Source organism: Streptomyces sp. NPDC029466 (assembly GCF_055574515.1).
Genome location: NZ_JBVHZH010000023.1, coordinates 60,954 through 118,624 on the forward strand (window position 1 = coordinate 60,954; position 57,671 = coordinate 118,624).

Annotated in this window: 42 protein-coding genes (1 of these 42 only partly in view); 23 read left to right on the forward strand and 19 right to left on the reverse strand. The window is 71.9% G+C overall.

What is annotated here, in order from left to right; genetic code table 11:
* Nucleotides 1-156 precede the first annotated feature (156 nt).
* The 7 genes from ACZ4XD_RS19035 to ACZ4XD_RS19065 form a co-directional block, all read right to left on the reverse strand.
* On the reverse strand, nucleotides 157-603 hold the full coding sequence (locus ACZ4XD_RS19035; RefSeq protein ID WP_468043486.1) for a DUF4430 domain-containing protein: 447 nt from the start codon (nucleotides 601-603) through the stop codon (nucleotides 157-159).
* A 106-nt stretch (nucleotides 604-709) separates the two neighbouring features.
* Complete coding sequence (locus ACZ4XD_RS19040; protein ID WP_468043488.1) at nucleotides 710-1,795, reverse strand: methyltransferase domain-containing protein; 1,086 nt, start codon at nucleotides 1,793-1,795, stop codon at nucleotides 710-712.
* 259 nt (nucleotides 1,796-2,054) lie between these two features.
* The gene (locus ACZ4XD_RS19045) at nucleotides 2,055-5,237 is read right to left on the reverse strand and encodes an efflux RND transporter permease subunit (protein WP_468043490.1); all 3,183 of its coding nucleotides are present in this window, start codon (nucleotides 5,235-5,237) and stop codon (nucleotides 2,055-2,057) included.
* A gap of 150 nt (nucleotides 5,238-5,387) precedes the next feature.
* Nucleotides 5,388-6,074 carry a response regulator gene (locus ACZ4XD_RS19050; RefSeq protein ID WP_468043492.1) on the reverse strand — a complete coding sequence of 229 codons (687 nt, stop codon included), beginning with the start codon at nucleotides 6,072-6,074 and terminating at the stop codon, nucleotides 5,388-5,390.
* Entirely contained in the window at nucleotides 6,071-7,372 is a 1,302-nt protein-coding gene (locus ACZ4XD_RS19055; RefSeq protein ID WP_468043494.1) for a sensor histidine kinase, read from the reverse strand. Before ACZ4XD_RS19055 ends, ACZ4XD_RS19050 begins: the two co-directional genes overlap by 4 nt.
* Nucleotides 7,373-7,458: 86 nt before the next feature.
* A complete protein-coding gene (pspAA, locus tag ACZ4XD_RS19060) occupies nucleotides 7,459-7,737 on the reverse strand; it encodes a PspA-associated protein PspAA (RefSeq protein ID WP_085925381.1) in 279 nt (92 codons plus the stop codon).
* A 56-nt stretch (nucleotides 7,738-7,793) separates the two neighbouring features.
* Nucleotides 7,794-8,594 (reverse strand): PspA/IM30 family protein, encoded by an 801-nt coding sequence (locus ACZ4XD_RS19065; RefSeq protein ID WP_078886103.1) that lies wholly within the window; start codon nucleotides 8,592-8,594, stop codon nucleotides 7,794-7,796.
* 316 nt (nucleotides 8,595-8,910) lie between these two features.
* Between ACZ4XD_RS19065 and ACZ4XD_RS19070 the strand changes: the two genes are divergently transcribed.
* Entirely contained in the window at nucleotides 8,911-9,507 is a 597-nt protein-coding gene (locus ACZ4XD_RS19070; protein ID WP_042161893.1) for a DUF3043 domain-containing protein, read from the forward strand.
* A gap of 71 nt (nucleotides 9,508-9,578) precedes the next feature.
* Here ACZ4XD_RS19070 and ACZ4XD_RS19075 read toward each other — a convergent pair whose 3' ends face one another.
* Complete coding sequence (locus ACZ4XD_RS19075; RefSeq protein ID WP_042161891.1) at nucleotides 9,579-9,794, reverse strand: hypothetical protein; 216 nt, start codon at nucleotides 9,792-9,794, stop codon at nucleotides 9,579-9,581.
* 161 nt (nucleotides 9,795-9,955) lie between these two features.
* On the opposite strand from ACZ4XD_RS19075, the gene ACZ4XD_RS19080 reads away from it, so the two are divergent.
* The 5 genes from ACZ4XD_RS19080 (at nucleotide 9,956) to ACZ4XD_RS19100 (ending at nucleotide 15,853) form a co-directional block, all read left to right on the forward strand.
* Entirely contained in the window at nucleotides 9,956-11,230 is a 1,275-nt protein-coding gene (locus tag ACZ4XD_RS19080; RefSeq protein WP_468043498.1) for a bifunctional adenosylcobinamide kinase/adenosylcobinamide-phosphate guanylyltransferase, read from the forward strand.
* A gap of 186 nt (nucleotides 11,231-11,416) precedes the next feature.
* Nucleotides 11,417-12,124: a class I SAM-dependent methyltransferase gene (locus ACZ4XD_RS19085; RefSeq protein ID WP_468043500.1), complete on the forward strand. Its 708-nt coding sequence runs from the start codon at nucleotides 11,417-11,419 to the stop codon at nucleotides 12,122-12,124.
* Between the two features lie 16 nt (nucleotides 12,125-12,140).
* Nucleotides 12,141-13,187, forward strand: a complete 1,047-nt coding sequence (cobT, locus tag ACZ4XD_RS19090; protein WP_468043502.1) for a nicotinate-nucleotide--dimethylbenzimidazole phosphoribosyltransferase — start codon at nucleotides 12,141-12,143, stop codon at nucleotides 13,185-13,187.
* A gap of 141 nt (nucleotides 13,188-13,328) precedes the next feature.
* Nucleotides 13,329-15,104 (forward strand): phosphatidylglycerol lysyltransferase domain-containing protein, encoded by a 1,776-nt coding sequence (locus tag ACZ4XD_RS19095; RefSeq protein WP_468043504.1) that lies wholly within the window; start codon nucleotides 13,329-13,331, stop codon nucleotides 15,102-15,104.
* A gap of 50 nt (nucleotides 15,105-15,154) precedes the next feature.
* Complete coding sequence (locus ACZ4XD_RS19100) at nucleotides 15,155-15,853, forward strand: hypothetical protein (RefSeq protein ID WP_468043506.1); 699 nt, start codon at nucleotides 15,155-15,157, stop codon at nucleotides 15,851-15,853.
* Here ACZ4XD_RS19100 and ACZ4XD_RS19105 read toward each other — a convergent pair.
* Nucleotides 15,828-16,565 carry a hypothetical protein gene (locus ACZ4XD_RS19105; RefSeq protein WP_468043508.1) on the reverse strand — a complete coding sequence of 246 codons (738 nt, stop codon included), beginning with the start codon at nucleotides 16,563-16,565 and terminating at the stop codon, nucleotides 15,828-15,830. The genes ACZ4XD_RS19100 and ACZ4XD_RS19105 overlap by 26 nt on opposite strands.
* Nucleotides 16,566-16,673: 108 nt before the next feature.
* On the opposite strand from ACZ4XD_RS19105, the gene ACZ4XD_RS19110 reads away from it, so the two are divergent.
* The 7 genes from ACZ4XD_RS19110 to ACZ4XD_RS19140 all read left to right on the forward strand — a co-directional run bounded on the left by ACZ4XD_RS19110 (nucleotide 16,674) and on the right by ACZ4XD_RS19140 (nucleotide 28,343).
* Nucleotides 16,674-17,468, forward strand: coding sequence for an adenosylcobinamide-GDP ribazoletransferase (locus ACZ4XD_RS19110; RefSeq protein ID WP_468043510.1), 795 nt, complete (start codon nucleotides 16,674-16,676; stop codon nucleotides 17,466-17,468).
* A 200-nt stretch (nucleotides 17,469-17,668) separates the two neighbouring features.
* Entirely contained in the window at nucleotides 17,669-19,210 is a 1,542-nt protein-coding gene (locus ACZ4XD_RS19115) for a leucyl aminopeptidase (protein WP_468043512.1), read from the forward strand.
* 393 nt (nucleotides 19,211-19,603) lie between these two features.
* Nucleotides 19,604-20,992, forward strand: a complete 1,389-nt coding sequence (gene lpdA / locus ACZ4XD_RS19120; RefSeq protein ID WP_468043514.1) for a dihydrolipoyl dehydrogenase — start codon at nucleotides 19,604-19,606, stop codon at nucleotides 20,990-20,992.
* A 56-nt stretch (nucleotides 20,993-21,048) separates the two neighbouring features.
* Nucleotides 21,049-22,767: a 2-oxoglutarate dehydrogenase, E2 component, dihydrolipoamide succinyltransferase gene (gene sucB, locus ACZ4XD_RS19125; protein ID WP_468043516.1), complete on the forward strand. Its 1,719-nt coding sequence runs from the start codon at nucleotides 21,049-21,051 to the stop codon at nucleotides 22,765-22,767.
* 186 nt (nucleotides 22,768-22,953) lie between these two features.
* Complete coding sequence (locus ACZ4XD_RS19130; RefSeq protein ID WP_468043518.1) at nucleotides 22,954-23,577, forward strand: GntR family transcriptional regulator; 624 nt, start codon at nucleotides 22,954-22,956, stop codon at nucleotides 23,575-23,577.
* Between the two features lie 263 nt (nucleotides 23,578-23,840).
* A complete protein-coding gene (gene aceE / locus ACZ4XD_RS19135; RefSeq protein ID WP_468043520.1) occupies nucleotides 23,841-26,513 on the forward strand; it encodes a pyruvate dehydrogenase (acetyl-transferring), homodimeric type in 2,673 nt (890 codons plus the stop codon).
* A gap of 807 nt (nucleotides 26,514-27,320) precedes the next feature.
* The gene (locus ACZ4XD_RS19140) at nucleotides 27,321-28,343 is read left to right on the forward strand and encodes a helix-turn-helix transcriptional regulator (protein ID WP_468043522.1); all 1,023 of its coding nucleotides are present in this window, start codon (nucleotides 27,321-27,323) and stop codon (nucleotides 28,341-28,343) included.
* Between the two features lie 20 nt (nucleotides 28,344-28,363).
* On the opposite strand, the gene ACZ4XD_RS19145 is transcribed toward ACZ4XD_RS19140, so the two are convergent.
* A complete protein-coding gene (locus ACZ4XD_RS19145; RefSeq protein ID WP_468043524.1) occupies nucleotides 28,364-29,284 on the reverse strand; it encodes an SDR family oxidoreductase in 921 nt (306 codons plus the stop codon).
* A 114-nt stretch (nucleotides 29,285-29,398) separates the two neighbouring features.
* Nucleotides 29,399-31,300 (reverse strand): hypothetical protein, encoded by a 1,902-nt coding sequence (locus ACZ4XD_RS19150; protein ID WP_468043526.1) that lies wholly within the window; start codon nucleotides 31,298-31,300, stop codon nucleotides 29,399-29,401.
* Between the two features lie 242 nt (nucleotides 31,301-31,542).
* Between ACZ4XD_RS19150 and ACZ4XD_RS19155 the strand changes: the two genes are divergently transcribed.
* From ACZ4XD_RS19155 to ACZ4XD_RS19165, 3 genes are all read left to right on the forward strand, one after another.
* A complete protein-coding gene (locus ACZ4XD_RS19155; protein WP_468043528.1) occupies nucleotides 31,543-32,061 on the forward strand; it encodes a DUF4240 domain-containing protein in 519 nt (172 codons plus the stop codon).
* Nucleotides 32,062-32,135: 74 nt separating this feature from the next.
* Nucleotides 32,136-33,026 (forward strand): TIGR01777 family oxidoreductase, encoded by an 891-nt coding sequence (locus ACZ4XD_RS19160; protein ID WP_468043530.1) that lies wholly within the window; start codon nucleotides 32,136-32,138, stop codon nucleotides 33,024-33,026.
* Nucleotides 33,027-33,274: 248 nt separating this feature from the next.
* Nucleotides 33,275-34,690 carry an FAD-dependent oxidoreductase gene (locus ACZ4XD_RS19165; protein ID WP_468043532.1) on the forward strand — a complete coding sequence of 472 codons (1,416 nt, stop codon included), beginning with the start codon at nucleotides 33,275-33,277 and terminating at the stop codon, nucleotides 34,688-34,690.
* Nucleotides 34,691-34,711: 21 nt separating this feature from the next.
* Here the strand turns inward: ACZ4XD_RS19165 and ACZ4XD_RS19170 are convergent, their stop codons facing one another.
* The gene (locus ACZ4XD_RS19170) at nucleotides 34,712-36,172 is read right to left on the reverse strand and encodes a regulator (RefSeq protein WP_468043534.1); all 1,461 of its coding nucleotides are present in this window, start codon (nucleotides 36,170-36,172) and stop codon (nucleotides 34,712-34,714) included.
* A 278-nt stretch (nucleotides 36,173-36,450) separates the two neighbouring features.
* Between ACZ4XD_RS19170 and lipB the strand changes: the two genes are divergently transcribed.
* The 4 genes from lipB to ACZ4XD_RS19190 all read left to right on the forward strand — a co-directional run bounded on the left by lipB (nucleotide 36,451) and on the right by ACZ4XD_RS19190 (nucleotide 39,523).
* Entirely contained in the window at nucleotides 36,451-37,266 is an 816-nt protein-coding gene (lipB, locus tag ACZ4XD_RS19175; RefSeq protein ID WP_468043536.1) for a lipoyl(octanoyl) transferase LipB, read from the forward strand.
* 142 nt (nucleotides 37,267-37,408) lie between these two features.
* On the forward strand, nucleotides 37,409-38,359 hold the full coding sequence (lipA, locus tag ACZ4XD_RS19180; protein ID WP_468043538.1) for a lipoyl synthase: 951 nt from the start codon (nucleotides 37,409-37,411) through the stop codon (nucleotides 38,357-38,359).
* A 212-nt stretch (nucleotides 38,360-38,571) separates the two neighbouring features.
* On the forward strand, nucleotides 38,572-38,802 hold the full coding sequence (locus ACZ4XD_RS19185) for an SCO2195 family GlnR-regulated protein (RefSeq protein WP_468043540.1): 231 nt from the start codon (nucleotides 38,572-38,574) through the stop codon (nucleotides 38,800-38,802).
* A gap of 10 nt (nucleotides 38,803-38,812) precedes the next feature.
* Nucleotides 38,813-39,523, forward strand: a complete 711-nt coding sequence (locus tag ACZ4XD_RS19190; protein WP_468043541.1) for a DUF4191 domain-containing protein — start codon at nucleotides 38,813-38,815, stop codon at nucleotides 39,521-39,523.
* 128 nt (nucleotides 39,524-39,651) lie between these two features.
* On the opposite strand, the gene ACZ4XD_RS19195 is transcribed toward ACZ4XD_RS19190, so the two are convergent.
* Nucleotides 39,652-40,119, reverse strand: coding sequence for an RDD family protein (locus tag ACZ4XD_RS19195; protein ID WP_181018597.1), 468 nt, complete (start codon nucleotides 40,117-40,119; stop codon nucleotides 39,652-39,654).
* Between the two features lie 341 nt (nucleotides 40,120-40,460).
* Between ACZ4XD_RS19195 and glnA the strand changes: the two genes are divergently transcribed.
* Nucleotides 40,461-41,870, forward strand: a complete 1,410-nt coding sequence (gene glnA, locus ACZ4XD_RS19200; RefSeq protein ID WP_398835161.1) for a type I glutamate--ammonia ligase — start codon at nucleotides 40,461-40,463, stop codon at nucleotides 41,868-41,870.
* A 153-nt stretch (nucleotides 41,871-42,023) separates the two neighbouring features.
* On the opposite strand, the gene ACZ4XD_RS19205 is transcribed toward glnA, so the two are convergent.
* The 4 genes from ACZ4XD_RS19205 to ACZ4XD_RS19220 form a co-directional block, all read right to left on the reverse strand.
* Nucleotides 42,024-42,824 (reverse strand): hypothetical protein, encoded by an 801-nt coding sequence (locus ACZ4XD_RS19205; protein ID WP_468043544.1) that lies wholly within the window; start codon nucleotides 42,822-42,824, stop codon nucleotides 42,024-42,026.
* Nucleotides 42,821-47,611: a DUF6531 domain-containing protein gene (locus tag ACZ4XD_RS19210; protein ID WP_468043546.1), complete on the reverse strand. Its 4,791-nt coding sequence runs from the start codon at nucleotides 47,609-47,611 to the stop codon at nucleotides 42,821-42,823. The genes ACZ4XD_RS19205 and ACZ4XD_RS19210 overlap by 4 nt, the downstream gene beginning before the upstream one ends.
* Nucleotides 47,612-47,885: 274 nt before the next feature.
* A complete protein-coding gene (locus ACZ4XD_RS19215; RefSeq protein WP_468043548.1) occupies nucleotides 47,886-50,597 on the reverse strand; it encodes a protein kinase domain-containing protein in 2,712 nt (903 codons plus the stop codon).
* Between the two features lie 2 nt (nucleotides 50,598-50,599).
* Nucleotides 50,600-52,945: a protein kinase domain-containing protein gene (locus ACZ4XD_RS19220; RefSeq protein ID WP_468043550.1), complete on the reverse strand. Its 2,346-nt coding sequence runs from the start codon at nucleotides 52,943-52,945 to the stop codon at nucleotides 50,600-50,602.
* Between the two features lie 232 nt (nucleotides 52,946-53,177).
* On the opposite strand from ACZ4XD_RS19220, the gene ACZ4XD_RS19225 reads away from it, so the two are divergent.
* Complete coding sequence (locus ACZ4XD_RS19225) at nucleotides 53,178-54,047, forward strand: Fpg/Nei family DNA glycosylase (protein WP_468043552.1); 870 nt, start codon at nucleotides 53,178-53,180, stop codon at nucleotides 54,045-54,047.
* A 30-nt stretch (nucleotides 54,048-54,077) separates the two neighbouring features.
* Here ACZ4XD_RS19225 and ACZ4XD_RS19230 read toward each other — a convergent pair whose 3' ends face one another.
* A complete protein-coding gene (locus ACZ4XD_RS19230; protein ID WP_468043554.1) occupies nucleotides 54,078-55,892 on the reverse strand; it encodes a choline/carnitine O-acyltransferase in 1,815 nt (604 codons plus the stop codon).
* A 163-nt stretch (nucleotides 55,893-56,055) separates the two neighbouring features.
* Entirely contained in the window at nucleotides 56,056-56,925 is an 870-nt protein-coding gene (locus ACZ4XD_RS19235; protein WP_468043556.1) for a HalD/BesD family halogenase, read from the reverse strand.
* Between the two features lie 261 nt (nucleotides 56,926-57,186).
* On the opposite strand from ACZ4XD_RS19235, the gene ACZ4XD_RS19240 reads away from it, so the two are divergent.
* Nucleotides 57,187-57,671, forward strand: partial view of an oxidoreductase gene (locus tag ACZ4XD_RS19240; protein WP_468043558.1) — the 5' end (the start) only. It continues 1,531 nt past the right edge of the window; only the first 485 of its 2,016 coding nucleotides appear in the window; the start codon lies at nucleotides 57,187-57,189; its stop codon lies off the right edge, out of view.

A 57,671-nucleotide genomic window follows, 5' to 3' on the forward strand; every position in this document is an offset into this window, starting at 1 on the left:
CCGTGCGGTGACGGACCTCCGGGGCCTGTGTTGGGGACTGCTTCGCTTTACGTCCCACACACCGGCCCCTCCGGCCCGTCCCCTCCCGTGGGTGGGTGGGTTTTGGTGGGTGGGGGCGGGCGCCGACCGGTAGCGTGCCCGCCCATCGGCCTCTGGTCAGGCCTCCAGAGTCCAGCGGATCTTGTCGCCGCCCTTGATCGGGGTGTGGCAGGGGGCGGTCGTGATCTTCTTTTCGTTCACGTACGCGTTCCACTTTTTGGTGGCGTCGGCGGCATCGCCGTGGATCTCCGTGACGACGAAATCCTGGGTGGCGGCGTCCCAGCGGGTGCGCACGCCGCCGAGGCCGTACTGGTCGTCGGCGTCGACCAGGGCGGTGAGGGGCGTGGCGGTGGTGCCGTTGGCGGCGCAGTAGAAGCCGTCGATGAGGCGCGGGCCCGTGACGACGAGGCCCACGCTGGCGGTGTAGGGGCCGCCGGTGACGCCGACGCGGACCCGGACGTCGCCGGGGGCCGCTGTGGCTTGCGGCGCGGTCGCGAGGGCCAGGGCCAGGGCGAGCCCGGCGGCGGTTACGGGGTCGGCCCCGCGGGCCAGGACGGAGGGCACGCTCGCTCACCTTTCGTCGGTTCAGCAGCATCCGCCACAAAACCATCGCTTCTGGTGATCGGCGAGAGGTGCGCCGCCGAATGCGTGCGTACCGCGGGACGGAGCCTCACAGCGACACGGTCTGTCCTTCGGCGGTGACCGTGATGCGGTAGCGGTCGCGGGTGGGGCTGCCCTCGGTGGTCCAGGTGCGGTAGGCGGACTCCACCTCGTCCCACAGGCGGCGCGGGCCGTGCTGTTCGGTCTCGTAGGTGTCCCGGCCGGGGACGTATTCGACGGTGGCCCAGGAGGTGCGGGCGTCGTCGAAGAGCCAGTAGGTGGCTTCGTCGCTGCCGTCGTCGGCGGGGCAGAGCAGCGGCCAGGCGTCCCGGACCCGCAGGCCAACGGCGAAGCGGGCGTGCGGGTTCTCCTCCAGTACGCGGGGGTCGAGGGTGGTCGTCGCCCGGTCGCCCTCCTCGCCGTGGTACCAGTCGCGGATGCGGCCGTAGGAGCGGCGCTGTTGGCGGGCCCACATGAAGGCGGGGCGGCCGGAGAAGCCGCCGGTGGCCCGGCCGTCCCGGACGGTGAGGGTCGCGAACGAGTAGGAGTGGAACGAGGAGCCCCACGGGGTGAGGATCGTGCCGCCGGGGGCGGTCTGCTCCACCCAGGCGTACGGGATGTCGCGGACCGTGCAGGTGGCGATGGTCCGGTCGTAGGGGGCCCGCTCCGGCACCCCGGCCAGGCCGTCGCCGCAGACCAGATGCGGGTGCAGACCGGCCCGCGCGAGATTGTCCCGGGCGATGTCGTGGAGGGCCTTGTCGGTCTCGATGGTGGTCGTGCGGTCCTCGCCGAGCCGGTGGGCGAGCCAGGCGGCGTGGTAGCCGGTGCCGGTGCCGATCTCCAATACGGCGTCGCCGTCCCGGACGATCGCGGCCATGGCCAGCATCAGGGAGGGCATGGACGTCGAGCACGTGGGAAAGGCGACCTGGCCCGCCGCGGGCCGGCCGTCGTTGTGCTGGGTGATCAGCGGTAAGTCGGCGTAGACCATGCGCCGCCACTCCGCCTCGTCCGTGGATCGGGAGACGGTGCGGTCGCCCACTTCGAAGGTGTCCGGTACGAAATGCGCGCGGTCGACCGCGGCGACGGCCGGCGCCCATTCCGGCGTCAACGCGCCCTTGTTGCGGAGGATTTCCAGCAGGCGGCCCGGCGAGGACATCACGCGCCCCTTACTTCTTCGGCGGGTCGGTCACCGGCTTGGTCCACTGGCCGTCGGAATCCTTCGGGCTCTGCTGGCGGTCGCCTTCCGCGCCGCCCTTGCCGTCGCCGTGCTTCCCCATCGCGGTCCCCCTTCGTCGGTGACGGAGCGGTCCGGCCGCCCCGTGACGGGATGCCCGGCACGATGCCCCCGCAAGCGTCGGCTTGCGGGGGCATCGTTTCTTCACCGGGAGCCTCGCACCGGGCTCCGCCGGACGTCGTCAGACGTTCGCCGGCTCCGGGGTGCGGTCGGACTCCTCGGTCCGCGGACCGGCCGGGCCGGACCGCTTCGCGGCCTTCTTCGCCGCCCGGCGCTCCTTGCGGAGCTCGATCATCGCGTAGAGCGTCGGGACGAGGAGCAGGGTGAGGAGGGTGGAGGTGATCAGTCCGCCGATCACGACCACGGCGAGCGGCTGGGAGATGAAGCCGCCGTCACCGGTGATGGACAGCGCCATCGGCAGCAGCGCCATGATCGTGGCCAGCGCCGTCATCAGGATCGGGCGGAGACGGTGGCGGCCGCCCTCGATGACCGCCTCCACGACGCCGTAACCCTGCGACCGGTACTGGTTGATCAGGTCGATCAGCACGATGGCGTTGGTGACCACGATGCCGATCAGCATCAGCATGCCGATCATCGCCGGGACGCCCAGCGGGGTGCCGGTGGCGACCAGCAGGCCGATCGCGCCGGTCGCCGCGAAGGGGATCGAGACGAGCAGGATCAGCGGCTGGACCAGCGAGCGGAAGGTGCCCACCAGGAGCATGAAGACGATGGCGATGGCCGCCAGCATCGCCAGGCCGAGCGAGGAGAACGCCTCGGACTGGTCCTGGGAGACGCCGCCGATCTCCGCGGTGGCCCCTTCCGGCAGCTTCAGAGCGTTGATCTCGCTCTGCAGGCCGGCACTGACCGCGCCGGTGTTGTCGCCGGTCGGCTTGGCGGTGATGGTCGCCGAGCGGGCCCCGTCGATCCGGGTCATCTGGACCGGGCCGGGCACGGTCCGCACGGTGGCGAGGGTGCTCAGCTTGGCCGGGCCCGCCGGGGTCGGGACGGTGAGGTTCTTCAACTCCTCCTCGGTGGTGGCCGGGTGGGCCGACTTGATCACGATGTCGCGCTCGGTGTCGTCCAGGACGGCCTTGCCGCTGGTGGTGCCGCGGACCGCCTGGGTGACCACGCCGCCGAGGGTGGTCTGGTTGTAACCGGCCGCGGCCGCCTTGGCGTTGGGCTTCACGGAGATCCGCGGGACGCTCTGGGAGAGGTCGCTCTGGACGTCGGTGACGTCGTCGAGCCCGGCGACGGTCTTGCGGACCTGCTCGGCGGCCTTCTCCAGCACCTCACCGTCGGCGGCCTTGACGACCACGCTCAGGTCCTGGTTGCCGAAGCTGCTGCCCGCGGTGACGGTGGTCTCGCCGATGGACGTGCCGAGCTTGTCGAGGCCGTCCCGCAGCTCACCGGTGACCTTGTCGGCGTCCACGTCGTCGGCCAGCTTGATCTGGTAGGAGGCCTCGTTGGCGCCGGTGGCGCCGCCGAAGGCCGCCATGAAGCCCGAAGAGCCGATGGTGACCTGGTAGTCGGCGATGCCGTCGGTGTCCGCGAGCAGCTTCTCGACCTTCTCGGCCTGCTTGTCGGACGCGTTGAGGCTGGTGCCGGGCTTGAGCTCCTGCTTGACGGTGAGGGTGCCCTGGTCGCCCTGGTCGAAGAAGTTGGTCTTCAGGAGCGGGCCCATGCCGAAGGTGCCGAGGAGGATGACGACGGCGATGACCACGCTGGTGACCCGGCGGCGGGTCGCGAAGCGCAGGACCGGGACGTAGAGGCGCTGGAGCGGGCTCCGGGTCTCCTTCTCCTCGGCCTGGCGCCGCAGTTCCTCGGGGTCGCTGCCCTCGGGGATCTCGGGGGCGCGCAGGAACCAGTACGACAGGACCGGGACGACCGTCAGGGAGACGATCAGGGAGGCCAGCAGGGCGACCGTCACCGTCAGCGAGAAGGAGCCGAAGAGGGCGCCGACCATGCCGCCGACCACACCGATCGGGAGGAAGACCGCGACCGTGGTGAGGGTGGAGGAGGTGATCGCGCCGGAGACCTCCTTGACCGCGGAGAGGATGGCCGCGCGGCGCTCCTCGCCGTAGCCCAGGTGCCGCTTGATGTTCTCCAGGACGACGATGGAGTCGTCGACGACGCGGCCGATCGCGATGGTCAGCGCGCCGAGGGTGAGCATGTTGAGGGAGAGGTCCCCGGTCCACAGCACGATCAGGGTGATCACGACCGAGAGGGGGATGGAGACCGCGGTGACGAGGGTCGAGCGGAGGCTGAGCAGGAAGACCAGGATGACGATGACCGCCATGGCCAGGCCCAGCAGGCCCTCGGTGGTCAGCGATTCGATCGACTTGGAGACCGCCGGGCCCTGGTCGGAGACGACCGTGACAGCGGTGCCCTTGCCCAGGTCCTGACGGATCTCGGGGAGCTGGTCCTTGACGGCGTCGGATATGTCGACCGCGCTGCCGTCCTGGTCCATCGTCACGCGGACGGCGAGGCTGGGCTTGCCGTTGGTGCGGGTGAGGGAGGTCGGGGTGGCCGACTCCTCCTTGACGGTGGCGACATCACCGAGCCGGACCGCTTCGGCCGGCCGGCCGGCGCCCGCGCCCGGACCGGCACCCTCGGCGCCCGCGGCCGGGGCGATCCGCAGGTCCTTGATCTGCCGTACGGAGCTGAAGCCCGCGCCGACCTGGACGGTCTTGCTCCGGCCGTCCTCGGCGAACGAACCGGCGGGCACCGAGGTGCCGCCGGCCTCCAGCGCCTGGCCGAGTGCCTGGGAGGTCAGCCCGGCGGCGGCGAGCTTCCTGTCGTCGGGGGTGACCGCGACGATCCGGTCCTGGACGCCGTCCACGGTGACCTGGCTGACGCCCTCGATGTTCTTCAGGCCCGGTACGACGCTGCGGTCGAGCTGGTCGGCGAGGCTCTGCTGGTCCCGGCCCGACGAGGAGACGGCGAGGACGACGGTGGGGATGTCGTCCGTCGAGCCGGCCACCACCTGGGGGTCGACGTCCTTGGGCAGCTTCGCGCGAGCGCGGTTCACGGCCTGCTGGACATCGGCGACCAGCCGCTTGGAGTCATTGCCGTAGTCGAACTGCGCCATGATGACGCCCGAGCCCTCGCTGGACGTCGAGGTGACGGTCTTGATGCCGTCGACCGCCTGGATCCCGTCCTCGAGCGGCTCGATCACCTGCTTCTCGACGACTTCGGGCGAGGCGCCCTGGTACGGCGTCAGGACGGACACCATCGGGAGTTCGATGGACGGCAGGAGCTGCTGCTTCAGCTGGGGGATGGCGATGGCGCCGAAGGCGATCGCCACGATCGACACCAGCGCTATCAGGCCCCGTTGTACGAGGCTGAGTCGGGACAGCCAGGTCATGGGTGGGGTCTCTCTTCTGTTCTACGAAGTCGGCGGGACCGTTCTCGGGCCCACCTACACCTTCCGCCATGCCGTGGCCGGTTTTCCTCGCTCGCAAGTCGGTTTCCGGCCGTAAGCCGTACCGCGTTCGGAGTAGGGGGTGCCCCGCCCTCACTGCACCCGTGGGCGTACGAGTCCGGACTCGTAGGCGATGACGACGAGCTGGGAACGGTCCCGGGCGCCCAGCTTGGCCATCGCACGGTTCACATGCGTCTTGACGGTGAGCGGGCTGACCTCCAGCTGCTCGGCGATGTCGTCGTTGGGCAGCCCGCCGGCCACCAGGATCAGCACCTCGCGCTCCCGGCCGGTGAGCGTCGCCAGCCGCTCGCTGCCCCGGCCGCCGGGCCCGCCGTCGGCGGAACTGCCGCCCTGCGCAAGGAACTTGGCGATCAGCCCCTTGGTGGCGACGGGCGAGAGCAGCGCCTCACCGGCCGCCGCGATCCGGATCGCGTTCAGCATCTCGTCCGGTTCAGCGCCCTTGCCGAGGAAGCCGCTGGCGCCGTTCCGCAGCGACTGCACCACATAGTCGTCGACCTCGAAGGTGGTCAGGATGACCACCCGGACGTCGGTCAGCTCCGGGTCCTCGCTGATCAGACGGGTGCCCGCCAGGCCGTCCACACCGGGCATCCGGATGTCCATCAGCACGACGTCGGGCCGCTCGGCCCGGGTCAGCTCGTACGCCTGGGCCCCGTCGGATGCCTCCCCCACCACCCGCATGTCCGGCTCGGAGTCGACCAGCACCCGGAACGCACTGCGCAGCAGCGCCTGGTCGTCGACGAGCAGCACCTTGATCGTCACAATGTCTCCCCCGTACGGACGGTCTGGAGCGGAAGGGTCACCCGTACCTGGAAGCCGCCGGCCGCGCGCGGGCCGGTCACGACCGTGCCGCGCAGCGCGAAGACCCGCTCCCGCATCCCGATCAGGCCGTGGCCGCCGCCGCTGTCCTCCGGCTCGCCGGGCCCGCCCGCCTCCACGGGCGGCCGGTCGCCGCCCTTCTGCCGCGGGATGCCGGCCCGGCCCGCGCCGTCGTCCAGGACGGTCACGGTCAGCGTGGTGTCGGAGTGGCTGATCCGCACCGTGGCACGGGCCCCCGTACCGGCGTGCTTGTGGACATTGGTCAGCGCTTCCTGGACCACGCGGTAGGCGGTGAGATCGACGGAGGCGGGCAGCGGCCGCGGCTCCCGCGGGATGTCCAGGTCGACCGGGAGGCCGGCCCGGACGAACCCGTCGACGAGCTGATCGAGCACACCGAGGCCCGGCGCGGGCTCGGTCGGCGCCTTGGGGTCGTCGGACTGCCGCAACAGGCCGACGGTGGCGCGGAGTTCCTCCAGCGCCGAACGGGAGGCCTCCCGGACGTGGGCCAGCGCCTCCTTGGCCTGGTCGGGCCGGTTGTCCATGACGTGCGAGGCGACCCCGGCCTGGACGTTGACCAACGCGATGTGGTGGGCGACGACATCGTGCAGCTCACGGGCGATCCGCATGCGCTCCTCGGCGACCCGGCGCCGGGCCTCCTCCTCGCGGGTGCGCTCGGCCCGTTCGGCGCGCTCCCGGATGGCGGTCACGAAGGCCCGGCGGCTGCGGACCGCGTCACCGGCCGCCGCGGCCATGCCCGTCCAGGCGAAGATCCCGATGTTCTCCTGCGCGTACCAGGGGCGGGGCCCGTAGAGCATCGCGGCGGCGGTCAGCCCCACGACGGTCAGCGCGCCGACCCGCCAGGTGGTGGGCCGGTCGGTACGCGAGGCCAGGCTGTAGAGGGCGATCACGGCGGAGGCGGCCACCGGGGCCCGCGGGTCGCTGGAGCGGGCGACCAGTTCGATGATGGTGAGCGAGCCGGTGGCCGCCAGGACCGTACGGGGCAGCCGGCGGCGCAGGACCAGGGCGGCACAGGCCAGCGCGGCCAGCACCACGGTGACGGCGGACGGCTCGTGGGCGGCGAAGCGCGGGCCGTGCGGGCCGTGCGGGTCGGCCACCGCGCCGAAGAGTATGCAGGCGAAGGCGGCCCCGGCCACGACGGCGTCGAAGGCGAGCGGATGCTTCCGGTGCCACCGGAAGCGGCCGGCGCGGGGCGCGTCCGGGCGGGGGTCGAGGAGGCTCACAAGAGCAAACGGTAGCGCCCCGGTCCCTCGCGGGGCCGGGGCGCGGTGCGCTGGAGTGGAGTGTGCAGGCCGCGAACGGCCGGGTTTCAGCCCGGGATGAGGCCGTCGTCGCCGAGCATTTCCCGGACCTCGCCAAGGGTCGCGTCCGGGGCGGGGAGGATGAGTTCGGACGGTTCCAGGGCGTCGTCGGGAAGCGGTGTGCCCATACGGCGCACCGCCTCCAGGAGGGCCCCGAGGGTGCGCCGGAAACCCGCCTCGTCGCCGCTCTCCATCTCGTCGAGCAGCTCATCGTCCAGTTTGTTGAGCTCGGTGAAGTGGGCGTCGTCCAGCTTCACCTGGCCCTCCCCCATGATCCGTACGATCACGACGGTCTCCCTTGGTCCGGTCCGACGATCTCTGCGAGGCTAACCGCCGCCGTCCCTCACTGCTTGTCGAAACGCGGCCGGTCCTGCTGCGGCGAGGACTGCGCCGCACCGTTCTGTCCGCTCTCGATGGCCTGCTGGCCGGCCGACGAACCGCCCGAGAGCTCCGCCTTCATCCGCTGGAGCTCCAGCTCGACGTCGCTGCCGCCGGAGAGCCGGTCCAGTTCGGCGGTGATGTCGTCCTTGGCCATACCGGACGGGTCGTCCAGCGCACCGGACGCCATCAGCTCGTCGATGGCACCGGCCCGGGCCTGGAGCTGCGCGGTCTTGTCCTCCGCGCGCTGGATGGCCATGCCGACGTCGCCCATCTCCTCGGAGATGCCGGAGAACGCCTCGCCGATCCGGGTCTGCGCCTGGGCGGCCGTGTAGGTGGCCTTGATCGTCTCCTTCTTCGTACGGAAGGCGTCGACCTTGGCCTGGAGCCGCTGCGACGCGAGCGTGAGCTTCTCCTCCTCACCCTGAAGCGTCTGGTGCTGCGTCTCCAGGTCCGTGACCTGCTGCTGCAGCGCGCTGCGCCGGGTCAGCGCCTCACGGGCCAGGTCCTCGCGGCCGAGCGCCAGCGCCTTGCGGCCCTGGTCCTCCAGCTTGGCGGACTGGCCCTGGAGCTGGTTGAGCTGCAGCTCCAGGCGCTTACGGGAGGTCGCCACGTCGGCGACGCCGCGGCGTACCTTCTGAAGCAGCTCCAGCTGCTTCTGGTACGAGTAGTCGAGGGTTTCGCGCGGGTCTTCGGCCCGGTCCAGGGCCTTGTTGGCCTTCGCGCGGAAGATCATCCCCATCCGCTTCATGACACCATCGCTCATGGGCCTCGCGCGCCCCCTTCTGACCGAGTCACCTCGGGCTTAGGCTCCAGCACATCTACAGACCCCACAGTACGGGCCCTGGTTCCATTACCGCACTGTTCGCGCCCGGATGCGCTCCTCCTCCAGGACGATCGGGGGGCGCGGCTTCTCCCGCGCAAGGAGTAGGGAGAGTCCGGACAACCGGCGCGATGTCTGATCTGTCCTGGTAGGACGGGGCTTCTGTCCTGGTAAGGCCCCGGTCGCGGGACGCGCCGTTGCCGGATCGTTCCCCGTCGGACCGTGGCTCACCCGCGGCGAGCACGTACCCTTGGGTTTTGTGTTCCGAAGCCGTTCGAAGGATGAGCAGGCCGCGACCGCCAAGGTGACCGCGGACCAGCCCCAGCAGCCCCGCGACCCGCAGGCCCCCAAGGGCCGCCCGACGCCCAAGCGCAGTGACGCCCAGTCGCAGCGCCGCTCGCGTGCGCATACGCCGGCCAACCGCAAGGACGCGGCCAAGGCCCAGCGTGAGGCGCGCCGTGCCGACATGGCCCGCCAGCGTGAGGCGATGGCCAGCGGCGACGAGCGGTATCTGCCGGTGCGCGACAAGGGACCGGTGCGCCGGTTCGCGCGGGACTATGTCGACTCCCGCTGGGCGGTCGCCGAGTTCTTCCTGCCGATGGCCGTGGTGATCCTGGTGCTCACCATGATCCGGGTGCCGTCGATCCAGAGCATCGCGCTGCTGCTGTGGCTCGTGATCATCGTGCTGATCGTGCTCGACTCGGTCCTGATCTGGTTCCGGCTCGGCAAGCTGCTCCAGGAGCGCTTCCCGAACGAGAACCTCAAGGGTGTGAAGGCGTACGCGGTGATGCGGACGCTCCAGATGCGGCGGCTGCGGCTGCCGAAGCCGCAGGTGAAGCGGGGCGAGAAGCCGTAGTCGCGCGCGGCAGGGACGATGTATGACGCCGGGCCGGACCCCTCAGGGATCCGGCCCGGCGTCTTCGGTTCTCAGCCCTCCGCGTCCGCGTGCAGGCTCATGGGGCCCGCGTAGATCTCGGTAGCGTCCTCGAAGAGCCTGACCTGGTCGACGCCGCCCTCCAGGAGGGCCTTCCACTCCTCGCCGATCCAGGACTCCGCGTCGCCCTGCGTGGTGAACTCCTCGGGTTGCACGGCCGGCGCCGTCTCCGAACCGTCGGCCTTCTCGAACCGCCACGTCCACGCCATCTGCGCCTCCTGGATCCCACCGCGTACGAGTCTGTGCCACCGCGGAGCGCGTCGAAGTGCCCTCCGCCGGGCCGTGTTTCCGTGCTGATCGGCAGCCTAACGGCCGTGTCGAGTCCGCCCCCGCCGCGCCCGCCGGGCGGGGACGCGAGAAACTCGGCGGTGTGGATGTGACTCTCCTCGGCACCGGGGCCCCGCAGGGGCTGCCGCGCCCCGGCTGCCCGTGTGCCGCCTGTGCGACCGCCGTCGGCGACGAGGCGCGGGCGGCCACCGCGCTGCTCGTCGACGGTGCGCTGCTGATCGATCTGACGCCGGGCCCGGCCTTCGCTGCCGCCCGCGCCGGGCAGTCGCTGGCGGGCGTGCGGCAGGTGCTGCTCTCGCATCCGCACGACGGTCCGGCGCTGGAGGTGCCCGCCGGGCTGCCGCAGCCGGGCCGGGTCGCGGACGGGCGGGAGCTGGCGCTGCTCGACGGGCACCGGGTGCGGGCCGTCGCGGTGGACATCCCGGGGACCGGCTACGAGATCTCCGGTGCCGAGGGCGAGCGGCTGCTGTATCTGCCGCCGGGTGCGGCCCCGTCCGGACTGGACGGCAACGGCGGGCCGGCGGGCGGCGGTGAGCCGGGCACCGGCGGCGGCCCGTACGACCTGGTGCTGCTCGACGTACTGGGGCGGCCCGAGGCGCTGGCCAGGCTGCGGGCGAGCGGGGCGGTCGACGCGGCGACTGATGTGCTCGCGGTGCACCTGGACCACGAGGTGCCGCCGGGGCCCGAGCTGCACCGTCGGCTGGCGGCGGTGGGGGCCCGCGCGGTGGCGGACGGCAGCACGCTGCGGGTCGGTGAGTTCCACGCGGTGCCGGATCTGCCGCGGCGCACGCTGGTGCTGGGCGGGGCGCGCAGCGGGAAGTCGGTGGAGGCGGAGCGGCGGCTCGTGGCCTTCCCGGACGTGGTGTACGTGGCCACCGGGGGCACCCGGGACGGCGACGAGGACTGGGCGCAGCGGGTCTCGCTGCACCGCGAACGGCGCCCGAGCAGCTGGCGCACCGTCGAGACCTGCGATCTGGTGCCGCTGCTTGCCGCGGCCGGGTCCGGCGCGGACCCCGGCGCCCGGTGGCCGGCCGAGGCGTCACCGCTGCTCATCGACTGTCTGGCGCTGTGGCTGACGCATGTCATGGACGAGGTCGGGGCGTGGGACGACGCGACGTGGGAGGCCGGTGGCCGCCGGGCGCTGCAGGAGCGCACCGACGCACTGGTGGCGGCGGTGCGCGCGACGCACCGGCGGGTGGTGGCGGTCAGCAACGAGGTCGGCTCCGGGGTCGTCCCGGCGACCCCGGCGGGCCGGCGGTTCCGGGACGAACTGGGGCGGCTGAACGCGGCGTTCGGCGCGGAGTGCGAGCAGGTGCTGCTGGTCGTCGCGGGCCAGGCGGTCGCACTGCGGGGCTGACGGAGACTCTGCGGCCGGTGGCCGCTCGCGCTGCGGGAGGACGGAGGCCCGGTGGCCGGTGTCCGGCGGCGCTGCGGGAGGACGAAAGCCCTGCGGCCGGTGGCCGCTTGCGCTGCGTGGATGACGGAGGGCCGGTGGGCACCGTGTCCGCTTGCCCAGGGGCGCGGCGCCGGGTGCTCTTGACCCGTGACCGAATCCGAGCGGAGCGAGACGGCAGCGCCGGACGGGTGGGGGCCGGGGGCCCTCCGTGAGCCGGGGGCGCGGGGGCGGCGTTTCGACGCGGCCGTACGCGGCTACCTGGCGCGGTACCCGGAGGCGACGGTGGTCGCGCTCGGGGAAGGGCTCGGTACCGGTTTCTGGCGGCTGGACAACGGGCGGCTGACCTGGCTGACGGTGCTGGCACCCGAGACCGCCGCGGTGCGCCGGATGCTGCTGCCGGACGGTCCCCGGCGGTGTACGGTCGCCCGCGCGGTGACCGATCACCGCTGGCTGGACGCGGTGCGGGAGCCGGAGCTCGGGGTCGTCGTCACCGCGCCGGGGGTGCTGATGCGGCTGCCGCCGCCCGCGGTGCGTGCGCTGCTGGCGGCGTGTGCGGAGCGGTTTCCCGGTGGTGCGCTGGTCTTTGACGCCCTGCCACGGAGGACGATGGCGCTGGCCCGGCGGGCCGCCGGGCCGGGCGGCGGCCGGTGGCCGGGTCCGGTGCGCTGGAGTCTGGACCGGGCCGAGCTGCCGCGGGTGGCCGGCGCGCACCCGGGCATCGCCGCGGTGCGCGAGGTCGGCCCGGCGGGGTGGCTCCGCCGGATGCCGGTGCTGGGCGCGCTGACGCCCCTGGTGTGCGAGGTGCGGTTCGCGGCGGCCCGTTCCCCCCGGCGGGCCTCGTCAGCGGTGAGTTGACGGTAATCTGCGCCCAATGAGCGCCCTGAACCTCGATGACTTCGCCCATCTGATCGAGCGCCCCGACGGCGGTGTGCGCCGTGACGCCGAGGAGCGGCGGGCGCGGCTGGCCGTGCCGCCGGGAGCCCTCGGCCGCCTCGACGAACTGGGCGAATGGCTGGCCGCCGCACAGCAGCAGGTGCCGGTGCGGCCGGTCGCACAGCCGCGGGTGCTGCTGTTCGCGGGCGATCACGGGGTGGCGGAGCTGGGGGTCTCGGCCCGGCCGGCCGGCGGCACCCAAGACCTCGTACGGGCCGTGCTGGACGGGGCGAGCCCGGCCGCGGTGCTGGCGCGGAACGCCGGTGTGCCGCTGCGTGTGGTGGACCTGGCGGTGGACTGCGACCCGGCGGAGCTGCCCGAGGAGATCACCCGGCACCGCGTGCGGCGGGGTTCGGGACGGATCGATGTCGAGGACGCGCTGACGGCCGAGGAGGCCGAGGCGGCGTTCCGGGCCGGGATGGCGATCGCGGACGAGGAGGCGGACGCCGGCACCGATCTGGTGGTGCTGGGTGATCTGAGCGTCGGCGGCACGACGGTGGCCAGCACGCTGATCGCCGCGCTGTGCGGGACGGACGCCTCGGTGGTCACCGGACGGGGCGGCGCGGGGATCGACGACTTGGCGTGGATGCGCAAGTGCGCGGCGATCCGCGACGCCCTGCGGCGGGCCCGTCCGGTGCTCGGCGACCAGCTGGAGCTGCTGGCCACGGTCGGCGGCGCGGATCTCACCGCGATCACCGGTTTTCTGCTCCAGAGCGCGGTGCGCCGTACCCCGGTGATCCTCGACGGGGTGGTTTCGGCGGCCTGTGCGCTGGTGGCGCAGCGGGTGGCGTTCCGGGCGCCGGACTGGTGGCTGGCCGGGCAGGCGAGCGGGGAGCCGGCACAGGCGAAGGCCCTGGACCGGATCGCACTCAACCCTCTGCTCGACCACGGCGTCACTGCGGGTGAGGGGACGGGGGCGCTGCTGGCCCTGCCATTGGTGCAGGCGGCCGCGGCCCTGGCGGCGGAACTGCCCGTACGCGACTGACCCGGGGCCGGCCCACCGTGGCCGGCTCCCACGGAAGCGCCCGGGCGGGGGCCCGGACCCGGGCGCTCACTTCACGCCCGTACCGGACCACCGGCGGCGCCCCATAAGATCGCGCTTTACACGATTTATGGGAGACATCGCTTGAGTCCGGACGAAGGCCGCCCGCGCGGCTCATGGTCGCAGCGTGGTGCCGCGTTCGGCATCTGGTATCTGCGCACGGTCACCTTCCTCAATTTCCTGAGTGCGGTGTGGGTGTCGTTCGGCAATGACATCCGCCGGCACAACAGCGCGGAATTCTTCACTCCGTATCTGCTGACGGCGGGCTTCGCCTCCGCCGCCTTCTCGCTGTTCCTGTCCGTCACCCTGCGACGGCGCAAGCGGGCGGCCTGGATTTTGAATCTGGTGCTGTCCGGGCTGCTGACGGCGCTGTTCGCCTTCGGGATGGTGGCGGCCCCGGAGTTCCGTGGCCATGTGCAGAACTGGGTGTCGCTGGTATTGACCGCGCTGTTCGCCGTGGCCTTGGTGGCCGGGCGCCGGGAGTTCTCCGCGAAGGGCGACCGCGCGAACCCGAAACTGGCGGCGGCGGTCGCGGCCGGCGGTCTGCTGGCCGCCTCGCTGCTCGCGGCGCTGCTGGTGACCGTCACCAATACCGCGGCCGGTTCCTCGACCTTCGTACAGCGCTGGCGCTACGGCCTGATGCGGCTGGTGTCGCTGGCCGCCGACGACCGCGCGTTCCCGGAGATCGCCACCCCGAACTGGGTCAATGTCGCGATCAATGTGCTGAGCACGCTGCTGCTGGTCGCGGTCCTGTGGGCGGCCTTCCGCTCGGTACGGAGCACCGAGGCGCTCACCGCGGACGACGAGGAGCGGCTGCGGGCCCTCCTGGCGCGGCACGGCGACCGCGATTCGCTGGGCTACTTCGCGCTGCGGCGTGACAAGAGCGTGCTGTTCTCCCCCAGCGGCAAGGCCGCGGTCACCTACCGCGTGGTGGGCGGGGTGTCGCTGGCCTCCGGCGATCCGCTGGGCGACCCCGAGGCCTGGCCGGGGGCGATCGAGGGGTGGCTGGCCGAGGCGCGGGAGCACGGCTGGGCGCCGGCCGTCATGGGGGCGAGCGAGGAGGGCGGCACGATCTACGCCCGGCACGGTCTGGACGCGCTGGAGCTGGGCGACGAAGCGATCGTGGACACCGCGGAGTTCACCCTCGGCGGCCGTGCGATGCGCACCGTACGGCAGGCGTACAACCGCATCGAGCGGGCCGGCTACACCGTCCGGATCCGCCGCCACGAGGACATTCCGGCCGAGGAGATGGACCGGCTGCTGCGGCTGGCCGACGACTGGCGCGACGGGGAGACGGAGCGCGGTTTCTCGATGGCGCTGGGCCGGCTCGGCGATCCCGGGGACGGGCGCTGCGTGATGCTCGAATGCCGGAGCGGCAGCGTCGGGGAGGAAGCCGGGGAGAAGGCAGGCGAACTGCGGGCGCTGCTCAGCTTTGTGCCGTGGGGCGAGAAGGGCCTTTCGCTGGATCTGATGCGGCGGGACCGGAACTCCGAGAACGGCCTGATGGAGTTCATGGTGCTGGAGCTGATCCAGCGGGCGAAAGAGGTGGAGGTCACGCAGCTCTCGCTCAACTTCGCGATGTTCCGTTCCGTCTTCGAACGTGGATCGCGGCTCGGCGCGGGCCCGGTGCTGCGCCTGTGGCGCTCGCTGCTCAGCTTCTTCTCCCGGTGGTGGCAGATCGAATCGCTCTATCGCGCCAATGCGAAATACCGGCCGATCTGGGAGCCGCGGTACATGCTTTTCGAAAAGAGCACCGATTTGCTGCGCATCGGAATCGCCGCCGGCCGCGCGGAAGGCTTTCTGGAAGCCCCCGGTCTGCCCAAGTGGCTGAACCGCAAGCACCTGGAGAACGTGAGATGACCTCCGCTGGGGCGGGGCGGCGGCAAGGACCCGCGCCGGGCCGCGGAGGGATGCCCGTCCTGCGTCGCGCCGCGCGCGCCGAGTGGGGCCCGCTGCTGCGGACGGTACGGGCCGCTTTGGCCGCCTCGCGGCTGCGGGCGATCCCGTTGACGCTCACCGCGGTGGGCCTGACCCTGGTCTTCCAGTTCGTGCAGAACCAGCCCTGGGGCTACCAAACGATCCAGAACATCGGCTCCGTACAGGCCGATGAGCATCTGTGGCTGGCGCTGCTGCGCACCCCGCTGTCGCTGTTCGTCCCCGCGCTGGACCTGCCGGTGTGGGGCGCCCTGGCGCAGATCCTGGTGGTCTTCGGGATCGCCGAGATCTGTGTGGGCCGGCGGCAGCTGCTGGCCGTCGCCTACCTCGCCACGCTCGCCGGGACGATGTACGCCCGGATCGGCATCTGGATCGGCCCGGTGAGCCCGCTCGGGCTGCCCGACTCGGACAAGTACGTCACCGACACCGGGCCGTCGGCGGCCGTGGTGGGGCTGGCGGTGTTCGTGTGCTGGCGCTATCGCGCCTGGTTCACCTGTGCCGCGGTGGCGGTGGCGATGGTCGTCGAGGTGGTGTCGATCAAGAACAACCTGGCGGGCAAGGAGCATGTCGCGGCGGTGCTGGCGGTGCTGGTGCTCTGCGGGCTCCAGGAGCTGTGGCCGCCGCGGAAGCCGGGCGACGCGCAGCGGGTCAGCGGCTCGGCGCACCCCCGATGAAGTTCTCGACCTTGCGGCGCAGCCCCGACCAGCGGCGGTCGTGACGGTCGGCGCGGACCCGGGCACGGGCCCGCGCCTTCGGCCGGTTGCGGTAGAAGCGCCGGGCCCAGGGCGAGTGGGGCCGGGCCAGCCGGATCGCGCCGAAGAGCGCGACGAACGGCACGAACACCCCGACGACCGCGATCCGGCCCTTGCCCTTGACGAGGGCGATCACCGCGAAGAGGAAGTTGACGGCCACCGTCCGCACCACCGTCAGACGGTCGGTCTCCTCGTCGGGGCTCAGTTCATTGACGCCGAACGGCAGGAAACCGCCGAGGATCAGGGCGACCAGCGCGACGGTGAGGATGACGATCTCGACGCTCTTGGTGCCCTCCTCCGTCCAGTACACGTCGTCGAGGTGCAGGACGAGCGCGAACTCGTCCAGGACGAGGCCCACCCCGATCCCGAAGACCACCGCCGCGACCCCGGTGCCGAAGCCGCGCCGCCCGCCGGCCAGCGCGATGAACCCGCCGAGGACCATCAGCACCACGCCGGGGACGACATGGTGGATATGGACCCCGCCCGGGGTGATGTTGCGGAACGGGCCCTTGCCCGCCCGGATGAGGCGGGTGACGGCCCGGGTCACCAGGAAGGTCAGCACGAACGAGGCCAGGGCGAGCAGCAGCGGCAGCTTCCCCGGCTCGACGATGTTGCGGTACCACCAGTGGCCCATCCCACCCGCTCCCCTTTGTCGCGTAAGGACACATAGCCACCATTAGGCCCTCTCCGGGCGGCCGGAACCGGCAGTCAAACGCGGCGGACGCCCGGATAGCCTGCCGCGGTGACCGAGACCCCCGCTCCCGTGGCCCCGTCCGACGCCCTGCGCTTCGCGTTCGGCACGCTGACCGTGCTGCCGGTCCGCCTCACCCGCTGGGACCGGGCGGCGGCGCGCGGCGGGATGCTCTGCGCACCGCTGGCCGGTCTGGTGGTCGGGCTGTGCGCGGCCGCGGCCGGCGGGGCGCTGCTGGTGCTCGGCGGCGGGCCGCTGCTCGCCGCCGTCGGCAGCGCCGCGGTGCCCGCCGTCCTCACCCGCGGGCTGCATCTGGACGGGCTCGCCGACACCGCCGACGGCCTGGGCAGCGGCAAGCCCGCCGAGGACGCGCTGCGCATCATGAAGCAGTCCGACATCGGCCCGTTCGGGGTGATCACGCTGCTGTTCACGCTGCTGGCGCAGGTGGCCGCGCTGTCCGAGCGGTACGCGGCGGGCTGGGCGCACGGCGCCGTCGCGGCGGCCGTCGCGGCGGTCACCGCCCGCTGCGCGCTGGCCCTCGCCTCTCGCGCGGGGGTGCCGGCCGCCCGCCCGGAGGGACTCGGCGCGGCGGTCGCGGGCACCGTCCCGGTGCGGGCGGCGCTGCTGTGTGCGGTGCTGGTGGCCGCCGGATGCGCGGCCGCCGGCGCCGGCTTCGGCCCGTACGGCGCGCTGCACGCCGGGCTCGCGGCGCTGTGCGGCCTGGGGCTGGGCGAGTTGCTGCTGCGGCACTGCCGGCGGCGGTTCGGCGGGGTGACCGGTGATGTGTTCGGGGCGCTCGCGGAGAGCGCGGGGCTCGCGGCGCTGGTCGTGCTGACGCTCGGTTAGCCTGCCCCGGCGACCCCTTACACCTACTCAACTGACGTGTCCGGAAGGGCAGTTCACCCGGTATGCCGGCAACCGCCGGGGCACCGTTATGTGCCGGTGTGCTATCGGACGGGCCTTGTGGCGCCGCCGAGCGTAGGCTCAGCCGGAGCAGCGCGCTGCGCGCAGACGGATTCCCCGGACGGAACAGGACCCTCATCACCGTGACTGCACTGACCCTCAGTACTTCTTCCGCCGCGACGCTGCGCGCGGATGCCGTCGTCGTCGGCGTGGCCAAGGGCGCCAAGGGCGTCGTTGTCGCCCCCGGCGCGGAAGCCGTGGACAAGGCCTTCGGCGGCAAGCTCGCCGCCGTGCTGGAGACCCTCGGTGCGAGTGGTGCCGAGGGCGAGGTGACCAAGCTGCCCGCCGCGGACGGCCTCAAGTCGCCGGTCGTGCTGGCGGTCGGCCTCGGTGACGCGCCGGCCAAGGGCGACGGCTTCGGCCACGAGGCGCTGCGGCGCGCCGCGGGCAGCGCCGCCCGCGCGCTGACCGGCAGCAAGAAGGCCGGCTTCGCGCTGCCCGTCGAGGACGCCGAGGCGGCCGCCGCGGTGGGCGAGGGCGCGCTGCTCGGCGCGTACTCCTACGCCGCGAAGCGCGACAACGGCGCCGCGAACGGCAAGGGCGGCAAGAAGAACGACGCCAAGTCGGCGCCGCTCGGGGAGGTCGCGCTCCTCGGCACCAAGCCGCGCGACAAGGACTTCAAGGCCGCCGCCGCGCGCTCCGAGGCGCTGGCCGCCGAGGTCAACCGCGCCCGCGACCTGATCAACATGCCGCCCAACGACCTCGACCCGAAGACTTTCGCGGCCGAGGCGCAGGCGGCGGCCAAGGAGTTCGGCCTCAAGGTCGAGGTGCTCGACGAGAAGGCGCTCAAGAAGGGCGGCTACGGCGGCCTGATGGGCGTCGGCCAGGGCTCGCAGGCCCCGCCGCGGCTGGTGCGGATCGCGTACACCCACCCCAAGGCCGACAAGACCCTGGCGCTGGTCGGCAAGGGCATCACCTACGACTCGGGCGGCATCTCGCTCAAGCCGGCCGGCCACAACGAGACCATGAAGTGCGACATGAGCGGTGCGGCCGCGGTGTTCGCCACGGTCGTGGCCGCCGCCCGGCTGGGCCTGGCGGTGAACCTCACCGGCTGGCTGGCGCTCGCCGAGAACATGCCGTCCGGCTCCGCCACCCGTCCCGGTGACGTCCTGACCATGTACAGCGGCAAGACCGTCGAGGTGCTCAACACCGACGCCGAGGGCCGGCTGGTGCTGGCCGACGCGCTGACCCGCGCCTCGGAGGAGTCGCCGGACGCGATCGTGGACGTCGCCACCCTGACCGGCGCGATGGTGCTGGCGCTGGGCCACCGCACCTTCGGGATCATGGCCAACGACGACGCTTTCCGTACCGCGGTCCACGAGATCGCGGAGGAGGCCGGCGAGCAGTCCTGGCCGATGCCGATGCCGTCCGAGCTGCGCAAGGGCATGGACTCCCCGGTCGCGGACCTCGCCAACATGGGCGAGCGGATGGGCGGCGGCCTGGTCGCCGGACTGTTCCTGAAGGAGTTCATCGGCGAGGGCATCACCTGGGCCCACCTGGACATCGCGGGCCCGGCCTTCCACGAGGGCGCACCCTGGGGCTACACCCCCAAGGGCGGCACCGGCTCCGCGGTGCGCACCCTGGTCCGGCTCGCCGAGCGCACCGCCGCGGGCGACCTGGGCTGACGGGCCGCGCCGGGGCCTTCCCCGCCGTCGCCCGTGATATCCGCCACGGCCCCGGGCAGCCCGCCCGGGGCCGTCGGCACGGGTGCGCCGCGCGGCCGTCCCGCGTTCGCCCTCGACGAAATCCGTACGTCCACGCGTTTCCGGCCACCGCCCCTGCCCCGGTGATGCCGCGCGGTGCCGCATATTCCGTACGCCTCAGTAACCCGTACGGGGCGGCCGATCGCCGTCCCACAGCCCGGCCCGCCGTCCCGGCTTCGTGGAACAAGTGCGAAGATGGGTTCTCGGCAGGACAGGGCCCCCCTTACCCAGGGCCGAAGTAAAAGCGGCCGAACCACAGCCGCCGTCCGGTCATTGGAGACCGGCTCCGGCGTACCCATGCATGGAGGACGTGACGTGGCGAACGACGCCAGCACCGTTTTCGACCTAGTGATCCTCGGAGGCGGTAGCGGTGGTTACGCCGCTGCCCTGCGCGGGGCGCAGCTGGGCCTGGACGTCGCCCTGATCGAGAAGAACAAGCTCGGCGGCACCTGCCTGCACAACGGCTGCATCCCCACCAAGGCGCTGCTGCACGCCGGTGAGATCGCGGATCAGGCTCGTGAGGCCGCCCAGTTCGGTGTCAAGACCTCGTACGAGGGCATCGACATCGCGGGCGTCCACAAGTACAAGGACGAGGTCATCTCTGGCCTGTACAAGGGCCTCCAGGGGCTGGTCGCCTCCCGCAAGGTGACCTACATCGAGGGCGAGGGCCGGCTGTCCTCCCCGACCTCCGTCGATGTGAACGGCCAGCGTGTCCAGGGCCGCCACGTCCTGCTGGCGACCGGCTCGGTGCCGAAGTCGCTGCCGGGCCTGGACATCGACGGCAACCGCATCATCTCCTCGGACCACGCGCTCACGCTGGACCGCGTGCCGAAGTCCGCGATCGTGCTGGGCGGCGGCGTCATCGGCGTCGAGTTCGCCTCCGCGTGGAAGTCCTTCGGCACCGACGTGACCGTCATCGAGGGCCTCAAGCACCTCGTCCCGGTCGAGGACGAGAACAGCTCCAAGCTGCTGGAGCGGGCCTTCCGCAAGCGCGGCATCAAGTTCAACCTCGGCACCTTCTTCGACAAGGCCGAGTACACCGCCGACGGCGTCAAGGTCACCCTGGCCGACGGCAAGACCTTCGAGGCCGAGGTGCTGCTGGTCGCGATCGGCCGCGGGCCGGTCTCGGCGGGCCTCGGCTACGAGGAGCAGGGCGTCGCGATGGACCGCGGCTACGTCCTGGTCGACGAGTACATGCAGACCAACGTGCCGACCATCTCGGCCGTCGGTGACCTCGTTCCCACCCTCCAGCTCGCGCACGTCGGCTTCGCCGAGGGCATGCTGGTGGCGGAGCGGCTGGCCGGTCAGAAGACCGTGCCGATCGACTACGACGGCGTGCCGCGCGTGACGTACTGCCACCCCGAGGTCGCTTCGGTGGGTATCACCGAGGCCAAGGCCAAGGAGCTGTACGGCGCCGACAAGGTCGTCGCTCTCAAGTACAACCTCGCGGGCAACGGCAAGAGCAAGATCCTCAAGACCACGGGCGAGATCAAGCTCGTCCAGGTCAAGGACGGTGCCGTGGTCGGCGTCCACATGGTCGGTGACCGTATGGGCGAGCAGGTCGGTGAGGCCCAGCTGGTCTACAACTGGGAGGCCCTGCCGGCCGAGGTTGCGCAGCTCGTGCACGCGCACCCGACGCAGAACGAGGCGCTCGGCGAGGCCCACCTGGCCCTGGCCGGCAAGCCTCTCCACTCCCACGACTGACCCCAGTCCCGGGCGCGACCACATCCGCACCACACTTGTAAGGAGCAACTGAAACCATGGCGGTTTCCGTAACCCTGCCGGCGCTCGGCGAGAGCGTCACCGAGGGCACCGTCACTCGCTGGCTCAAGGCCGAGGGTGAGCGCGTCGAGGCCGACGAGCCGCTGCTCGAGGTGTCGACCGACAAGGTCGACACCGAGATCCCGGCCCCGGCCGCCGGCGTCCTGACCGCCATCAAGGTGGCCGAGGACGAGACCGTGGAGGTCGGCGCCGAGCTGGCCGTCATCGACGACGGCACCGGTGCGCCGGCTGCCGCTCCGGCGCCCGCCGCCGCCGAGGCCCCCGCGGCCGAGGCGCAGCCCGAGCCCGCCCCGGCCCCCGCGGCCGAGGCCCCTGCCCCCGCCGCTGCCCCCGCGGGCGGCGCCGAGGGCACCGACGTCGTCCTCCCCGCGCTCGGCGAGAGCGTCACCGAGGGCACCGTCACCCGCTGGCTGAAGGAGGTCGGCGAGGAGGTGTCGGCCGACGAGCCGCTGCTGGAGGTCTCCACCGACAAGGTCGACACCGAGATCCCCGCCCCGGCTTCCGGCACCCTGCTGGAGATCGTGGTCGGTGAGGACGAGACCGCCGAGGTCGGCGCCAAGCTCGCCGTCATCGGTGCCGCGGGTGCCGCCCCGGCCGCCGCGCCGGCTCCGGCCGCCCCGGCCCCCGCCGCCGCTCCCGCCCCGGAGCCCACCCCGGCACCGGCTCCGGCTGCTGCCGCTCCGGCGCCCGCCGCCCCGGCCGCTCCGGCTCCGGCTCCCGCGCCGGCTCCGGCCGCCCCGGCCGCCGCCCCCGCCGCCCCGGCTCCGGCCGCCGGTGAGGGCGCGTACGTCACCCCGCTGGTGCGCAAGCTCGCCGCCGAGAACGGTGTCGACCTCGCCACGGTCAAGGGCACCGGCGTCGGTGGCCGTATCCGCAAGCAGGACGTCATCGCCGCCGCCGAGGCCGCCAAGGCCGCCGCGCCGGCCGCCGCCGCCCCGGCCGTGTCGAAGGCTCCGGCCATCGAGGCGTCGCCGCTGCGCGGTCAGACCGTCAAGATGCCGCGGATGCGCAAGGTCATCGGCGACAACATGATGAAGGCCCTGCACAGCCAGGCGCAGCTGACCTCCGTGGTCGAGGTGGACATCACCAAGATCATGCGGATGCGCAACCAGGCCAAGGACGCGTTCGCGCAGCGTGAGGGCGTCAAGCTCTCCCCGATGCCGTTCTTCGTCAAGGCCGCGGTCCAGGCGCTGAAGGCCCACCCGGTCATCAACGCCCGGATCAACGAGGACGAGGGCACCATCTCCTACTTCGACACCGAGAACGTCGGTATCGCGGTGGACGCGGAGAAGGGCCTGATGACCCCGGTCATCAAGGACGCCGGTGACCTCAACATCGCCGGTATCGCCCGCAAGACGGCGGACCTGGCGGGCAAGGTCCGCGCGAACAAGATCACGCCGGACGAGCTGTCCGGTGCGACCTTCACCATCAGCAACACCGGTTCGCGCGGCGCCCTGTTCGACACCGTCATCGTGCCCCCGAACCAGGTCGGCATCCTGGGCATCGGTGCCACCGTCAAGCGCCCGGTGGTCATCAACCACCCGGACCTCGGCGAGACCATCGCGGTGCGCGACATGACCTACCTGGCGCTCTCCTACGACCACCGTCTGGTGGACGGCGCCGACGCCGCCCGCTACCTGACCACGGTCAAGCAGATCCTGGAGGCCGCCGAGTTCGAGACCGAGATCGGTCTCTGAGTCCCGGCAGTCGCGCAGCAGGCGTGTCCTAGGGGCCGGCCCCGGTTCGTACGAGCCGGGGCCGGCCCTTTTGCGCACCCCGGGCCCGTGCCGGGGTGCGCGTCCACCTCGCGGCTTTTGACAGGCCCCCCGCGCGCCTCCCGGATAATGGCCCTCTGTCACCGCCCGCAACTTACGGAGCACCTCATGACCCCGCCGGTCGTCCATTCGCTGCGCGAGCAGATCCGCGAGCACATCCTGGAGGGGATCGTCAGCGGCCGCTGGCAGCCGGGTGAGCGGATCGTGGAGCGGCGGATCGCGGTGGAGCTGGAGGTCAGCCAGACGCCCGTACGGGAGGCGCTGCGCGAGCTGGAGTCGCTCCAGCTGATCGAGTCGGCGCCGAACAAGGGCGTGCGGGTACGGAATCTGACCGCCGACGACCTCAAGGAGAGCTACCCGGTGCGGGCCGGGCTGGAGCAGGTGGCCGCCGAGCTGGCCGCGGGGCGGCTGGCCGAGAACACCGCGGCGCTGGAGCGGGAGGTGGCGGCGCTGCGCGAGGCGGATCTGGCCGGTGACGGGGAGGCGCAGGTGCGGCACACCGTGGCCTTCCACCGGGAGATCGTGCGCGCGGCCGGCAACTCCGTACTGCTGCACACCTGGGAGTCGCTGGGCATCGAGGTCTGGACGACGCTGTCGATCCGCTGGTTCAGCCCGGAGCCGCGCTCGCACGCCCAGGACCACCAGGAGATCGTGGACGCGTTCCGGCGGCGTGATCCGAAGATCGGTGCCCTGCTCAAGTCGCATGTGTTGAGCTGCGCACCCCGGGTCTGAGGCGGCGCCGGGAGGGCGCGGAAACCCCCTCTCCGGGCTGGCACGCGGTGCCCGAAAACGCGGCACCCCGTGCCGACCTGCGGTTTTTCCTTCGTTGAGCGTTGATCGATCATCGATCAGAGGCGTATCGTCCTCCCTCGGGGCGCGACAACCCTGCCTGCCGAACTCGTAGGGGGTGTCGTCGAGGCCGCCGTCCACCCTGAGGACGCGGCCCGATCGCGACGGCACCCCCGAGCTATCTCCCGTCCGGAAAGGGGCCACCCATGCCCGATCCCGTGCGCCTGCCGTACAGCCAGCTCGACCAGCTCCCGGATCGCGACCCCGAGGAGACGACCGAGTGGCGCGAGTCGCTCGACGCCGTCACCAAGGCAGCGGGCCCGCATCGCGCCGCGTACCTCATGCGCCGTGCCCTTGAGCACACCGCGCGCACCGAGGGCACCGCCCTGCCGTCCCTCCTGGAGACGGACTACGTCAACACCATCCCGACCTCCGCCGAGCCCGACTTCCCGGGCGACGAGGCGATGGAGGCCCGGATCACCGCGTGGAACCGCTGGAACGCCGCCGCGATGGTCACCCGCGGCTCCGCGCTGGGCCTCGGCGGCCACATCGCCACCTTCGCCTCCGCCGCCTGGCTCTACGAGACCGGCTTCCAGCACTTCTTCCGCGGCAAGGAGGGCGACGGCAGCGGCGACCAGCTCTACATCCAGGGCCACGCCTCCCCCGGCGTCTACGCCCGCGCCTTCCTCGAAGGCCGCCTCACCGAGGACCACCTCGACCGCTTCCGCCAGGAGACCGGCGGCGAGGGCCTGCCCTCCTACCCGCACCCGCGGCGGCTGCCCTGGCTGTGGGAGTTCCCCACCGTCTCCATGGGCCTCGGCCCGCTCTCCGCGATCTACCAGGCGCGCTTCAACCGCTACCTGGAGCACCGCGGCATCAAGGACACCGCCAACTCCCACGTCTGGGCCTTCCTGGGCGACGGCGAGATGGACGAGCCCGAGTCGACCGCCGCCCTGGCGCTGGCCGGCCGCGAGGGCCTGGACAACCTGACCTTCGTCATCAACTGCAACCTGCAGCGCCTCGACGGTCCGGTCCGCCCCAACTTCAAGATCGTGCAGGAGCTGGAGGCCCAGTTCCGCGCGGCCGGCTGGAACGTCGTCAAGTCGCTGTGGGGCCGCGCCTGGGACGAGGTCTTCGCCCTCGACACCGACGGCGCCCTGATCCGGCGCCTGGGCGAGACCCCCGACGCGCAGTTCCAGACCTACGCCACCCGCGACGCCGCCTACCTGCGCGAGCACTTCTTCGGCGCCAACGAGTCCCTCAAGGCCCTCGCCGGCCGGCTGTCCGACGCCAAGCTGCTGGAGCTGTTCCAGACCTCCCGGGCCGGCCACGAGCCGCGCAAGGTCTACGCCGCCTACAAGGCCGCCGTCGAGCACCAGGGCGCGCCGACCGTCATCCTGGCGCAGACCGTCAAGGGCTACACCCTCGGCGCGGGCTTCGAGTCCCGCAACGCCAACCACCAGATGAAGAAGCTCACCATGGCGGAGTTCCGCACCATGCGTGACGTGCTTGAACTCCCCATCCCGGACAGCGCGCTGGAGGGCGACCAGGTCCCGTACTGGCGCCCCGCCGACGACTCCCCCGAGATGGTCTACCTGCGCGAACGGCGCGCCGCCCTCGACGGCCCGGCGCCCGCCCGCAAGGTCGTCGCCAAGCCGCTGCCGATGCCCGCCGACAAGAGCTTCGACGCGCTGAAGAAGGGCTCCGGCAGCCAGGAGATCGCCACCACCATGGCGTTCGTCCGGCTGATCAAGGACCTGATGCGGGACAAGGAGACCGGCAAGCGCTGGGTCCCCATCGTCCCCGACGAGGCCCGTACCTTCGGCATGGAGTCGCTCTTCCCGACGGCCGGCCTCTACTCCCCCAAGGGCGCGACGTACGACCCGGTCGACCGCGATCAGCTGCTCTGGTACAAGGAAGCCAAGGACGGCCAGATCCTCAACGAGGGCATCACCGAGGCCGGTTCGCTGGCCGACTTCACCGCCGCCGCGACCTCGTACGCGACGCACGGCGAGCCGATGATCCCCTTCTACATCTTCTACTCGATGTTCGGCTGGCAGCGCACCGCCGACCAGTTCTGGGCGCTGGCCGACCAGTTGGGCCGCGGCTTCGTCATCGGCGCGACCGCCGGCCGCACCACGATGACCGGCGAGGGCCTCCAGCACGCCGACGGCCACTCGCACCTGATCGCCTCCACCAACCCGGCGGCGCTCTCCTACGACCCGGCCTTCGCCTACGAGGTCGCGGTCATCGTCAAGGAGGGCCTGCGCCGGATGTACGGCCCGGACGCCGAGGACGTCTTCTACTACCTCACGGTCTACAACGAGACCAAGGTCCAGCCGGCCATGCCGGAGGGCGTCGAAGAGGGCATCCTCAAGGGCCTGTACCGCTTCAACGAGGGCACCCGGCCCGAGGCCGACAGCCCGCAGCTCCAGCTGCTCGCCTCCGGCACCGCCATCCACTGGGCCCTGGAAGCGCAGCAGCTGCTGGCCGCCGACTGGGGCGTGGCGGCGGACGTCTGGTCGGCCCCGTCCTGGACGGAGCTGCGCCGCGACGCCCTGGAGTGCGATGCCGCCCGTCTGGATGGCGAGGACCGCATCCCGTACGTCACCCGCGCGCTGGCCGGCGCCCCCGGCCCGGTCGTCGCGGTGAGCGACTGGATGCGCGCGGTTCCCGACCAGATCGCCCCCTGGGTCGAGCAGGACTGGACCTCCATCGGCACCGACGGCTTCGGCCTCTCGGACACCCGCGAGGCGGCCCGCCGCCACTTCGGCGTCGACCCCCAGTCGGTCGTCGTCCAGGCCCTGGCCGCCCTCGCCCGCCGCGGCGAGGTCAAGCCGGAGGCCGTCAAGGAGGCCAAGGAGCGTTACGGCCTCTGAGCCACGGGCCGCGCCGCGGCCTGCAGGGGCGCCGGCCGGCCGCCCCGCGCCCCCTCGGGGGCACACCGATCCCCCGTGCGGAGGCCACCTTCCCGCGCCCGGAGCCTCCGCACGGGATCCCACCACCGGCCCGGCCGGTCACGCCCTGACTACGGCCGGGCCGGGATTTCCTTGTGGCCGCTTGCGGGTTTGCCGTGGGCTGGGCGTCGTGCGCCTTCGGTTGGTGGGTGGTGGGTCGGAGGGGACGCCCGGTAACCCGTCCTCGGCGCGGGCGACGCGGGTCCCACAGGTTCATCACCCCGTCGTTCGCTCCGGGTCCTGCGGGCGGCTCACCGGACATCCCCTCCGACCTCCGTCCATGCGCGACTGACCCGCCATACCGATGACCGTTACGGGACACGTACGGCCTCCCCTTGGCAGGGAAATGGCCGACCTCGCAGCCTGGGCGCGGCCGAGTCGTGGCCGTGACGCGCGGTGCCACCGTCCGGCAGACGGCAACGCTGGACGGTCGGAGGGGATGTACCGGGGCCCGCCCGCAGGACCGGAGCAAACACCGGGGCAATCAAACGCACGCAGCCGCGTCGCCCGCGCCGAGGACGGGTCCCGGTGCGTCCCCTCCGGCCCCCGCGGCACCCACGCAACCCGCAACGGCGCCAGCCGCAAAGGCGCAAGCCACCACGGCACCGCACCAAACCACGCACGGCGCCCAAACAGGGGCGCGGGGAACTGCGCGCCCAGCCACAACGAACCCGCAGACAAAGACGCACGTCAACGGCCACTGTCAGTGGCCCCCGGCATCATGGCCCCATGCGCGCAGCCCGGCTGATCAAGATGGTGTTGCTCCTCCAGGCACGGCCGTCGATGACGGCGGCCGAACTGGCGCGGGAGCTGGAGGTATCGGAGCGGACGGTCGCCCGCGACGTCCTCTCGCTGTCCGAGGCGGGCGTGCCCGTCTACGCGGACCGCGGCCGCGCGGGCGGCTACCGCCTCATCGGCGGCTACCGCACCCGCCTCACCGGCCTCGGCCGCAGCGAGGCGGAGGCGCTCTTCCTGTCCGGAGTGCCGTCCGCACTACGTGAGATGGGGCTCGCGGACGCCGCGTCCGCGGCCCGGCTGAAGGTCTCCGCCGCCCTGCTGCCCGAGCTGCGGGATGCCGCGACGGGCGTCGCCCAGCGCTTCCATCTCGACGCCCCCGCCTGGTATCAGGAGCCCGAGACTCCCGCCCTGCTGCCCGAGATCGCCGACGCGGTCTGGGACGACCGCAGGATCACCGCCCGCTACCTCCGCAAGGACACCGAGGTGGAGCGGGAGTTGGAGCCGTACGGCCTCGTGCTGAAGGCGGGGGTCTGGTATCTGGCGGCACGTACGCAGGGGGACTACCGCGTCTACCGGGTCGACCGGTTCACCGCCGTGGCGGTCGCGGAGCACGACAGCGCCTCCGGGGCCGAGGACGCCGGGACCGAGGCCGCCCGCGAACGGTTCACCCGCGACGGGACCTTCGACCTCCCGGCGTTCTGGGCAGAGCGGGCATCGCAGTTCACCCGGTCAATCCTCCGGGAGGAGATCGTGCTGCGGCTCTCCGCAAGCGGCATCCGCCGGCTGCCGTACGTCACCGAACGCACCGCGGCCCGCGAGGCGATCGCCCGGGCGCAGTCCGAGGGCGGCCCCGACGCACAGGGCCGGCTGACCGTCACCCTCGCCGTGGAGTCCGCCGACGTCGCCTACGCCCAGCTGCTGGCGCTGGGCCCGGAGGGCGAAATACTCGCGCCCCCCGAGCTCCGTGCCCGCTTCGCCACGGCCGCCCACCGAACCGCCGCGCTGTACACATGACCGCGCGCCCCCTCGGGGGACTAGCGATAGTCCGCCGCGCTCCCCTCCTTGGCCCCGAAGACGACCTCCTCGAAGTACCCGAACCCGTCAGGCCGGGACCCGTCCGTGTCCGTGAAGTCGTACTCCTTCGCCAGCTGTCCGCTGGAGAGCGACTGCCCGCTCCAGCGTGCTTTGTCGGGGTCGGCGGCCAGCGCCCGCAGCCCGCGGGCGATCAGGGCCGGCGACTCGGCGATGGCGAAGTGCGGTTCCTGCGCCACCGCGTCGCGCCAGGTCTCCTCCGTCACCCCGAAGTGGTCCAGCATCTCCTCGGACCGCAGGAAGCCGGGGGTGAGCGAGACCGCCGTGCCGCCGTGTTCCCTGAGCTCGGCGGCGAGGCCGAAGGCGATGCGGTGCGGGGCGTTCTTGGTGAGGTCGAAGCAGAGGTTTTCGCGGTAGCGGCGGTTGAAGGTGGCGGTGCCGTCGGTGATTTCGACGACCAGGCCGCCGGGCCGCCGGATCAGCAGCGGCAGGGCGTAATGGCTGGTGATGATGTGGCTGTCGATGCCGAGCCGGAACATCCGCAGCCCGTTCTCCAGATCGATGTCCCACAGCCTGGTGTCGAACTCGATCAGCCGGTCGCCGCCCCAGAGGCTGTTGACCAGCACGTCCAGCCGGCCCTGCTCCCGGTCGATGCGCTCGGTCAGCGCCTTGACCTGGGCGGGATCCAGATGGTCGGTCGGTACGGCGATGCCGGTGCCGCCCGCCGCGGTCACCAGCTCCGCGGTCTGCTCGATCGTCTCCGTGGGCCGGCCGACCTCGCTCGTCCGCTCCCGGGTGGTCCGGCCGGTCACATAGACCAGGGCGCCGGCCCGGCCCAGCTCCACCGCCATGGCCCGGCCCGCGCCCCGGGTCGCCCCGGCGACCAGGGCCACCCGTCCCGCCAGTTCCTTCTGTCCGGTCACGTACGCCACTCCTCGCTGTCAGGTGCCTTCTCGTGCTGCACGGCGACCCTGACAGCGATACCCGACACCTTCTGTCCGGATTCCGCGGGCAGTGCCCGGCAATCCGTCCACCGGTTACGGATGCGGCGCCCGTACGCTCCCTCCGGCCCGCAGCCGCCCGGTGACCTCCGCCGGGGCGTCCGGCCCGGCCGGTGTGGCGAGGGTGTTCTCCTCGGCGGTGGCGCGGACGCCGCCCGTGGCGTCCAGTCCGCCGACCCCCGGGCTGCCGGCCGCGAGCAGGTACCACTTCCCGGACTTCGCCTGCCAGTGGAGGTCCCCGACCACCTGGGGCCCGAAGCGGCTGCAGGCAGCGGTGTTCCCGGCCCGTCCGGCGATCCGCCCGGGGTCGGCCGGGTGCGCGGCGGGCGGCAGGAACCGCAGCGTCACGCTGCCGGGCCCGCGCCAGGTGTCGGCGCGGGTGCACACCCAGGCCGCGCTGCCGCCGTCCTCCGGCAGCTGCTGCCGGGCGAACTCCCAGGTGTTGACGGACCGTACGCCGGCGCCCCGCAGCGACCCGAGCGAGCAGGCCGTACGGGCCCAGTTCCGCAGCGCGGGCGCACCGGTCGCCCCGGTCGGCACCCCGGCCGCGCCAGGGGACGGCGGGGGCCCGGAGGCGAGGTGGGCGGGGACGAGGTCGTCGAGGTCGGCGACCAGGAAGGCGGTGTCGGGGCCGGCTGCCACGATCCGTGTCGAGGGCCGCAACTGGGCCACCGGCCAGCGCCCGCAGCCGGCCCCCGTCGCGGGCGGCAGCGGGATGCGGTCGGTGACACCGTCGGGGGCGACATGCAGCCCGTGCGGCGGGGCGGCCGGGGTCAGCAGATCCCGGGTGGTGATCTCCGAGATCCACGGCGCGAGCAGATAGCGCATCCAGCCGTTGCCGCGCCCGATCACCAGCGCCGCACCGGTCGTCAGGTCCGCGGCGTCGACCCGGGCGAAGTGCAGGGTGGGCGTGGCGTCTTCGGGCTCGGCGTAGCGGACCAGGCGCTCCCCGTCGTGCAGGACCACCACCATGACGTTGTCGATCAGTCCGGCGTACAGCAGCTGCGGAGGATGGTCGGGCGGCCGGGTGGAGGTGTCCGCGGCCGCCCTGATCCGGGTGTCGGGGGGCGGCGCCGCCCAGACCCGCAGCGCCCGTGCCAGCAGCTTGCGGTCGCCGGCCTGCCGGCCGCGGACGGGCCAGGCGGTGAAGTCGATCCGGGCGGTGTCCGCCCACCGCTCGTTGGGGGTGCGCAGCAGCCGGTCCGGGTCCAGCGCCTGCTGCGCGGCGGACTGGGCCGGTCGGTCCGCCGTGCCGGGCCAGGCCCCGGCCACCGCCGCACCGATCGCGAGTACGACCGCCACCGCGGCCACCACCCGCACCCGCTGCCGGCGGCGCAGCAGATCCGTCGGCCGGGTCTGCACCATGCACGGGTCGAACTCCCCCGAGCCCAGCAGGGCCGCCGCACCGGCCCCGGTCTCCAGGTCCAGCTGCGCGGCCGCCCGCTGCGCCGCGTCCGGTTCCCCGGCCCCGGCCCGCGCCAGCACCGCGCGCGCGGCGTCCTCGTCCAGACCTTCCAGATGCCACAGCCCGAGGGCGGCCCGTACCGCTGCCGGGACGGCGGACAGCGCCTGGTCCAGGGCGAGTTCATCGGCGCCGCCGGCCCGCGGGAACAGTCGCAGCCCCCAGACCAGGGGCAGCGCCGGCAGTACCCGGCCCGGCTGTCCCTCGTACGCCAGCGCCAGCCGCAGGGCCCGTTGGCGGACCAGGTCGTAGCCGGACTCGGGGGCCGGGCCGCGCTGCGCCGGCAGCCCGCCGTCCGGGCGGCGCAGCCGGGTCCGGGGCAGGGCGCGCTGGACCAGACCGTGTGCGGTCAGGACCCGGCGGTGGCGGCCCATCGACGGGGGCAGTACGAGGTAGGTGAGGCGGACGAGCCGTGGATAGTGCTCGACGATGGCCGCCTCGGCCCGTTCGACATCGGCCCGGGTGCGTTCGTCCATGGGCATGGCCTGGAACAGCCCTTCGCGAAATGAGGGATATGCGGTCGTTGTCCGTTGCACGCCTTCCAACGAGTGATTCTTGGGACGGTCACAAGACGGATCACCGACCGGGGTGCGCGAGCCGCGGTCCGAACACCCCGTCACCCTGCCGGGCAGCGCGTCATCATTCCGGATAACGACCCCGTCGCATCCGGGGGACTCCGCATGCGACGGGCGCCGGCAGGGCAGATGCTGGAGCGGTGATGGACGAGACGGAGTTCTGGGAGCTGATCGACGCCTCCCGCGAGGCCGCCGAGGGCGATCCCGAGGAGCAGGCCGACGCACTGGTCGAGCGGTTGCTCGCGCTCGACCCGGACGCGGTCGTGGACTTCGCCCGCCACTTCGAGGCCCGCTACAACCGGGCGTACTCCTGGGATCTGTGGGCCGCCGCCTCGGTGATGCTGGGCGGCGCCAGCGATGACGCCTTCGACTACTTCCGCTGCTGGCTGATCGGCCAGGGCCGGGAGGTCTTCGAGGGCGGGCTGCACGACCCGGACCAGCTCGCCGAACTGGTGGACGACTTCGACGAGTCGGTGGACGGGGACGCCGAGGAGCTGGGCTACGCGGCCGACGAGGCGTACGAGCAGATGACCGGCGGGGTGATGCCGGACCTGGAGCTGCCCCCGCCGCCCCGCGAACCGCTCGGCGCCTACCTCGACTTCGACGACGAGCGGGCCATGGCGGAGCGCTTCCCCACCCTCTGGGACCGCTTCCGGCCATAGCGCCTTCCGGGCCGGGAGGCGCGATCCGGCCCCGGGTGCCGCCACCGGCCCGCCACTGCGGGCAGTATGGCTCCATGCGGATCGCGATCACCGGCTCGACCGGACTCATCGGCACGGCGCTCGTACGGTCCCTGCGCACGGATGGCCATGACGTCGTCCGGCTCGTACGGCGGGCGCCCACGGCCGCCGACGAGGTGCGCTGGGACCCCGGACGCCAGGAGATCGACACCGCCGGGCTGGCCGGCTGCGAGGCGGTGGTCCATCTGGCCGGCGCCGGCGTCGGTGACCACCGCTGGACGGCCGCCTACAAGCAGGAGATCCGCGACAGCCGGGTGCTGGGCACCCGCACCCTCGCGACGGCTCTCGCCGCCATGGACACCCCGCCGCGGGTCCTCGTGTGCGGCAGCGCCATCGGCTACTACGGCGACACCGGCGACCGGCGCACGGACGAGAGCGCGCCGGCCGGCCACGGTTTCCTGCCGGAGGTCTGTGTGGCCTGGGAGGACGCCGCGAAACCGGCCCAGGACGCGGGGATCCGCACCGTCTTCGCGCGCACCGGTCTGGTCGTGGCGCGCGCGGGCGGCGCCTGGGGCCGGCTCTTCCCGGTCTTCCGGCTCGGCCTGGGCGGGCGGCTCGGCGACGGCAGCCAGTACTGGAGCTTCATCTCCCTGGAGGACCACATCGCGGCGCTCCGCCATCTCCTCGACACCGAGGACCTGGCCGGACCGGTCAACCTCACGGCCCCGGAACCGGTCACCAACCGCGAGGTCACCGCCGTGATGGGCAAGGTGCTGAACCGGCCCACGCTCTTCCCCGTCCCGGCGCCGGTGCTGCGGATCGCCCTCGGTGAGTTCGCCGGTGACGTCCTGGGCAGCCAGCGGGTCATCCCGCGGCGACTGCTGGACTCCGGGTTCACTTTCCGCCACCCCCACATCATGGAAGCGGTCCGGGCGGCCGCCGCGTAGGGCCCGTCTTTCGGTCCTGGCCAGACCCTCCCGGCTGCCGCGCAGGGCTCGTCTTTCCTTCCTGGCCAGGCCCCTCCCAGCCGCCCCGGCGGGCCCGGCCGAGGGCGCTCCGGCGCGCCCCGGCTGCCCCTGACACCCGGGCAGCGGCCTCCCCGGTGCCACCTCACACCCACGACTCGGCATCTCTCGCAGCTGTACCGGGCATGACACTCGGTGCCGCCATTTGGGACCGACCTCGGGAGGGGCAAGTGCTGCGCACCGCATCGGCCGTGGACGTCGTCATCGTGGGAGCCGGCCCGGCCGGTCTCGCCGCCGCCCGCCATCTGACCGGCGTAGGGGTGTCGGTCACCGTTCTGGAGGCCGCGCCACGGATCGGCGGCCGGTCCGTCACCGACCATCTCGACGGCTTCCGGCTGGACCGCTGCGGCCGGCCGCTGGCCGTCTCCGCCGCCGAGCTGCGCCGTACGCCGGGGCTCGGCGAGTTGACCCTGCGTCCGTTCGCCCCCGGTCTGACCCTCCACAACGGCCAGCGGGCGCAGCGCATCAGCGCCCCCCGGAGCACGCGAGGCGCCCTTGCCGCGGCACGTGCCCTCTCCCGCGCCGACCGCCGTACGGAGCGCCGGACGGAGCGTCAGGCGGGCCGCCAGACAGGCCGCCAGGTGGGCCGCCTCACCGACCGGCGGACCGCCCAGGACACGGACCGCCGTACGGACTGGAGCAGCGACCGGGCCGCTGTCACCGCCGTCACTCCCCCCGTCTCCGCCACCCACGCCCCGCCCGCCGACCGGCCGGTCCGCGACGTCCTGGCGGGCCGACCCGCCTTCCCGCCACGTACCCATGACGCGCTGCTGCGGCCCCTGCTGGGCGCGCTGCTGTGCGATCCGCAGCTGGGCGGCTCCAGCCGGGGTGCCGCGGCGGCGCTGCGCGCCTACGCGGAGGGCCGGTTGTGGCTGCCGGCCGGCGGCGCCGCGGCCGTCCCCGAACTGCTCGCCGCCGCGCTGCCACCCGGCACGGTCCGTACGTCCGTGCAGGTCACCGCCGTCTCCACCACCGGCGTCAGCACCGCGGAGCACGGCCATATCCCATGCCGGGCGGTGCTGGTGGCGACCGGCGCACGGGAGGCGGCCGAGCTGCTGCCGGGACTGCGGGTGCCCGCCTTCCACCCGGTGACCGTCCTGCACCACTCCGCGGCGGTGGCCCCCGGCAGCCGCGGCGCGGCGGCGCGTGACACGACGCTGATCCTGCCGACGGACGGCCCGGTCGCGTACACCTACGCCGCCGGAGCGATCGACCCGTCCCGTACGCCGCCGGGCCGGTCCCTGATCACCACGGCCGTGCTCGGCGCCGCGGCGGCGCTGCCGCTGTCCCTCCTTGAGCGGACGGTCCGGCCCCACCTCGACCGGATCTACGGCGCGCACACCGAGGACCGGCAGCTGCTGACCGCCCATCACACCCCGTACGCCGTGCCCGCGATGCCCGCCCCCTACGACCCGGAGCGCACGGTGCGGGTGCTCGCCGGGCTCTATGTGTGCGGCGACCACCGCGACACCAGCACGCTCCAGGGCGCCCTGAACTCGGGACGGCGCGCGGCCCGCGCCGTCCTCCAGGACTTCGGCCTGCCCGGCCTCACGACGGAACCGGACACCCTGCCCACGGCGGCCTGACCCCCGGGGGCCGGGCCCGGCTCACCCCAGCGCCGCCACCCGCTCCTGGTACCCCCGGACCGCCGCCGCGTCCCGGTACGGCTCCAGGCGGCGCTCGAACTCCCGGACGTACTCATGGGCCCGTACGGACCGCATCTCGGAGGCCTGGAGCGCCGCCTCGGCACCCAGCGTGCAGGCCTGCTCCAGCTCGCCCAGGCCCAGCCGCGCGGTCGCCAGCACCACCCGGCAGAAGAGCCGGCTGCGGGCGAACCCGGCCGCCCGCAGCTGGAGGGAGCGTTCGGCGTGCTGGGAGGCCGCGCGGTACTGCTGGAGATCGCGGTGGCAGTGCGCCAGTTCGTCGGCGAGCTGTGCCTCGTCGAAGAAGCGCGCCCAGTACGGGGTGTCGTCGCCGGGGCGGACGGTCTCCAGCGCCCGCTCGGCACGGGCCAGCGCCGCGGTGCAGGCCCGGACCTCGCCCAGCACCCCGTGGCCGCGGGCCTCCGCTGAGTGCAGCAGCGCCTGCACCGTGGGCGGTGCGCTGCTGCCGATGCCCTGCTGGGCGACGCGCGCCAGCTGGACGGCCTCCCTGCCGTGCCCGAGATAGACGGCCTGCCGGCTCATCGTCACCAGGACGTAGGACCCGTACGCCCGGTCGCCGGCGGCCTGGGCCAGCCGCAGGGCCTGGACGAAGTACCGCTGCGCCAGCCCGTGGGCCGCGATGTCGTACGAGGTCCAGCCCGCCAGCCGGGTCAGATCGGCGGCGGCGGCGAACAGCCGGCGGCCGGTGGCCTCGCCGTAGGTGCCGCGCAGCATCGGCTCGGCCTCGTGCTCCAGATAGCGCACCAGGGCCTGCCGGGCGTGGCCGCCGCCGTAGGCGTGGTCCAGCGCCCGGAACAGTTCGCCCACCGAGCGCAGCGCCGCGATGTCGCCGGAGGTGACCCGGGAGCCCTGGGTGCGGTCGACCCGGTCGTTGCGGCGCTGGCGCGGCACCGTGGCGGGGCGGCCGCCCTGTGCGGGCACCCGGCCCGCGCCCTCGGGGGTGGGCTCGCCGCGGGCGACGCGCTCGTCGGCCCGGCCGATCAGCCAGTCCCGGCTGGGCACCACGAGCCCGGCGGGGGTGAAGGCGATCTTGCGGAGCTCGGCATGGCTGCCGGAGTCCTTGCGCCACAGGCCGCTGACGATGTCCACCGCCTCGCTGGGGGTCGCGGCGAACTCCAGCCCGGCGTAGACCGGCGCACAGGCGTCCAGGCCGAGGTCCTGGGCGGACAGCCGGCGCCCCAGCCGGCGGGTGAACACCTCCGCGATCAGTGCGGGGGTGGTGCCTCTGGGCTGCTGGCCGCGCAGCCAGCGGGTCACCGACGTCTTGTCGTAACGGAGGTCGAGGCCGTGCTCGATGCCCAGCTGATCGACGCGTCTGGCCAGCCCGGCATTGGAGAATCCGGCCTCGGCGATGAGCGCGGCCAGCTGGCGGTTGGGCGTGTGGTGCGGGGGTCGTTCCGTCATCAGCTTTACCGGTCTCCTGCCTTCCGGGCCGCACTGCCGGGTTCGGCGGACCCTGTCCGGCATGCTCAGCGCCCTTGTGGAACGGCGTGAATGTAACGGCCTTCGGCGGCCCGATCCTGGCCTGTGACCCGCGTTCATCCGATCGTGTGAGCAGGGACGTCCCGGCCGCGACCCCCGGCCGCCTGCGGGGACCGGAGCCGGCGGCCGTACAGTGGCATGGGCGCGAAGTGGCATCAACGTTGCAGCAAAGTGCAACGAAGGTTCGAAGAGGAGCTGCCGTGACTGCGATCTCTCGGGGGGAGACCCCCGTACCCGAGGGGCTGCGCTTTGTGCATCTGGGCTTCGGCGCCGACGCCGTGGAGTACGAATCCGCCTGGCAGGAGCAGCGCCGGGTGCATGCCGCCCGGTTCGCCGACGAGGTACCCGACACCTGTCTGCTGCTGGAACACCAGGCCGTCTACACCGCGGGGCGGCGGACGTCCGACGACGAGCGGCCGCTGGACGGGACCCCGGTCGTCGACGTGGACCGCGGCGGGAAGATCACCTGGCACGGGCCCGGCCAGCTGGTGGGCTACCCCATCCAGAAGCTGCCGCGTCCGGTTGACGTCGTGGCCCATGTCCGCCGCCTCGAAGACGCGCTGATCCGGGTCTGCGCCGAGTTCGGCGTCGAGGGCACCCGGGTCGAGGGCCGCAGCGGTGTGTGGGTGCTGGGCGACCCGGTCGAGGAGCGGGCGGCCCTGGGCGGGCTGAACCTCGACTTCGACCCGCGGCTCACGGACGAGCTGTTCGACCCGCGGCTGAACGGTCCGGAGTACGCGCCGTCCAACGCCGGCCAGCGCCGTGAGGACCGCAAGCTCGCCGCGATCGGCATCCGCGTCGCCAAGGGCGTCACGATGCACGGTTTCGCGCTGAACGTGAACCCGGACAACACCTCGTTCGACAAGATCGTGCCGTGCGGCATCCGGGACGCGGGCGTCGCCTCGCTGGCCAACGAGCTCGGCCGCGAGATCACCATCGCCGAGGTGCTGCCGGTGGCCGAGAAGCATCTGCGGGACGTCCTGGAGGGCGCCGAACTGCTGCCCCGCGCGGTCTGAGCAGCAAGGGCGCCGGTCATGCGTCCCGGAGACCGCAGGGAATGCACCCCCGCCATACGGGGTTGCACCGCACGTAAAGACGTGCGAATCAACGGGCGTACCCTGGTGTACGCCGAAGAAACGAAGTCGTAGGGAGCCGGTCGTGTCCGCAGTCGCACCCGACGGACGCAAGATGTTGCGCCTGGAGGTCCGGAACAGCCAGACCCCCATCGAGCGCAAGCCCGAGTGGATCAAGACCCGGGCGAAGATGGGTCCCGAGTACAACCACCTCCAGGGCCTGGTCAAGAGCGAGGGTCTGCACACGGTCTGCCAGGAGGCGGGCTGTCCCAACATCTTCGAATGCTGGGAGGACCGCGAGGCGACCTTCCTCATCGGTGGTGACCAGTGCACCCGCCGCTGTGACTTCTGCCAGATCGACACCGGCAAGCCGCAGGAGCTGGACCGCGACGAGCCCCGCAGGGTCGCCGAGTCCGTGCAGACCATGGGCCTGAAGTACGCCACGATCACCGGCGTCGCGCGCGACGACCTGGAGGACGGCGGCGCCTGGCTCTACGCCGAGACCGTCCGGCAGATCCACGCCTCGATGCCCGACACCGGCGTCGAGCTGCTGATCCCCGACTTCAACGCGGTCCCCGAGCAGCTCGCCGAGGTCTTCTCCTCCCGCCCGGAGGTGCTGGCCCACAACGTCGAGACGGTCCCGCGGATCTTCAAGCGGATCCGCCCCGGCTTCCGCTACGAGCGCTCGCTGGAGGTCATCTCCAAGTCCCGCGAGGCCGGTCTGGTCACCAAGTCGAACCTCATCCTGGGCATGGGCGAGGAGCGCGAGGAGATCAGCCAGGCGCTTCAGGACCTGTACGACGCGGGCTGCGAGCTGATCACGATCACCCAGTACCTGCGCCCGTCCGTGCGCCACCACCCCATCGAGCGCTGGGTCAAGCCCGCCGAGTTCGTGGAGCTCAAGGAAGAGGCCGAGGAGATCGGCTACGCGGGTGTCATGTCCGGCCCGCTGGTCCGCTCCTCCTACCGCGCCGGCCGCCTTTACCAGCAGGCCATGGAGCGGCGCGCGGCAGCGACGGCCAGTCAGGCGGTTTGACGCTCTCGGCGCGCCTTCTTGTGAAACGTGGCACATGCTGAGGACGCGGCCCGCACTCCCCCAGGACGGGGGGCGTGGGGGCCGCGTCAACGTTTCATTGGTGTTTGACCGGCAGGTCATCCGTTGGTAACACCTTTCGGTGACGATGGATGCACGCACCGCTCCCGCACCTACCCCTGCTTCTCCGAACAGATCAGAGGGAGTCACCCACCATGCAGGCCGCGCCGCTCCGCGCCACCACCGCCCCCGCCCCCGCCCTCCCGCTCCCCTCGGTCACCGGCGCCCTGCGTGCCGTCGAGGCCGTGCTGATGCGTGGCGGCCAGCGCACCGCCCGTCGTAACGCCTGGACGTCGGTCCTGGAGGACCGCCGCCGCGCCAAGGACCGCCACGAGGCCGAGTACGTACTGGAGGCCGCGGCGACCCGCCGTCCCCAGGCCACGTAAACTTCGCTGTATGGCGAGGAAGGCAAACTCAGACGGCGCTGCCGGCGCTGAGAACACCGGGCGGCTGAAGCAGATCGCCCTGACCTACAAGATGACCCGTCGGGTCGACTCCAAGGTCGGTCTAGTCGTCGCTGGTGTAGGCATCGTCGTATTCGGCGTTCTCCTTGCCATCGGCTTCGCGATCGGCCACCCCATCTACGCGGGGATCCTGGGCTTCGTCCTGGCCTTCCTCGCGATGGCGATCGTCTTCGGGCGGCGCGCCGAGCGAGCTGCCTTCGGGCAGATGGAGGGCCAGCCCGGTGCGGCGGCCGCCGTGCTGGAGAACGTCGGCCGCGGCTGGACGGTCACCCCCGCGGTGGCCATGAACCGCAGCCAGGACGTGGTCCACCGCGCCGTCGGCAAGGCCGGCATCGTGCTGGTCGGCGAGGGCAACCCGAACCGGCTCCGCGGCCTGCTGGCCGCCGAGAAGAAGCGGATGGCGCGCACCGTCGCCGACGCCCCCGTCCACGACATCATCGTGGGCGACGACGAGGGCCAGGTGCCGCTGAAGAAGCTCCGTACGACGCTGCTGAAGCTGCCGCGCGTGCTCCCCGGCGCCCAGGTGACGGCCGTCAACGACCGGCTCAAGGCGCTGGGCGACCTGATGAGCAACATGCCGGTCCCGAAGGGCCCCATGCCGAAGGGCATGCGGATGCCCAGGGGCGGCGGCAAGATGCGCTGACCGCCTGCCGGACCTCCATCCGACCGCACGACGACGCCCCGGACTTTTGGGTCCGGGGCGTTTCGTATGAGGTGGGGGTGCCTGGGGCGCGGGCTGCCGTCAAAACCGGCCCCGTGACTCCCGGAGCGTCACAGACGGACCTGTACGGCGCGTGTGAGGCGATCGTGCAGGCCCCGGCCGTCCCGGTCCCACACCACCGCCGGGATGACCGCCACGAGCAGCACCGTGCGCAGCACGACCCGGGGCAGCGAGATCCGGCCACCGTCCTCGGAGATCACCCGCAGGCCCAGCAGCCGCTTGCCCGGCGTGAAGCCGACCGTGCCGACCGTCAGCACGCTGAGCACCGCGAAGACCACCAGCGCCCAGTTGCTCGCCGCCTGCGCCTTACCGCCGCTGAGCAGGCCGTATGCGATGAGCAGGCACAGCGCCCAGTCGATGAAGAGCGCGGCGAAGCGCCGCCCGGGGCGGGCGATCGAGCCCGGCCCCTCCTCCGGCAGCCCCAGCTGCTGCCCGCGGTATCCGAACTCGACACCCATGTCCTCGGCTGCCGCGCGGGGCCCGGAGATCCACGATCCGATTGCTCGCCTGTTGTCCACCCGACCACGGTACTGCGACCGCATACGTTCCCTTCGCGGAGGGCCGGTCACGGTGCGGGGACGGCGGGCCGGGCCGACCGGGCGCGACGGGCGGCCCGGTAAGGGGCAGGACGGCCCGCCGGGCCGCCGGCCGGGGTGGCGGCAGCAGCTGCCCGGAACATCCCTCTTTGGCGCACACTGGGAGGTAAGGGCGGCCGCCGCCGGTTAACCTCGGCGAAACAAATGGGTCATGCTTGGGAAATCCCGCCTGCCTATGGTCGGGCATCGCGCCACCGCACAGGGTCGCGTTCCGAGTAGCAATCCCGCGTCCGCCGACCGGTGACCGGGCTAGGAGGAGTTGGATGTTCCAGAACGGCGACGAGGCCAAGAAGTTCATCGCGGACGAAGACGTGAAGTTCATCGACGTCAGGTTCTGCGACCTGCCCGGTGTGATGCAGCACTTCACGATCCCGGCGAAGGCGTTCGACCCGGCCGAGGAACTCGCCTTCGACGGCTCCTCGATCCGCGGCTTCCAGGCCATCCACGAGTCCGACATGGCGCTGCGCGCGGACCTGTCGACGGCACGTGTGGACCCGTTCCGCCGCGACAAGACCGTCAACATCAACTTCTTCATCCACGACCCGATCACGGGCGAGCAGTACAGCCGTGACCCGCGCAACATCGCCAAGAAGGCCGAGGCCTACCTCGCCTCCACCGGCATCGCGGACACCGCGTTCTTCGGTCCCGAGGCCGAGTTCTACGTCTTCGACAACGTCCGCTTCGAGACGAAGTCGAACGAGTCCTTCTACCACATCGACTCCGAGGCGGGTGCCTGGAACACCGGCTCGGAGGAGAACAACCGCGGCTACAAGGTCCGGTACAAGGGCGGCTACTTCCCGGCCCCGCCGGTCGACCACTTCGCCGACCTGCGTGCCGAGATCTCCCTGGAGCTGGAGGCGGCCGGCCTGGAGGTCGAGCGTCAGCACCACGAGGTCGGCACGGCCGGCCAGGCGGAGATCAACTACAAGTTCAACACGCTGCTCGCCGCCGCCGACGACCTGATGCTCTTCAAGTACATCGTGAAGAACGTCGCCTGGCGCAACGGCAAGACCGCGACCTTCATGCCCAAGCCGATCTTCGGTGACAACGGCTCCGGCATGCACGTCCACCAGTCCCTGTGGCAGGGTGGCGCGCCCCTCTTCTACGACGAGCAGGGCTACGCGGGCCTCTCGGACACCGCCCGCTACTACATCGGCGGCATCCTCAAGCACGCCCCGTCGCTGCTGGCCTTCACCAACCCGACGGTGAACTCCTACCACCGCCTGGTCCCCGGCTTCGAGGCCCCGGTCAACCTGGTCTACTCCCAGCGCAACCGCTCCGCGGCCATGCGTATCCCGATCACGGGCTCGAACCCCAAGGCCAAGCGCGTCGAGTTCCGCGCCCCGGACCCGTCCTCGAACCCGTACCTCGCCTTCTCCGCCCTCCTCCTCGCGGGCCTGGACGGCGTCAAGAACAAGATCGAGCCGGCCGAGCCGATCGACAAGGACCTCTACGAGCTCGCCCCCGAGGAGCACGCGGGCGTCCCCCAGGTCCCGACCTCCCTCCCGGCCGTCCTCGACGCCCTTGAGGCCGACAACGAGTACCTCCAGCAGGGCGGCGTCTTCACCTCCGACCTGATCGAAACCTGGATCGACTACAAGCGCACCAACGAAATCGCCCCGATCCAGCTGCGTCCGCACCCGCATGAGTTTGAGCTTTACTACGACATCTAGAAAGTAAAGCTCGAACTGGGCAGCCACCGGAAAAGCGTCAGAGCGGTTGCCTCCACCACCCGGGTGGAGGCAACCGCTCGTCGTCTGTCTCGGCCCTTCTGTTGGTTACCGACTGTCTCTTGCCGAACCTGGACCGTCAGCGCGGCACGGACGCTATCCCACGTCGCGGGCTGGCTCGGGCTCGAATGCCATGAGCGTCAGGCCTGTGACGTGGATGACTGCGTTCCACTCGTCCTGGGTCAAGTCCGGGAATTCCTCCAGTACGCAGCTGGGGACAGGACAGCCACCAGCGCTCAGCACTACCTTCGCGAGGGCCAGCCCCGAGCGGCTGAGGCACAAGCGCGGCCCTTGCCGGGGCCCCTCGGTGTGCAGCACTGCGATGCGCTGAGCGGCGTCCTTGTTGTCGGGCGTGTCCGACGCAAAGTTCAGGAGCGCGGTGCGCAATTGCGCAGTGAGTTCGTCCTGGTGCAGGTCAGCGCGTTCCGAAATGGCAGCCAGCGCCTGGCAGAACTGCTCTCTCGCTACCGACCGCGGCGGCCTCGGGGTGACCTGCGGATGTTGGCCGGCAACGTCGCCTACAGGCTCGGGCTCCGATTGAAGCCCCATGAAGATGAGCTTGGAGACCAGCAGTACGGCCTCCCACTCCTCCTGGCTCAGAGTCGGGAAACTCTTCTGCACCTGGGGCGGAAGGTCGCTCTGATCTGCGTACAGGAGCACGTCCGACAGCTCTACGTCATAGTCCGCAAGCCGAAGACCGAGGCTTCGTCCCCAAGGGCGGTCCTCAGCACCAACGGTGACCAGTTCGACGCGCGATCGCTCGCCCAGCGCCTGCGAAGCCAGTTCGCGCAGCGCGGTGGTGACCGCCGCACTGAGGCCGGCCTCGTTGACGTCACCCCTTTCGCCGACACACAGCAGGGCCTGACGCAGCCTTCCGCGCGGCGATGACGGATTCATCGTCTCCTCCTACGGCCGCCGCCTGAGTCGAGGGGCTGGACGGTCGTCTTCTCCACGTACTTATTGAACTCATCGATCTTGTCTGCCGGTACCGCATAGCGACCTGGCTCATTGGTCGGCTTGATCTCGTACTGTTTCAACCAGGCCAACACCTCTGGCTTGCAGTGGAACTCCATTTTGTGCGTGTAATTCTTGCTCTTGCCCAGCGTGCCGGGGTTGACCTTGCCGGTCTGGGCGATCCACTTTGGCTGCCGTTCGTGGCCGGGCCTCGGGACAAGACCCCCGTTCGGCTTCACTGCGGCGCTCGCCTTCGCTTCCGCCTCGCTGCCGTAGCGTTCGATGATGACCGGGCACTTCTTCTTCGCCAAGCCGAGTGGGTCGATCTCGGCGAAGGGATTGTCGACGTAGCCGTGTGGGTCGGGGGCGGGCCCGAGGCCGAGCGGATCGGGGCTGAGATATCGGGCGGTGAGTGAGTCGTAATAGCGGAACAGGTTGTAGTGCAGGCCGCTCTCACGGTCGTGGTACTGACCTGGGAAGCCGAGGCTGCATTCCACCACAGCCTCGCGGTGATCAGCGGGATGCGGTGTTCCCCACAGCGTGGACCTGGAATGCCAGGCAATCGCACCGTCTTCATCGACAAGTTCCGTGGGTGTGCCGACCAGGTCAGTGATGATGGAGTAGAACCGCTCGTCGAATTCCTCCTGCGTCGGCTCGGATACGCCGGCGGTTCGGTCCACTTGGGTCAGGACGCGGTAGCCGACCGGGTCCCACTCCCAGCTGGTGACCTGGACACCAGCCGGCCCTGCACTGCTGCGCAGCTCCTCGGCAAGAACGGTGCCGTCCCAGGTGAACGTGGTCTGCTCCACCACTGTGGTGGCGTCGCCGCCCATCCGCTGCTTGGCTATGCGGCGGCCGAGGGGGTCGTAGTGATAGCGCCAGAGGGTGCCGTCCGGGAGTGTGACCGTGGTGAGGCGGTCGTCTGCGTCCCAGGAATAGTGCCAGCTGCGGGTGCCGCCGGAGAGCAGCCTGCGGCATTGCTTGACGACCCGTCCCTGGCCGTCGTACTCGTAGCTGGTGCGGCCTGCCTGGCGGAGCAGAGTGCCGTCGTACGACCTCGTCCCCGCGGTGTCGTTCGAGCTTGCCTGCCCGGCGGTCTGGCCTCCCGTGTAGGCCAGGTTGCCCGCAGTGTCATAGGCATAGGTCTCGGACCAGTTGTGCCCCGAGACGCTGGTGACCCGCCCCACCGGATCCAGATCGAAGGCTCGCGTCCCCAGCATGGTGTCCGTGAAACCGAGCAGCTGATCGTCCGGGCGGTAGGCGAAGGTGCGGTGTCGTAGCGCAGTCTCAGATATGTCGGCACCATGCGGGGCCGACATACCCGAGAGGGTCTGGGCCGTCATACGGTTGGCCGGATCCCAGGTCTGGGAGAGGACCGCCGCACCGAGATTGCGGCGGATCTCCCGACCGGCGAGGTCGTGACCGAACCTGACCTCTCGCCCCGCGCTGACCAGCGTTGCCGGCCGACCGGCCGCATCGTAGGTCCACCGGCTCTCCACACCGCTGGGGGTACGGCGCAGGGTGCGCCGCCCCAGGTCGTCGTAGCCGAACTCGATGACCGCCAAATCCTGTTGCTCTGTCAGCAAATGACCCGCTGGGTCGTATGTGAAAGCCAGGTCCGTGGCGCCGTTCGCCGCGTACAGCAGACGGCCTTCGGCGTCGTAGTGGAATCGCGCTCCGCCGGCCTGCGTGGCTTCGCGGACAACACGGTCAAGCAGATCGCGGGTGTAGCGCACGGTCTGGCCGGCACCGTTGGTCCGCGACGTCAGCCGGCCGGCCACATCGTGGGTGTAGCTGATGTGTCGTCCGTTGAAGTCGGTCTCCTGCACGACCCGGCCCAGCGAGTCGTAGGTGTAGCGCCACAGTTGTCCCTGAGGGTTGGTGACGGCGATGAGTCGCAGCTCAGCGTCGTAGGCGAAGGTGAACCTGGCACCGTCAGGGCCGGTACGGACGGAGACTCGGTCAAAATACGTGTATTGGAAGGACGTGGTTCCGCCGGCCGCATCGACGTGTTGGAGCAGGTTCTCCTCGGCGTCGTAGGACCACCGCTCGGTGTGACCGTCGGGCCGAACGCACCAGGCCGGCTGGCCTTCCACCGTCCAGCCGAACGCCGTCACCGCGCCCATCGGATCGGTCACCAGCCGAGGTCGGCCGAAGGCGTCCCGCTCGCATCTGCTCACGGCTCCCAGAGGGTCGGTGACGGTTACCGGCAGTCCGGCGGCGTTGGTGGTGAGCCGGGTGGTCTGACCGATTGCGTCGGTGACGGCTGTGAGACGACCGAAAGAGCCGTACTCATAACTGGTGGTGGCTCCGACGGGATCGGTGATCTGCAGCAGGTTTCCGCAATCGTCGTACGCGTACTGCCAGCCCGCACCGTCCGCACCGGCCATGAGCAAGGGCTGGTGGAGCTCGTTGTAGACAGCGGTCATCCGCGAGCCATCGGGGCGGGTGACCGCGGTGGCGTTGCCCGCCGCGTCGTACTCCATCGTGACCGCACGGCCCAGCGGGTCCGTACGCCGCAGCAATCGGCGGTACCGGTCCCATTCGAAGGTGGTGACCGCGCCCGAGGGATCCGTCTCCCTTGTCGTCTGACCACGCTCGTTGAGCTGGTAGACGGTGACCTGTCCCAGTGCATCGGTCACCCGGGTGCAGCGCGCCTCGTCGTCGTACGCGAAGACGGCATCGAGGAATCCACCCTCGCCGCGGGTCTCGACACAGCGTCCAGCCGTGTCGTAGAGGTAGTCGTAACGATGCCGATTGCGGTCGGTCCAGGAGGTGATCCGGCCGTCCTGGTCATACGTGAAGCACATCGGTACACCGGACGAGTTGGTGACCTCGGTGAGATTCCCGTTGTCGTCATAGGCGAATGCAGTCAGCAGCAGTCCCACCGCGGAGTCGCCCTCGGCCTCCGCGCTACCGGTTGGCTCGGCGGCCAGTGCCACCGCGTCCGAACTCCTCGCGCCCAGCAGGCGCAGCCCGGTTATCCGTGGCCCCGCGGTCTCGACTCGGATCCGGTATCCGCCGCTGTGCCAGACCTCGCTGGGGGTGCCGTCGTCGGAGTAGTCGATGTCGATCTGATTCCCGTGCCGGTCGGTGATGGCCGTCAGCGGGAGCTGTGAGGCGCTCAACCCTCGCAGCTCACCTGTAACGTTGGCCGGCTTGGCAAAGTGCCAGGAGCGTCCCTCCTGCGGGTCGCTGATGCGGAGTCCACCGGGCGTTTCCGGATCCCTACTGAGCGGCCATCGGGGACCCTCGACGGGGAGGACCGGCTCATCGAGCCCGGGGACTGGGTAGACCAAGATCATGCCGTCCTCAGCAGCGAAGACGACACCTTCGTCATCGACTTCGAGGCGCTGGTCGAGGGTCGAGGACCACGACGGGCCGAACCACCCACCGCAGCGGTAGGAGGACACATGAGTTCGCGCGAGCAGTAGCGGCAGAACAGCTGGCAGGCTGACGTCCTCTTGAGCCAGGACCATCTCACCCGAGGCGATGTCGATCGGATCGCTTCGACAGTTGCGGTCGTCCGCTGGGGTGCTGGTCTTGTCCGGTTCTGCTGCCCCGTTCCGCAGGGGCGATTTCGGTGCGCCCCTTCCCGGATTCTTGCCGCCGGCGCGGCTACCCGTCCCGCCGGTGCCACCCCCCGGCGCCTTGGGGTCCTTCTTGTCGCCCTTGCCGATGCCTGTGAAGTGGTCGGCCAGCTTACGGTCGTTGTCCTGATGGTTCTTGGCCATCTGCTTCACACCACGGGTCATGTTGTCGTCGAGGTGCTTGGCGGTCTTCTTGACGCCGTCCTCGATGCCGTCGATGACCTTGTCCAACATCGCGTTAGCCGCGTCAGCGATGGCGTCCTTGCCACGCGTACGCCCGTGGTGACTTCTGGCCCGGCCGATCTTGCCGCCGGCCTTGTTGCGGAAGGTGCCACCGGCACTCTGCAGGCCCGTCACCACGCGGTCGTGCTCATCCGGGTCGAAACTGAACCCTCCCCCGGCGCCTCCGCCGCCTCCGCCCCCACTGCCGCCGCCGGCACTGAGGAGTTCCATCGGGTTGGCCGCGGCCGACTTCGCGGAGTCCTTGGCGTCCTGCACGCCCTGATGGAAGCCGTCCTTGCCGGCCTTCGCGGTCTGCCCCAGGTCCACTCCGTCCTTGGCCCCGAGGGCGTTGGCACCGATCTGGACGACCAGGTCGCCGACCATTGCGCCCAGGGCCTCCTCGACGGGCGTCAGGGCGATGCTGATGACCTGTTCAGCGACCTGCTGGCACACCTCCTTGAAGAGGCGCTTGACGATTACCCGGGTCGCCTGGGTCGCGGCCAGCGCACCGACTTCGGAAAGACCCAGCGTGAACGGTGCCGCCGCCTGCGCGGCGATCACTTCTGCGGCGAGAATACCCAGCTGGACAATCGCGCCGATCTTCGCGCCCTCGATGAGGACCGCCACACCATCCATGGCAGTGGCCGCCATGCGGCCGCACTCCCCCAGATTCTTGAGGTGAGTGCCATTGATCTTGCTCCAGTGAGCGTCGAGCGCATCGACAGCCGACGAGCCACCCGCTGACCCCACCAACCCCTGGATGGCCGTGTGGGCTTCGTTGGCACCGTGGTCGATGTCATCGGCGAACTCCCGCATGGCATCGGCCATGTCCCGGTAGTCGTCCTCGTCGACGTTCGGCCATGAGACACCGATGATGTCGAGTACTTCGTCCGCCCAGCCAGGCAGCACCACACCCACGTAAGAACACTCCCCCGTTGACCATTCCTCAGATGATCAAATACTTCCAGCTGCGCGAACGGCTTCTCAAGAGTCCTATGAGCCGTCGCCTGGCGCGATTCTCGCGAACGCCGCCGCCCAGTCGTGTGTATCCCGGTCGTGGCCGGCCGCCCACCAGGCGCTCCGCTTCGCCCACTATGTGCACCGGTCGTGCTCGTGCTCTACTTCGACATCTAAGTCGCGGATTCCGCGCGAAGGCCGTCACCCCGCTCCGGGGTGGCGGCCTTCGCCGTGCTTACTTCCCCCCGGCCCCGATAGCCGTAAGCCCCTTCTCCGTAGGGCCGTAGACCTGGGTGTCGTCCGCCCAGAAGGCTACGGAGGAGGGCCAGGAGGCGGTGCTGCCGGCGAATTCGTAGGTCCAGCGGGCTTTTCCGGTTTCGGGGTCCAGGGCCCAGAGTTGGGAGTGGGCCCAGAGGTAGGTGGTGTGGGGAGTGGGCTGGAGGGCGAGGATGCCGGTGCGGGGCAAGGGGAGGCGGCCTGCCCAGTGGACGGCGCCGGTTTTGGCGTCGAAGGCGTGGAGGATGACGTGGCCCTGGAAGTCGGGGCCGGCGGCGTAGACGGTGGAGCCGTCCGGGGAGGCCGCCATGGCGTGGATGGGCACGCGGTCGGGAGACTGCCATGCCTTCTGGCCGTTCGTCGCGTCGATGGCGTAGAGGCGGTCGGAGAGGTAGAGGAAGAGGCCGCCGGCGGAGCAATGAGGGCCGTCGTGCCAGGAGACGGTGAAGAAGTCGGTCTCGTGGCCGGAGGTCTGGCCGCCTCCGGGGGCGGGTTGTTGCCACTGGATCCTGCCGCGGGCGTGGACGTCCAGTCCGGCGAGCTTCGGGGCGCTCCGGTCGGGGTTGCTGGTCATCCACAGCAGGCGGGTACCGGACGACGGGACCTTGAGCGTGGCCTGGCCCATGGTCGTGTTGTTGAAGGTGGCATCCCAGCGGAGTTTTCCGGTCGCCGGGTCCACGGCCCAGATGAAGCCCTGGTGGGCGAAGAGCGCCGCTCCCCTCGACGGGTCGGAGCTCAGCTTCGAGAGTTCGGAGCGCAGCTTCGCCATGTCGTCGGGCAGGCGGCTCTTCGACATGGTGCCGGTGACGTAGACCGTGTCGTCGAGCATTCCCGGCACCCACGCGGTGGCCACGCCGCTCTGCGGGCTGCCGAGGGTCCAGGCGACCTTGCCGGTGTCGAGGTCCACGGCCCGCAGCACCGTGGCCGGTTCCGGCACCCAGCGCGACCGGCCGAACATCTTCGTCTGTCCGATCGCGAACGCCATGCCGTGACCTGCGACGACGGGGCTGCCGCCCATGCCGGCGACGGCCGGCGCGGCCCGGAGGTTGGCCAGTGGACCCCACCGGGGGCGGCCCGCGTGGTCGAAGGCCCAGAGGTGCCTGCCGCTGACCGCGACGACCGTCCCGTCCGTGCCCGTCACCTGGGTCAGGGGTTCGGTGAGGGGCGCCGTCCACCGCGGGGTGGCGACGGTGCGGGTGGCGAGCGAGCGTGAGGGGTTTTTGAGGGAGGGGGAGGTCGCCTTGCTGCCGGTTCGGGTGTCCCAGAGTGACAGGGCGAGTGTGGTGCCGCCGCCGGCCAGTGCGACGGTTCCGCCGGCCAGGCCGAGGAGGAGCTTGCGGCGGCCGAGGAGGGGGGTGGGGAGCGGGGACCCGGGGGTGGGGAGCGGGGACCCGGGGATGGGGGCCGGGGACCCGGGGATGGGGGCCGGGGGTGCGTCCGGGAAGTCCGGCGCCGGCCCGTACGGGGGTTCCGGGGGCCTGGACGCGGGAGGCTGACCGGCGGGCGGGGAAGCGGGGCCGGGCAGGAATGGGGTGGCCGGTGACGGTGCGGCGTCAGCGGCTTCGGGCCGAGGGGGCAGGAGTTGGGTGGCCGCTGTCGGCCCGGCGTCAGCGGCACCAGCGGCATCGGGCGGGGCGGGCGGAGGGGGGAGGAGTTGGGTGGCCGCCGTCGGTGCGGCGTCCGCGGTGTCGGGCGGGGCGGGCAGGAGTTGGGTGGCCGCCGTCGGTGCGGCGTCCGCGGCATCGGGCGGGGCGGGCAGGCGCTGGGTGGGGCCCGGGGCGGGTGGCCGGGGCGGGGCCATGACCGCGGATGCCTCTTCGATCGCGGTGATCAGGGCCGGTGGGAGCCAGGCGCCGGGGGCCGCCAACTCCGCGTCGCGTTCGATGAATTCGATGAGCTGACGTGGCGTCGGCCGGTCGGTGGCGTTCTTCGCGAGGCAGGCCGCGATCATCAGCCGCAGGCCGTCCGGGACCGTGGACAGGTCGGGCTCGTCGTACACCACCCGTTTCAGGACGTCCGGGACCCGGCCCTCGCCGAACGGGCTCGCCCCGGACGCGGCGAAGACGAGGGTGGCGCCGAGCGAGAACATATCGCTCGCCGAGGAGAGCGGTTCGCCGTTTCCCTGCTCGGGAGACATGTACGCGGGCGTGCCGAGGACCACGCCGGTGGTCGTCAGCGCCGTCCCCTCGGCGGCCCGGGCGATGCCGAAGTCGATGACGTACGGCCCGTCGAGGGCCAGCAGGACGTTCGCGGGCTTCAGGTCGCGGTGCGTGAGCCGTGCGGCGTGGATGTTCACCAGGGCCTCGGCGATGCCGGCCGTCAGGGCCCGCAGCGCGGTCTCCGGGAGCGGGCCGCCGATCTCCACCGCGCGGTGCAGGGAGATGCCCGGTACGAAGGCGGTCGCCATCCACGGCACGGCGGCATCCGGGTCCGCGTCGACGACCGCTGCGGTGAAGGCGCCGGACGCGGCCCGCGCCGCTGACACCTCGGCACGGAACCGGGCGCGGAACCCGGTGTCGCCGGCCAGTTCCGGGCGGATCAGCTTCACCGCGACCGTGCGGCCGCCGGCCGACCGCCCGAGGTAGACCGAGCCCATGCCGCCCGATCCCAGGCGGCCCAAAAGCGTGTAGGGGCCGACCCGGGGCGGGTCCGAAGGGTCCAACGGCTCCATTTTCAGGCTCCGTTCGCGTGGAGAGCGGCGACCGTCGTGGCCGTCGGGTCCGAGAGGCAGAGTCGCCCGTCACCGGCTGTCCACGCCAGTTTCGTGGGATCGGTTCCCTTCATGCCGGTGTACTTCCAGCGGGGCTTGCCGTTCGAGGGGTCACATGCCCAGACGACGGAGTCCGGACCCATCCGGTACAGGTTTCCGTCGGCGCACAGGAGACGGGCGCCGAAGGACCGGGAGTCCTTGGAGTCGGCGGGGAGCGGCGCCTTCCATCGCGTCCGGCCGGTGCCGCTGTCGAGGGCGCCCAGGGAGTAGCCGTGGTCCTTGTCCTGGTAGAGGGCGTAGAGGATCTTCCCGTCCTTGTCGGTGGCGATGCCGCCGCCCCGGAGGGACGCCGGGACGATGTCCGGCACCGTCCACACGTGCTTTCCGGTCGCCGGGTCCAGTGCCGACATCCGGCTGCCGCCGTCGACGAGGACGACGTGCTGCCCGGCGGCGTCGAGGGTGTGCGGCTGCACCTTCTTCGACCAGACGGCCTTGCCCTCGGCGTCGAGTGCCCGCACCCGGGTGGTGCCGGCGAACAGGGCGTGGTCACCGCGCTGCGGCAGGGCCGAGAAGATGAGGTCCGCGTCCTCGCCGTACAGCCAGGAGGTTTTACGGGAGGCGAGGTCCAGCGCCCAGACGTGGTAGCCCACGGGGGACGGGCCGTGGTCCTTGCCGTCACCGAAGCCGATCAGATACGCCGTGCCGTCCAGGACGCCGCAGAAGCGGAGCACTCCCTGGGTGTGCGGCCGGTCCAGCGTGGCGGTCCAGGCAGCCTTCCCCTTGGCCAGGTCGATCGCGAGCACGGCGCTCCGCACGGCCGCCGACTTCATCACCATTCCGGCCACGTACAGATGGCCGTCGTCCACCGCGGCGATCACGTTCGGCACCGATCCCTGCGCCGAGAAGGCGAGGCCGTGGTCGGCGCCGTTCACGGTCCACTTCGTATTGCCCTCGTCGTCGAGCGCCAGGACCCGTTCGAGGGAGGGGCAGACGACGACACCGTGGGTCGAGATCACCTGTGGGCAGGCCGCGGACTGCCGGTCCTTCCAGGCCAGGGTCGCCTCGGGGACATCGTCGCCGGAGGGGCGGCGGAGGCCGGGCCCGGCGCCGGCCTGCCCGGTACCGCTCAGGGCCAGCCAGGTCCCCGCTCCGGCCACCGCGAGCGTTCCGCCGGCCAGCCCGAGGAGCAGCTTCCGGCGGCTCGTCCAGGGGCGGTCCGGGTCGGGGCGGTCGAGGTCGGGGCGGTCCGGCTCCGGGGGGCCCGCAACCGGATCGCCCGGCTCCCGGTGGCCCGCGACCGGATCGCCCGGCTCCGGGCGGCCCGGCCCCGGACCGTCCGACGCCGCCGGAAGGGCCTCCGCCACCCCGGAGGCCGCACTGCCGAGGACCGGCGCCACCTGGGTGAACGGCCGGGTCGGCGGGGGCTCGGGCAGCGTGGTCATGACGGCGCGGACGGCGATGATGTCGGCGGCGACCGCCTCCGGGAGCCAGCCGCCCGACGGGATGGGGTGGCCCTCCCGCTCGACGAACTCGGACACCTGGCGCGGGGTCGGCCGGTCGTCGGGGTTCTTGGCCAGACAGGACGCGATCAGGTCGCGCAGCCCGGCCGGGACCGCGCCGAGACCGGGTTCGGTGTGCACGATGCGGAAGAGGACGCCCGCGGCCGCGCCCGCGCCGAACAGGCTGTCCCCGCCAGCGGCGAAGGCGATCGCCGAGCCCAGCGAGAAGAGGTCGCTGGCCGGGGTGAGCGTCTCCCCCACCGCCTGCTCCGGCGACATGTACGAGGCCGAGCCGATGATCGCGCCGGTGGAGGTCAGCGCGGTGCCGTCGACGGCCCGCGCGATGCCGAAGTCGATGACGCGCGGCCCGTCCAGCGCCAGCAGGACGTTCGCCGGTTTCAGGTCCCGGTGGATCAGCCCGGCGTCGTGCACGCTGGCCAGCGCCTCCGCCACCCCGGCGGTCAGCGCCCACAGCGCGCCCTCGGGCAACGGGCCCCGGGTGCTGACCGCCTGGTCCAGCGAGACGCCGACGACGAAGGCGGTCGCCATCCAGGGGAGCTCGCCTCGCGTATCGGCGTCCACGACCGGCGCCGTGAAGGCCCCGGACACCAGCCGGGCCGCCTCGACCTCGCGCTGGAACCGGTCCCGGAACGCGTCGTCCCGTGCCAGATCCTGCCGCACCACCTTCACCGCGACCGTGCGGCCCCGGGCCCGGCCGAGGTACACCGCCCCCATCCCGCCGGCACCCAGCCGGCCCAGGAGTGTGTAGGGCCCGATCTGCCGCGGGTCACCGGCCTCGAGCTGCTTCATCGCATCCCCCTTCAATGAGCCCCCACAGGCTACTGCCGGAGTCATGGGCAGCCACCCCGGTTCGGATCAACCGGCCGTCCCAACATGCCGTGGTGTCAAGGCCGTTGGCGTCGGCGGCTCGTCGGGACGGCGGCGCCTCGCCCCCGCTGACCGGGATTGACGGGGACGGCCCGGGACCGTCCCGCCGCCCCGCCGCCCCGCGCCGGGCGCGCCCTCCGGGCAGACTGGCGTTATGCCTGAATTGCCGGAAGTCGAGTCACTCGCCCAGTTCCTCGCCGGCCGTCTTGCCGGCCGGGCCGTCGGCCGGGTGTACCCCGTGGCCGTGCACGCGCTGAAGACCTACGACCCACCGGTCACCGCGCTCGAAGGCGGTGCGTGCGAGGGGGTGACCCGGCACGGGAAGTTCCTCGATCTTCAGGTCGGGGCGCTGCATCTGGTGCTGCACCTGGCCAGGGCGGGGTGGGTGCGATGGAACGACGCGCTGCCTGCGGTGCCGCCGCGGCCCGGGAAAGGGCCGCTGGCGCTGCGGGTGCGGCTCGCCGGTCCGGATGACGGGGCGGGGTTCGACGTGACCGAGGCGGGGAGTCAGAAGCACCTCGCGGTGTATGTCGTACGGGATCCGCAGGAGGTGCCGGGGGTGGCGCGGCTCGGGCCCGACCCGCTCGGCGAGGACTTCACGCTGGCCGCCTTCCGTGCGCTGCTGGAGGGCGAGCGCCGGCAGATCAAGGGCGTGCTCCGGGATCAGAGCGTGCTGGCGGGGATCGGGAACGCCTACTCGGACGAGATCTTGCACCTGGCCCGGATGTCGCCGTTCAAACTGGCCGCGACGCTCTCCGGGGAGGAGGTGGAGCGGCTGTACGCGGCGGTCGGGAGCACGCTCACGGAGGCGGTCGAGCGGTCCCGTGGGCTGGCCCTGAAGGACCTCAAGGCGGAGAAGAAGAGCGGGCTGCGGGTGCACGGGCGGAAGGGGCAGCCGTGCCCGGTCTGCGGGGACACGGTGCGCGAGGTGTCGTTCAGCGATTCGGCGCTCCAGTACTGCCCCACCTGCCAGACGGGCGGCAAGCCCCTGGCGGACCGGCGGCTGTCCCGGCTGCTGAAGTAGCGGGGACGGCCGCCGGCCCGCCCGGGACGGTCAGTCCGCGGACCGCCCGGACGCCAGCAGCTCCCGCAGCTCGGCCACCGCCTCGCGGAGCCGGTCGGCGAAGACCCGCATCGGGCCGGCCACCGCCAGGGGGGTGCTGAGGTAGAGGTGGAAGCGGTCCGGCAGCAGGACGTAGGCGACGCCGATACAGCGGCTGCTGGTGGAGCCGAAGCCGAAGTACTGGATGTTCTCGGACGGGGCGGAGCTGGTGCTCAGGTAGTCGTCCCGCATCGTCAGCCAGCCCGGGGTCCGGTAGAGGGCGGGCTGCTCGGTCACCCCGAGCTCCGCCCCGCGCCGCCGCTGGATCAGTTCCAGCTCCCACAGATGCTGCTCGGGGGCCTGGCCGGCCTGGCACTCCTTGGCGCGCGCCACATGCTTCCCGGCGGCGGCCCGGAACGCGGCCCGGCGGGTGTCCGGGGAGGCCGCCGGGTCCTCCATCGCGGCGACGAACGCCTGGATCTCCGGGGTGACGACACGCATCGCCTCGGTTCGGCCGTGCCGCCACTGGCGGGTGGCGATGGACTCGTAGGTGGCGCCCAGGTGTCCCTTGGCCCGCTGATGGGCGAGCTGGTAGGCGAGCTGGACGAAGGCGTCCGGTGAGGTGCCCAGCGCCTTGGCGGTGCTGCTGCCGAAGTCGTCGAAGGAGACGGTGCGGGTGGCGGTGTTCGCGCCGTACTCCGCGAAGGCGTCGGCGGCGGAGCGCACCTGCGCCCGGAGGGCGTCGTCCAGCTCGAAGAGGACCGGCTCCAGGGCCGGCTGCCCCTGGGAGCGGGCGCCGGAGCGGCGGGAGTGTTCCTCGGCCGGGGCGCTGAGCAGGGCGTCGGTGAAGCTGAGGATGGTGGTCCCGTCCAGCTCGCAGTGCTCCACGTTGATGCCCGCCCGGCCGTCGGCGAAGACGATCAGGGACACCGCCTTGTCGAACCAGCGGTTGCCGCCGTCGCCGTACAGCAGCTGGTCGCAGGCCTCCTGGACGTCCGCGGGGGCGGCGTCCTCCAGGCAGACGCAGAACAGCGCGGTCTCGATGTCGTCCAGGGCGGCCGTGTTGCGGGGGTGGTGGGCGCGCAGGGACTCCCGGGCGGCGGCCCACTCGGCGCGCGCCATGGTGGTGAGGTGGCCGACCGGGGTGCCGGCCGCGGCCGGTTCGGCGCCGGCCTTCTGTACGGCGCGCAGGCCCGCTTCGAGGTCGTCCAGGCCGTGCGGGACCCCGTCCGCGCCGAGCACGTCCATCCGGAACAGGTTGCCGCGGTGGAACACCACGATGTGCCGGGCGTCGGACGGCCCTGGCCAGGCGTCGGTGTAGGGGCTGCGGACGGTGTCCTGTTCCGTCCCGGGGATCCGGGTGGCGGAGAACAGGAAGCGGTTCTGCACCATCGACTGGGGCACGCCCCGCTGCACCACCGGAGGGATGGCCTCCGCGTCGAGTTGGCGCTTGTAGTCGACGGCGCCGGCGATGAGCCCGGCCGCCCGCTCCACCTGAGACTGCGGCTGTCCGGGGGCGGGGTCGCGGAACAGGAAGAAGAAGTTGGCGTTGAGCGCGATCCGGTCCCGGCGGCCCAGATAGCGGTACGGCCAGAAGGTGTCGAGCCAGCTGTGGACGCCCTCCGTGGCGTCGTACTCCTCCAGCGCCGCCTGAAGCACCCGGCCGGGGCCGCCGGGGCGGAGGAAGGCGGCCACCTCCGCCTCGGTCGCCGCCCGCTGGTCGGCGGTCAGCAGCGGCGCGCACCAGGCGAGGAACCTCTCGCAGCTCGCTTCCAGCGTGGGCAGCGGCACCCGCGGGAGGCTGTCCTCCCGGTCGAAGGTCGTCATGGCGGCCCTTTCCTGACGGTTATTCAATTCTGCTCTCTCGATTCGGATCGTGGGGACCTGTGCTGTCACTCATCCATGGTCGCGCCGTCACCCACCGTGTCCGGCACCCCATGGCGCGCGGAGCGGGGACGGCGTACGTACGGCGCAATGTCCGGGCCGTCCGCTAGTCCAGCAGCCGGTCGCCCCGGACGGCCCGGCCCTCGGCCGCGGTGTGGGCGGGCAGGACCCGGCCGAAGAGCTGCCGGGTGCGGGCCACGCTCCCGATGACGCCGGGCCGCTCGCTGTAGGCGAAGATCGCGGAGTGGCGCGCGGTCCCGCCGCGCACCGGACTCACCCGGTGGAGCGAGTAGCGGCCCTTGAACAGCTGGAGGTCGCCGGGGTGCAGCGCCAGGCGCCGGATCAGCCGCTCGCCCCGGCCGTCCAGGACGTCCCGGACGTCGTCGAAGCGCTCGTCGTGCGCGGACCGGATGTTCGGGCAGTACTCGAAGACACCGCCGTCCTGCGCCTGCCGGGTGAGCATGCTGACGGTGAACTCGTTGGTGTCGAAGTGCCAGGGGTGCTCCATGCCGGGGGCGACGACATTGAGCACCAGCCCGGAGAGCGGGTCCGCCAGCTCGTGCAGCCGCGGCAGTCCGAAGCAGCGGGCCAGGAAGTCCTGGAACACCGGGTCGGCGTAGAGCCGGCCGATCAGGGACTCCGCGGGCACCCGGTCCCGGGGGACGAAGGCGTTGCCCCGCTGGAAGGTCCGCCGGCCGGGGTGGCCGGCCGGCAGGTCCGCGTCCACCGCGATGTTGTAGACGTTGACCGTCTCGATGTCGAAGTGCGCCTGGGGGGCGATGGCGGCGCACTCCTGCTCCAGCGCCGCACGGAGCGCCGGGCGGATGAAGTCCGGCAGCACGGTGCAGCCGAGCGTTCGGAGTTCGTGCCGGGCCCGGGAGATCACGGCCTGTCCCCCGGCGCTGTCGGGTTCCGGCAGGGGGTACCGGGCGGTGTCGACCACCTGGTCGAGCGTGAGGGCTTGCGCAGTGCTCATTCGATCCTCTCCACATGCGGGCAGACCGTCGGGAGCCACTCCAACTCCACCGGGGAGCAGCACAGTTGAAGCTCCCACAGCGTCGCCGGGTTGTCTGTGACACGTCGCACTGCGCGACCTGGCAACTGCACGCCGTGCGGTGCGGAGCCGGGCACCCCGGCATGCGGCGGAGTCGTCTGCGTCACGTTTTTTGCAACTTGTTGCATAACTTGGGGGGCTGGTCTACAACTACTGCCACGACCACCGCGCCTGGAGGCCCCCATGAGCCAGTACCCCCACCTGATGAGCCCCCTCGACCTCGGGTTCACCACCCTGCCCAACCGGGTGCTGATGGGGTCGATGCACATCGGGCTGGAGGAGGCCGAGAACGGCTTCGCGCGGATGGCCGCCTTCTACGCCGCCCGCGCGCGCGGCGGCGTCGGCCTGATGGTGACCGGCGGCATCGCGCCGAACGACGCGGGCCGGCCGTACGAGGGCGGGGCCAAGCTCACCACCGAGGAGGAGGCCGCGCAGCACCGGACCGTGACCGAGGCGGTGCACGCCGCGGGCGGGCGGATCGCGATGCAGATCCTGCACTTCGGGCGGTACGCGTACCACCCGGACCTGGTAGCGCCGAGCGCCCTCCAGGCGCCCATCAGCCCCTTCGTGCCGAACGCGCTCACCGACGACGAGGTCGAGCAGACCATCGAGGACTATGTGCGGGCGGCGGAGCTGGCCAAGTCCGCCGGGTACGACGGTGTCGAGAT

Bases quoted from the DNA above. Each gene is read 5' to 3' on its own strand.
- ACZ4XD_RS19040 (WP_468043488.1), bottom strand. From the start codon at position 1,795: ATGTCCTCGCCGGGCCGCCTGCTGGAAATCCTCCGCAACAAGGGCGCG.
- ACZ4XD_RS19045 (WP_468043490.1), bottom strand. From the start codon at position 5,237: ATGACCTGGCTGTCCCGACTCAGCCTCGTACAACGGGGCCTGATAGCG.
- ACZ4XD_RS19065 (WP_078886103.1), bottom strand. From the start codon at position 8,594: ATGAGCGATGGTGTCATGAAGCGGATGGGGATGATCTTCCGCGCGAAG.
- ACZ4XD_RS19075 (WP_042161891.1), bottom strand. From the start codon at position 9,794: ATGGCGTGGACGTGGCGGTTCGAGAAGGCCGACGGTTCGGAGACGGCG.
- cobT (WP_468043502.1), top strand. From the start codon at position 12,141: ATGAGCGCCCTGAACCTCGATGACTTCGCCCATCTGATCGAGCGCCCC.
- ACZ4XD_RS19100 (WP_468043506.1), top strand. From the start codon at position 15,155: ATGCCCGTCCTGCGTCGCGCCGCGCGCGCCGAGTGGGGCCCGCTGCTG.
- ACZ4XD_RS19105 (WP_468043508.1), bottom strand. From the start codon at position 16,565: ATGGGCCACTGGTGGTACCGCAACATCGTCGAGCCGGGGAAGCTGCCG.
- sucB (WP_468043516.1), top strand. From the start codon at position 21,049: ATGGCGGTTTCCGTAACCCTGCCGGCGCTCGGCGAGAGCGTCACCGAG.
- ACZ4XD_RS19130 (WP_468043518.1), top strand. From the start codon at position 22,954: ATGACCCCGCCGGTCGTCCATTCGCTGCGCGAGCAGATCCGCGAGCAC.
- aceE (WP_468043520.1), top strand. From the start codon at position 23,841: ATGCCCGATCCCGTGCGCCTGCCGTACAGCCAGCTCGACCAGCTCCCG.
- ACZ4XD_RS19140 (WP_468043522.1), top strand. From the start codon at position 27,321: ATGCGCGCAGCCCGGCTGATCAAGATGGTGTTGCTCCTCCAGGCACGG.
- ACZ4XD_RS19150 (WP_468043526.1), bottom strand. From the start codon at position 31,300: ATGGACGAACGCACCCGGGCCGATGTCGAACGGGCCGAGGCGGCCATC.
- ACZ4XD_RS19155 (WP_468043528.1), top strand. From the start codon at position 31,543: ATGGACGAGACGGAGTTCTGGGAGCTGATCGACGCCTCCCGCGAGGCC.
- ACZ4XD_RS19160 (WP_468043530.1), top strand. From the start codon at position 32,136: ATGCGGATCGCGATCACCGGCTCGACCGGACTCATCGGCACGGCGCTC.
- ACZ4XD_RS19170 (WP_468043534.1), bottom strand. From the start codon at position 36,172: ATGACGGAACGACCCCCGCACCACACGCCCAACCGCCAGCTGGCCGCG.
- ACZ4XD_RS19185 (WP_468043540.1), top strand. From the start codon at position 38,572: ATGCAGGCCGCGCCGCTCCGCGCCACCACCGCCCCCGCCCCCGCCCTC.
- ACZ4XD_RS19190 (WP_468043541.1), top strand. From the start codon at position 38,813: ATGGCGAGGAAGGCAAACTCAGACGGCGCTGCCGGCGCTGAGAACACC.
- glnA (WP_398835161.1), top strand. From the start codon at position 40,461: ATGTTCCAGAACGGCGACGAGGCCAAGAAGTTCATCGCGGACGAAGAC.
- ACZ4XD_RS19205 (WP_468043544.1), bottom strand. From the start codon at position 42,824: ATGAATCCGTCATCGCCGCGCGGAAGGCTGCGTCAGGCCCTGCTGTGT.
- ACZ4XD_RS19215 (WP_468043548.1), bottom strand. From the start codon at position 50,597: ATGGAGCCGTTGGACCCTTCGGACCCGCCCCGGGTCGGCCCCTACACG.
- ACZ4XD_RS19220 (WP_468043550.1), bottom strand. From the start codon at position 52,945: ATGAAGCAGCTCGAGGCCGGTGACCCGCGGCAGATCGGGCCCTACACA.
- ACZ4XD_RS19225 (WP_468043552.1), top strand. From the start codon at position 53,178: ATGCCTGAATTGCCGGAAGTCGAGTCACTCGCCCAGTTCCTCGCCGGC.
- ACZ4XD_RS19230 (WP_468043554.1), bottom strand. From the start codon at position 55,892: ATGACGACCTTCGACCGGGAGGACAGCCTCCCGCGGGTGCCGCTGCCC.
- ACZ4XD_RS19235 (WP_468043556.1), bottom strand. From the start codon at position 56,925: ATGAGCACTGCGCAAGCCCTCACGCTCGACCAGGTGGTCGACACCGCC.